Genomic DNA, 57,671 nt, shown 5'->3' with positions numbered 1-57,671 from the left:
ATCCACCGCTTCCACTGGGACGCGAAGATCTGAAACTTACCGAGGAGTTTCCGCATGTATTCGAAAACGCTGTTCGCCGGCTGGGGCGACATGGATTTCAACGCCCACATGAAGAACACCGCCTTTCTCGACCGGGCGGCCGACGTCCGCATGCTGTTCTTTGCCGAAAACGGCTTCCCGATGGCCGAATTCGCGCGGCTCAGGATCGGCCCGGTGATCATGAAGGACGAGATCGAGTACCGCCGGGAAATCGGGCTGCTGGAGGAATTCATCGTCACGCTGGCCTGCGCCGGCCAGGCGCCCGACGGCAGCCGCTTCCTGCTGCGCAACGAAATCTGCCGCCCGGACGGCACGCTGTGCGCCCGGGTCACCAGCGCCGGCGGTTGGCTCGACCTGGCGGCCCGCAAGCTGGTAACGCCGCCGCCGGCCCTGCTGGCCGCCATCGCGTCGCTGCCAAAGACCGGCGACTTCGCGGCGCTGCCTTCAAGCGTGAATAAAAACCCGTGAGGATGGCTGGCCGGTCACTCGCCGACCACGTCGACGCCGGCCGGCGGAACGAACTTGAAGGTCGTCGCCGGCAAGGCAGCGTTGCGCTCCAGCCCTGAGAAGCGGATCAGCGTGCGCTGACCGAAGCTGTCGTGCAGTTCCATGGCTTTCAGGTCGCTGCCGGTAAAGCCGAGGCGGACCTTCTCGAAGCCGCTTTCGCTGACCTTGGGCGTCGCCTCGACCCAGTCCAGGCCTTCATCCGTGCCGGCCTCGGCCAGCGTGAAATTCTTTTCGAGCTCGTTGCTGCCCGCCAGCAGCGCTGCCGGCGAGCCGCTGATCGCCTGGCCGGCCTTGCGCACCGTCACCTGCTTGAGTTCCGGGTCGTAGATCCAGATTTTTTCGCCGTCGCCGACGACCAGTTGCGGGAACGGCTTCTGGATGTCCCAGCGCAGCTTGCCGGGCCGTAAAATGGCGACGGTACCGGACGACTGCTGCGGCTTGCGTCCGCCCTTGCCGATCACCACCTGCGAAAAATCCGCCTTCAGCGTCCTGGTGTTGGTGAGGAACTGATGCAGCTGGTCCACCGCCCCCGCCGTCGCCCATTGCGGGAAAAAGGCGACTGCTGCGGTCGACAGCATTTTCAGGGCAAATTTCATTCGGCTTCCCGGCGCGCCAGCACTTCGCGGCCGCCGCGCCCGTCCATCGCCGACACCAGCCCGGCCTTTTCCATGGCCTCGATCAGCCGCGCCGAGCGGTTGTAGCCGATGCGCAGGTGGCGCTGGACCAGCGAGATCGAGGCCCGCTTGTTCTTCAGCACGATGTCGACCGCCTGGTCGTAGAGCGGATCGCTCTCGGCGTCGCCACCGTCGCTGCCGCCCTCGCCGCCTTCCTCGTCGTCGCCGCCGGCGCCGTTGAGGATATCCTCGATGTATTCCGGCGCGCCGGTCGTCTTCAGGTGCTCGACGACACGGTGTACTTCGTCATCGGAAACGAAGGCGCCATGGACACGGGTCGGGTAGCCGGTACCGGGTGCCAGGTAGAGCATGTCGCCCTGGCCGAGCAGCGCTTCGGCGCCCATCTGGTCGAGGATGGTGCGCGAATCGATCTTGCTGGAAACCTGGAACGACAGGCGCGTCGGGATGTTGGCCTTGATCAGGCCGGTAATTACGTCGACGCTCGGCCGCTGCGTCGCCAGCACCAGGTGGATGCCGGAAGCGCGCGCCTTCTGGGCGAGGCGGGCGATCTGTTCCTCGACCTTCTTGCCGACGACCATCATCAGGTCGGCCAGTTCGTCGATGATGACGACGATGAACGGCATCGCCTTGAGCGGCTCCGGTGTTTCCGGCGTCAGGGTCAGCGGATTCGGGATGTGTTCGCCGCGCTTTTCGGCGTCGCGGATCTTGGTGTTGAGGCCGGCGATATTGCGCACACCCATCGCCGACATCAGCTTGTAGCGCTTCTCCATCTCGGTCACGCACCAGTGCAGCGCGTTGGCCGCCTGCTTCATGTCGGTGACGACCGGCGCCAGCAGGTGCGGGATGCCTTCGTAGATGGAAAGCTCCAACATCTTCGGGTCGACCATGATCAGCCGCACATGATCCGGTTCCGATTTGTAGAGCATCGACAGGATCATCGCATTGACGCCGACCGACTTGCCGGAACCGGTCGTCCCGGCCACCAGCAGGTGCGGCGTCTTGGCCAGGTCGGCAACCACCGGCTGGCCGCCGATGTCCTTGCCAAGGCAGACGGTCAGCGGGCTGGTCATGTCGTTGTACGGCTTGCTGGAGATGATCTCGGACAGCTTGACGGTCTGCCGCTTGGGATTGGGCAGTTCGAGCGCCATGCACGACTTCCCGGGCACCGTCTCGACGACGCGGATCGACACCATGGCCAGCGCCCGCGCCAGGTCGCGGGCCAGGTTAACGATCTGGGCGCCCTTGACGCCAACCGCCGGCTCGATTTCGTAACGCGTGATGACCGGGCCGGGCATGGCGGCCAGCACCTTGACCTGGACGCCGAAGTCGGCCAGCTTGCGCTCGATCAGGCGCGAGGTGTATTCCAGCGTTTCGGCGCTCACCGTTTCGGTCACCGGCGGTGCCGGGTCGAGCAGGTGCAGCGGCGGCAATTGCCCACCGATGATGGCTTCCGGGAAGAGCGCCACTTGCTTCTCGCGCTCGATGCGCTTCTCGGCCTTCTTCGACACCGGCACCTCGGGCGGCGGCGTCTCGATGATGATCGGCTCGTGCAGTTCGACGCGGCGCTTTTCGACCTCGACCTCTTCCTCGCGCTGCTGCGCGACTTCGCGCCCGATGCGCCGGTCGCGCCAGGTATCGACCAGACCGTAGAAGAAGCCGCCAATGGTTTCGAGCAAGCTACCCAGCCGCTCGAATGCCCAGAGCCAGGACATCCCGGAAAAAATGCTCCATCCTGCCGCCATCGTCGCCAGCAACACCAGGGTCGCTCCGGTGTAACCCAGCAGGTGTTCCAGCAGGCGGCCGGCTTCGATGCCGAGCAAACCGCCCGGCGCGAGCGGCAATTCGACCTTGAGCGAGTAGAAGCGCAGCGCTTCCAGCGCCGAACTGGCGACCAGCAGCACGGCAAAGCCGGACAGCGCGATATACAGCGGGCGGCGGTCGGTATGGCCGAGCGGCGAATTGAGGCGGCGGAACCCCCACCACATGAACATGCCCAGCAGGACTATCCACCACCAGGCGGAAAGCCCGAAAAGATAAAGCATCAGATCGGCGATCCAGGCGCCGGCATGGCCGGTCGGGTTGTGCAGCTGCCCGGTAGATACCGCGTGCGACCAGCCCGGATCATCCTTGCTGAAGCCCCAGAAGGCCATCGCCAGGAACAGGGCCACCGCCCCTAGCGCCAACCAGCGCGACTCCTGCAGCAGATTGCCGATCTTCTCCGGCAACTGGCTGGCAGTTGCGCGGTCAGCCGTTCGAACCCCCATCCTCAGGCCCCGGTGATCGTGATGTGATCGCCTTCGCTGATGATGTAGCCACCAACCTCAAGGTCACGCATCACCTTGCTGACCATTTCGCGCGACGCGCCGATCATGCGCGCCATGTCCTGTTTGGAGATCTTCTGCTTGACCATGCGCTTGCCCCCCTGTTCCTCGGAGAGATCGAGCAGCAAGCGGGCGACACGGCCATAGACGTCGAGCAGCGCCAGGCTTTCGATATTGCGGTCGGCCTCGCGCAGGCGGCGCACCAGAATCTGCATCAGCTTGAGCGCCACCTGGAAATTGTCCTGCATGCAACGCTGGAACTCAGTCTTGCCGATGGTCAGCAGTTCGCAGTTCTCGACCGCCACGACGCTGGCCGAACGCGGGCTACCATCGATCAGGCCCATTTCACCGAAGAATTCACCCGGCCCGAGCCAGGCGAGAATGATCTCGCGCCCTTCCTCGTCAAAGTTGGTCACCTTGGCGCGGCCGGTCAGCAGGACGAGCAGCGCGTCGGCGCTTTCGCCGGCACGCACGACCTGTTCGCCCCGCCCGGCACGCCGGCGCCCGGCCACGCGCGACAAGCGATCGAGCTCGGTTTCGTCCAGGCCCGAAAACAGCGGTACATTGCGCAGGACAACCAGACTCAGGCCGACATTTGAGGAGGACATAAAGCATTTCCCTTCATGGAGTTGCGCGCCGATTATAAACTCAATTCGCAAATTTCAAGGACAAGGGCAAAAAAACGGGCGGTGGTTGAAGGCTATAATTTTACGGTCAACCATCATCGAGGATCACCATGTCCCAAGCTGTCCGCCACAGTCGCCTGATCATTCTCGGCTCCGGCCCTGCCGGTTATACCGCCGCCGTCTATGCCGCCCGCGCCAATCTGAAACCGCTGCTGATCACCGGTCTCGCCCAGGGCGGCCAGCTGATGACGACGACCGACGTCGACAACTGGCCGGCCGACGCCGACGGCGTCCAGGGTCCGGAACTGATGGCTCGCTTCGAAGCCCATGCCCGCCGTTTCGACACCGAGATCATCTTCGATCACATCCATACAACGCAACTGACGCAGAAGCCGTTTACGCTGACCGGCGATGCCGGCACCTATACCTGCGACGCGCTGATCATCGCCACCGGCGCTTCGGCCCAGTACCTCGGCCTGCCTTCCGAAGAGAAATTCTCCGGCAAGGGAGTTTCCGCCTGCGCCACCTGCGACGGTTTCTTCTACCGCAACAAGGCGGTCGCCGTCATCGGCGGCGGCAACACCGCAGTCGAGGAAGCGCTCTACCTGGCCAATATCGCCAGCCATGTCACCCTGGTCCACCGCCGCGACAGCTTCAAGGCCGAAAAGATATTGCAGGACAAGCTGTTCGAGAGGGAAAAGGCCGGCAAGGTCACGATCCTGCGGAATTACACGCTGGACGAAGTGCTCGGCGACGATTCCGGCGTGACCGGCATGCGCATCAGGAGCAAGCAGGACGGCACGACGCGCGACGTCGACGTGTTTGGCGTCTTCATCGCCATCGGCCACAAGCCCAACACCGACATCTTCGCCGGCCAGCTGGAAATGGACGGCGGCTACATCGTGACCCAGGCCGGCCGCGCCGGCAATGCGACGCAGACCAGCATCCCCGGCATCTTCGCTGCCGGCGACGTGCAGGACCACGTCTATCGCCAGGCCTGCACCTCGGCCGGGACCGGCTGCATGGCGGCGCTCGACGCCGAACGCTACCTCGACCAGCTCGCCTAGGGCGGCGTGAGCGACGCGGACGATCTTGCAGCCTTTCGGGCGGCAGTGGCGGATGCCAGGCCACTGCCGGCATCGGGGCGCGTGCATCTCGGCGGCCCGATGCCGCCGCCGCGTCCCCTGCAACATCTGGCCGACGAGCAGGCGGCGTTGCACGAAAGCCTGCACGGCCCCCTCACCTTGCAGGACCGCCTGGAAGGCGGCGATGAACCGACCTTCCTGCGTCCGGGACTGGCGCACGGCGTCCTGCGCGACCTGCGGCGCGGTCGCTGGGTCATCCAGGACGAAATCGACCTGCACGGCCTGAACCGCGAGGAGGCGCGCGCCCTGCTCGCCACCTTTCTTGCCGGGTCGCTGAAGCACGGGGTGCGCTGCGTGCGCATCGTTCACGGCAAGGGGCTGGGGTCGCCCGGAAAGCAGGCCGTGTTGCGCCGCCTGGTACGCGGCTGGCTGATGCAGCGGGATGAAATTCTGGCCTACTGCCAGGCCAAACCGCAGGACGGCGGCGAGGGCGCGGTCGTCGTGCTGTTGCGCGCCCAACGGAAATCGGGCACCGCGCGCTGAGCGACGACGCCCTGCAGTATCATTCCTGCCGATTCATGAATTCGCGCTTGAAGAGCTCGGGGTCGTCGACCCAGTCCCACGCCGTTCCCGGCGAGTTGTTCGGGGTCAACCCGAGCGCGCCATGGGTCGTGGCAAGACGGAAGATTTCCAGCGCCACATCGTGCGGAAAGCCCTTACGCCCTGGACGCTTGGTGACCATCAGATCGGCCAGGTAGGCATCCAGCCCGGCCTTCCCCCACAACCCGACGACCTGCTCGAGAATGCGCGGGAACTGCTGCTCGATCTGAACCGGATAGATGTCGGACTGCGGCCCGAGCAATTCGAGTAGCTTGGCCCTGAGGGCGGGAATATCGAAGTTTTCCTGGCCGTCGTCCATGGCGATCTCCTCCGGGTCAGATTGCCGCTTCGTCGGTTTCGCCGGTCCGGATGCGCACCACCTGCTCGACCGGCATCACGAAAATCTTGCCGTCGCCGATCTTGCCGGTGCGGGCCGCCTTGATGATGGCTTCGATGGCGGCATCGGCATGCGCGGAATTGACGACGATCTCGATCTTGATCTTGGGCAGAAAGTCGACGACGTACTCGGCGCCGCGGTAAAGCTCCGTATGCCCCTTCTGGCGCCCGAAACCCTTGACCTCGGTGACCGTCAGGCCGGTGATGCCGACTTCCGACAGCGCCTCGCGGACTTCGTCGAGTTTGAACGGCTTGATGATGGCTTCGATTTTTTTCATTTTCTCTTCCTCTTCCTTCGGTGTCTCAGAATTCGTCTTGATAACGGTTGGTAATAGGATACCGCCAATCCTTGCCGAAGCCACGCGGCGTGATGCGGATGCCGACCGGCGCCTGCCGGCGCTTGTATTCGGCGATGCGCAACAGGCGCACGACGCGGCGCACCGCCTCCTCCGGCAGGCCGGCGGCGATGATCTCGCGCGGACTGCGGTCTTCTTCCATGTAGGCACGGACGATGGCGTCGAGGATCTCGTAGGGCGGCAGCGAATCCTGGTCGGTCTGGTCGGGTTTCAGTTCGGCCGATGGCGGCCGGACGATGATGTTTTCCGGGATTACCGGCGACAGCGTGTTGCGGTAGCGCGACAGGCGATAGACCAGCGTCTTGTAGACATCCTTGATCACGGCAAAACCGCCCGCCATGTCGCCGTACAGCGTGCAGTAGCCGACGGCCATTTCCGATTTGTTGCCGGTGGTCAGCACCAGCGCGCCGGTCTTGTTGGACAGCGCCATCAGGATGTTGCCGCGGATGCGCGCCTGGATATTCTCTTCGGTGGTGTCGGCCGGCAGGCCGGCGAACAGCGGATCGAGCATGGCCGCATAGGTCTGCATCGCCGGTGCGATAGGGATTTCGTCGTAGCGAACGCCAAGCGTCGCGATCATGGCGCGCGAATCGTCCAGGCTCATCTGCGCAGTGTAGGGCGAAGGCATCATCACCGCCCGCACTTTTGCCGCCCCCAGCGCGTCGACCGCAACACACAGGGTCAGCGCCGAGTCGATGCCGCCCGAGAGGCCGATGATCGCGCCCTTGAAACCGCTCTTGCCGATATAGTCGCGGACACCGAGGACCAGCGCCTGATAGGCTTCGGATTCGAGCGAGAGCTCCTCGGCCAGGTCATCCGAGCGCAGGCGGCCGGCATCATAATCGACGATCCCCAGCGCCTCCGTAAATTGTGGCAGCCGCATGCGGCAAGTGCCCTGGGCATCGAGCGCGAAGGAAGCGCCGTCGAAAACGAGTTCGTCCTGGCCACCAACTAGGTTGGCGTAGATGGCGGGAATACCGGTCGCGGCGATCCGTTCGCCAAGCACCTGCGCACGCTGTTGATGCTTTTCGAGATGGCAGGGCGAGGCATTGAGGACGAGCAGCAGTTCCGCCCCGGCAGCCTGCGCCAGTTCGGCGGCGCCGGCTTCCCAGATGTCGGCGCAGATGTTGATGCCGCAGCGCACGCCACCGAGCGTCACGACGCAGGCGTCGCTGCCGGCGTCGAAATAGCGCTTTTCGTCGAAAACTTCGTAATTGGGCAGGCGAATCTTGCGGTAGACCGCCTTTTTCTGGCCATTTTCAATGACCGTGGCCGCGTTGTAGCGGCTTCCCTCATATTCTTCCGGATGACCGACGACGAGGGCAATGCCCGCGACCCGGCCCGCCAGATCATCGAGTGCCTGGCTGCAGGCCCGGTAGAAATCCGGGCGCAGCAACAGGTCTTCCGGCGGGTAGCCGCACAACGCCAGTTCCGGCGTCAGCAGCACCTGCGCGCCGCGCGCCTTGGCTTGCGCGGCACATTCGACGATACGTTCGACGTTGCCCGTCAGGTCACCGACGGTGGCGTTGAATTGGGCAACGGCGATCCGCAGCATGACAGATTAGTAGTTCGGCTTGTCCTTGGCGTCGTTGAAACGCTGGATGCCGGTTATGATTTCATTCCTGGCGGCGTCGATGCCTTCCCAGCCGTTGACCTTGACCCACTTGCCCGGTTCGAGATCCTTGTAGCGCTCGAAGAAGTGGGCAATCTGCTTGCGCAGCAATTCCGGCATGTCTTCGAAGGACTTGACGTCCTTGTACAGCGGGGTCAGCTTGTCGACCGGCACCGCCAGCAGCTTGGCATCGTCACCGCCTTCGTCGGTCATCGACAACTGGCCGAGCGGGCGGCAGCGGACGACGACGCCGGGCGGCAGGGAGAACGGTGCAACGACCAGCACGTCGACCGGATCGCCGTCGCCGGCGATGGTGTGCGGGATGTAGCCGTAGTTGCAGGGATAGTGCATCGAGGTGGACATGAAGCGATCGACGAAAATCGCGCCGCTTTCCTTGTCGACTTCATACTTGACCGGCTCGGAATGCGCGGAAATCTCGATGATGACGTTGAAATCGTCGGGAAGGGACTTGCCGGAAGGAACGTTGTTAAGGGCCATCGTTGTCTCTCTGCAGTATGTGGTTTGAGAACTGGTGATTATAACGCCGTGCTACCGGGAGTCAGCCCCAGGCAGCGATAAACTCTTGCCAGTGCGGCGCGCCTATCCTGGCGAGCTGCGCCTTGACGAACCCGGCTTCGGCCACCTCTTCTTCTGCCGTCAGTTCGCCGCGCAGGCGGCGGAAGCGGTTGTAAACCAGGTAGGTGTTGATGACGTCGGTTTCGCAGTAGTCGCGAATTTCGGCGCTCTGGCCGGCCTGCCAGGCTTCCCAGACCTTGCCTCCGTCCATGCCGAGCTTGCCGGGAAAGCCGAAGAGCTTGGCCAGGTCGTCGAGCGGCGCATTGGCGCGGGCATTATAGAGCGCCAGCAAGTCCATCAGGTCGAGGTGACGGGTGTGGTAACGACTGATGTAATTGTTCCACTTGAAGTCGCGGGAATCAGCGTAGTCGCCATCGCCCATATCCCAGTAGCGCGGCGCCGCGACGCCATGCAGCATGCCGCGATAGTGCAGTACCGGCAGGTCGAAACCGCTGCCGTTCCACGAGACGATCTGCGGCGTGAATTTCTCGATGCCGTCAAAAAAGCGCTGGATGATGGCACCTTCGCCAAGATCGGGCTCGGACAGTGACCAGACATTGAGGCCCTCGCTGGTGCGCAGAACGCAGGAGATGGTGACGACACGCTGCAGGTGCAACTGCAGGAAGTCGTTGCCGGTCCTGGCCCGCCGTTGCTGGAAGGCGAGTTCGGCGACTTCTCCATCGGAAAGCTCGCCCGGCAGGTCGTTCAGGCGGCGCAGGCCGGCGATATCGGGAATCGTCTCAATATCGAAGACCAGTACCGGTTTCATGCCGGGAAAACGCCCGTCGACAGATAACGGTCGCCGCGATCGCAGACGATGGTGACGATGACTGCGTTTTCCAGTTCCTGTGACAGGCGCAGGGCCACGACCAGTGCGCCTCCCGAGGAGATGCCAGCGAAGATGCCCTCTTCCATGGCCAGCCGCCGCGTCATCGCCTCGGCATCGGCCTGGCTGACGTTCTCGACGCGGTCGACCCGGCTGCGGTCGAAAATTTTCGGCAGGTAGGCTTCCGGCCACTTGCGGATGCCGGGGATCTGGCTGCCCTCTTCCGGCTGGCAGCCGACGATCTGGATCGCCGGGTTCTGTGTCTTGAGAAAGGCCGAGGTGCCCATGATGGTACCGGTCGTGCCCATACTGGAGACAAAATGGGTGATCTTGCCTTCGGTGTCGCGCCAGATTTCCGGGCCGGTGCCTTCGAGGTGGGCGAGCGGGTTGTCCGGGTTGGCGAACTGATCGAGGATGATGCCCTTGCCTTCGTCGCGCATTTTCTCGGCGACATCACGGCACAGTTCCATGCCGCCATCCTTGGGTGTCAGCACCAGTTCGGCGCCGAAGGCGCGCATCGTTTGCCGGCGTTCGATGCTCTGATTTTCCGGCATGACCAGGATCATCCGGTAGCCCTTCATGGCCGCCGCCATGGCCAGCGCGATACCGGTGTTGCCGGAGGTCGCCTCGATCAGCGTGTCGCCGGGCTTGATGTCGCCGCGCGCTTCGGCATGGACGATCATCGACAGCGCCGGGCGGTCCTTGACCGAACCGGCCGGGTTGTTGCCTTCCAGCTTGGCAAGGATGACGTTGCCGCGTTTTTCGTTTTCGGCGCCGGGGATGCGCACCAGCCGCACCAGCGGCGTGTTTCCGACAAAATCCTGCAGGGTTTTATACATTTTTATGGAGCCACTCGATGTATTGGGAGACGCCCTCCTCGACCGTCGCCATCGGCGCATCGTAGCCAGCCGCACGCAGTTTGGTCAGATCACCCTGAGTGAATGCCTGGTACTTGCCCTTCAGTGCCTCGGGGAAGGCGATATATTCGAGCAAACCCTGTGCCCGCAATTCTTCCAGCGTCAGCGGCGCTTCGTTTTTTGCCCTTCTACAGCCGTTGACCGCAGCAACCGCGACATCGTTGAAACTCTGCGCCCGGCCGGAACCGAGGTTGAAGATGCCGGATTTTTCGGGATGGTCGAGGAAGAAGAGATTGACCTTGGCAACATCGCCGACGAAAACGAAATCCCGTTGCTGGCTGCCATCCGGATAGCCGTGCGAACCCTCGAACAGCTTGACCTTGCCCTCGGCGCGGAACTGGTTGAAGTTGTGGAAGGCGACCGAGGCCATGCGCCCCTTGTGCGTTTCGCGCGGACCATAGACATTGAAGTAGCGGAAGCCGACGATCTGCGACGACGGATTCTGCGCCAGGCGCTGGCGGACGATCTGGTCGAACAGGAACTTGGAGTAGCCGTAAACATTGAGCGGCCCTTCGTACTGGCGCTCTTCCTTGAAGACGCTGCTGCCGCCGTAGGTCGCTGCCGACGAGGCGTAGAGGAACTGGACGTCCTGGTCGAGGCACCAGTCGAGCAGGATCATCGAATAGCGATAGTTGTTCTCCATCATGTAGTGGCCATCGCTCTCCATGGTGTCGGAGCAGGCACCTTCATGAAAGATGGCATCGATCTCGCCGTCGAAGTGGCCGGCCTGGATGCGCTCGATGAAATCGCGCTTGTCGAGGTAATCGACGATGTCGCAGTCGATCAGGTTGCGGAACTTGTCGGCCTTGGTCAGGTTGTCGACGGCGATGATGTTCCTCACCCCGCGCTCGTTCAGGGCCTTGACGATGTTGGAACCGATAAATCCGGCGGCGCCGGTGACGACGATGTACATGGCTATTCCTTACAGGGCAGCGGCGAGTTCTTCGCGGGTAACGACGGCGGTACCCAATTTGCCGACGACGATGCCGGCGGCGACGTTGGCGACGCGGATGGCTTCGGCCCAGTCGGCACCGGCGGCGAGCATGACGGCGAGCGTGGCGATCACTGTATCGCCGGCACCGGAGACATCGAAGACTTCGCGGGCCTGCGCCGGCTGGTGATGAATACCGTCGTCGGCAAAAAGGGTCATGCCTTCCTCGCTGCGTGTCACGAGCAGGGCTTCGAGTCCGAGTTCGCTGCGCAATTTCTGCGCCTTGGCGAGCAGTTCGTCCTCCGATGACCAGCGGCCGACCACTTCGCGTAGCTCGGAGCGGTTCGGCGTGATCACCGTCGCCCCGGCATACTTGCCCCATTCATCGCCCTTAGGGTCGACCAGAACCAGTTTGTCTTGGGCGCGGGCGATGCGGATCATTTCAGAAATATGCGTCAAGCCGCCCTTGCCATAGTCGGAAAGGATGACGACATCGGCCTGGGCGACGCGACTCTCGAAATCGGCGAGCTTGGCCTGCAGGATTTCGTGCGATGGCGGCGTCTCGAAATCGATGCGCAACAGCTGTTGCTGGCGGCCGATCACGCGCAGCTTGACGATGGTATCGATGTCGCGGTCGACATGCAGGCTGGCATCGATTTGCCCGTCTTCGAGCAAGCGGCCGAGCATCCGCCCCGCCTCGTCGTCGCCGACGACCGAGAGCAAGGCCGACACGGCGCCCAGCGAAGCGGCATTGCGCGCCACGTTGGCGGCACCACCCAGGCGCTCTTCCTGGCGCTCGACCTTGACCACCGGCACTGGCGCCTCCGGCGAAATCCGGCTTACCTCGCCAAACCAGTAGCGATCGAGCATGACGTCGCCGACCACCAGCAGGCGCACGTTCCTGACCTTGTCCAGCATGCGCTCAGCGCCCGATGGCGAAGTATTCGATACCGAGGCTACGCACGAACTTCGGATCGTAGAGGTTGCGGCCGTCGAAGATCACCGGGTTCTTCAAGGTCTGCTTGATCGCTTCGAAATCCGGGCTGCGGAACTCTTTCCACTCAGTGGCAATCACCAGGGCATCGGCATTGTCGAGCGCCCCCATCGGGTTCTCGGCATACTTCAGGCGCGGCTCGTCGCGGAAGATGCGCTGCGTCTCGTGCATGGCGACCGGGTCGTAGGCAGTGACAGTAGCACCGGCGGCGAAGAGGTCGGCGATCAGTTCCCGGCTCGGGGCATCGCGCATATCATCGGTATTGGGCTTGAAGGCCAGACCCCAGAGGGCGAAGTGCTTGCCCTTGAGGTCGCCGAAGCGGGCCTTGAGCTTCCCGGTCAGGATGTGCTTCTGGGCATCATTCGCTTCCTCGACGGCGGTCAGCACCTTGAGGGTGATACCGGCGTCGTCGGCGGCGGTCTTGATCAGCGCCTTGACGTCCTTCGGGAAGCAGGAACCACCGTAGCCGCAGCCCGGGTAGAGGAAGTGGTAGCCGATGCGCGGATCGGAGCCGATACCCTGGCGAACCATTTCGATGTCGGCGCCGAGCACTTCGGCCAGGTTGGCGAGTTCGTTCATGAAGCTGATACGGGTGGCCAGCATGGCGTTGGCGGCGTACTTGGTCAGTTCGGCGCTCTTGACGTCGGTGATGATCAGGCGTTCGTGATTGCGCTGGAACGGGGCGTAGAGCGCGCGCATCAGGTGGATGGCCTGCTCGTCCTCGGCACCGACGACGATGCGGTCGGGACGCATGAAGTCCTCGACGGCGGCGCCTTCCTTGAGGAACTCGGGGTTGGAAACGACGCTGTAGGGTGTGTCGATGCCACGCTTCGCAAGTTCTTCGGCGACGGCGGCCTTGACCTTGGCGGCTGTTCCGACCGGGACGGTGCTCTTGTCGACGATGACCTTGTAGTCGGTCATCAGGCGGCCGATGTTGCGGGCGGCGGCGAGGACGTATTGCAGGTCGGCCGAACCATCTTCGTCAGGCGGGGTGCCGACGGCGATGAACTGGATGGTGCCGTGCTGGACGGCTCTTTCGATGTCGGTCGTGAAATGCAGCCGGCCGGCGGCGACGTTGCGCCGGACCATTTCCTGCAGGCCCGGTTCGTAGATGGGAATGCCGCCTTCTTCAAGAATGCGGATCTTCTCGGGATCGACGTCCAGACAGAGGACATCGTTGCCCACTTCCGCCAGACAGGTGCCACTGACCAGACCGACGTAGCCGGTACCGACAACGGTAATTTTCATGAGTATTTCCTACAAGGTTTGATCGAATTCTTCGCTGCGGCGCGGCGGATAGGTTTCCCAGCCGCCGCAGGCCGGGCAGCGCCAATAGAACTGGCGCGCCTTGAAACCGCAATTATCGCACCGATAGCGCGACAGGCGCTTGGTGTAGCCTTGGATAATGGTTTTCGCCAGTTCCACATCCGGCCTGATTTCCGGTGCGGCGAGCGGCAGACGGGCGCTCATCAGTTTTTCCAGCCCGAGCAGCGTCGGGTTGCGCTGCAGTTCATCGCGGACCAGGCGATAGGCCGCCTCGTTGCCCTCGCCTTCGAGGATCAGCTGATAGACGACATCGAGAAGATCAAGCGAGGGATAACGTTCGAGATAGCCGCGCAGCAGGGCAATGCCTTCGTCGCGCTGCGCCAGCTTGCGGTAGGTTTCCAGCAGGCGCTGGGCAACCAGCGCCAGGTAGGCCGGGTCCTGCTGTTCGATACGCTGCCATGCCTCGATGGCACCCGGCAGATTGCCTTCCTGCAGCAACAGATCGCCCTGCAACAAGCTGGCCCGCACGCACTTGCGGTTTTGCTGCATGGCCGCTTCAAGATGAACGCGTGCGCTGTCCGGGCGCGAGCGCATGATCTCGCCGGCGGCCAGTTCGCAGTAAAACTCGGCGACCTCCTGCTGCGAAGCGACATCCGGCAGTTCGCGGGCCAGTTCGATCGCCTTCTGCCATTCCTTTTCGACCTGGTAAATCTCCAGCAGATTGCGCTTGGCTTCGTCTTCGAGAGCAGTGCCGACCAGCTTGTTGAAAATTTCCTCGGCGCGGTCGAGCAGGCCGGATTTCAGGAAATCCTGCCCCAGTTCGGAGAGGGCGTGCAGGCGAACGCCGTCGTCCAGATCGGGGCGGTCGATGAGATTCTGGTGCATGCGGATGGCGCGGTCGGTCTCGCCACGCCGGCGAAACAGGTTGCCGAGCGCGAAGTGCAGCTCGACCGTCTGCGAATCGACCTTCGCCACTTCGAGAAAGGAGTCGATGGCCTTGTCCGGCTGCTCGTTGAGCAAGAAGTTGAGCCCCTGAAAATAGGAGCGCGGCAAGGCGCGCGATTCATGGACCACCTGCCGCATGTCGACACGCGCGGCAGCCCAGCCGAGCCCGAAGAACAACGGGATCAGCAACAGTTGCCAGTATTCGAAAAGTTCGTTCATGCCAGCGGTGGCGGCTCGGCGGGTGTCGGAGGCAAAGCGGGCTTCGCCGCCTGGCGCTTGAGGCGCGCGATTTCACGCCTCTGGCGGTAGATGACACCGACCAGCGACAACGCGCCGAGAATGGCACCGCCGCAGAAAAATGCCAGAAGAATGATCACCAGCGGCGCTTCCCAAGCGTAATCCAGTATGAAGCGCAACATCGCCGGCTGCGTGTTGCGCAAGGCAAACAGCAGCAGAAACGAAAAGATGATGAGCCTGACGGCCCAGGTCAATGCGGTCATGACATCCAAGAAAAAGGGGCAGTGAAATTCACTGCCCCGAATCTACCACAATGCGCCTGAACCGGCGTCAGATCGACTGATCGACCCGTTCGCGCAGTTCTTTCCCGGCCTTGAAGTGGGGAACCCACTTGGACGGCACACTGACCTTTTCCCCCGACTTGGGGTTGCGGCCGGTGCGCGGCGGCCGGTAGTTGAGCGCAAAGCTGCCGAATCCGCGAATCTCGATGCGATCCCCGCGCACCAGCGCTTCGGACATCGCATCGAGGATCATCTTGACCGCGAAATCAGCATCCTTCGCCACCAGCTGGGGAAAACGCTCCGCCAGCCGGGCGATGAGCTCGGACTTGGTCATGCTTTGCCTTATCAGCCTTGCTGGTTGAGCTTGGCCTTGAGCAGGGCACCCAGGTTGGTCGTACCGGAAGCAGCAGCGGAAGACTCGGCAGACAACTTCTGCATCGCTTCGTGCTGTTCGGCACTGTCCTTGGCCTTGATCGACAGGTTGATGCCGCGGGTCTTGCGATCCACGTTGATGATCATGGCTTCGACTTCGTCACCCACCTTAAGGTGTTGCGACAGGTCGTCGATACGATCACGCGAGAACTCGGAAGCACGCAGGTAGCCTTCATTTTCGCCGTCCAAGGTCAGGACCGCGCCGCGTGCATCAACCGACTTGACGGTAGCGCGCACGATGCTGTTCTTCTCGTGGGTGGCGATGAAGTTGGTGTAGGGGTCGCCTTCCATCTGCTTGATGCCGAGGGAGATGCGTTCCTTCTCGACGTCGATGCCAAGCACCAGGGCTTCGACTTCGTCGCCCTTCTTGAAGTTGCGGATAGCTTCTTCGCCGGTCGCCGACCAGGACAGATCGGACAGGTGAACCAGACCATCGATGCCGCCAGGCAGGCCGATGAAGATACCGAAGTCGGTGATCGACTTGATGGCGCCACGAACCTTGTCACCCTTCTTGTGGTTCATCGCGAAGTCGTCCCACGGATTTGGCTTGCACTGCTTCATGCCGAGGGAGATGCGGCGACGCTCTTCGTCGATCTCGAGGATCATGACTTCGACTTCGTCGCCCAGCGAGACGACCTTGGACGGATGGACGTTCTTGTTGGTCCAGTCCATTTCGGAAACGTGCACCAGACCTTCGATGCCTTGCTCGATTTCAACGAATGAACCGTAATCGGTCAGGTTGGTGACCTTGCCGAACAGGCGGGTGCCGGCCGGGTAGCGGCGGGCGATACCGACCCACGGATCGTCGCCCAGCTGCTTCATGCCCAGGGAGACGCGGTTCTTCTCGGCGTCGAACTTGAGGATCTTGGCGGTGACTTCGTCGCCAACGTTGAGCACTTCGCTCGGGTGACGGACACGGCGCCAAGCCAGGTCGGTGATGTGCAGCAGGCCATCGATGCCGCCCAGGTCGACAAATGCGCCGTAGTCGGTGATGTTCTTGACGATACCCTTGACGACGGTGCCTTCCTTGAGGTTCTCGAGCAGCTTTTCGCGATCCTTGTCGGCGGTGGCTTCGAGCACGGCACGACGGGACATCACGACGTTGTTGCGCTTGCGATCGAGCTTGATGACCTTGAATTCGAGGGTCTTGCCTTCGTACGGGGTGGTGTCCTTGACCGGACGCATGTCGACCAGCGAGCCCGGCAGGAAGGCGCGGACGCCGTTCGACATGACGGTGAGGCCGCCCTTGACCTTGCCGGTGATGGTGCCGGTGACCAGGGAGTTGTTGTTCAGGGCTTCTTCCAGGAAGTTCCAGGCGGCGATGCGCTTGGCGCGATCGCGGGACAGGCGCGTGGCGCCGTAGCCGTCTTCCAGCATTTCGATGGCAACCTGGACGAAATCGCCCACCTTGACTTCGATTTCGCCCTGATCATTCAGGAATTCTTCGAGCGGAACATAGGATTCCGATTTCAGGCCGGCATTGACCACGACGAAATTGTGATCGATGAGCACCACTTCTGCAGTGATGACTTCGCCTTGACGCATTTCCTGGCGAGCCAGGGATTCTTCAAACAGTTGAGCAAAAGATTCCATTACGGAGAGAACTTTCATGCCACGGATCGCGAAATCCACAGCGGGTTAGAGTTGAAAATACATCACCGATCCGTCGACCGACAACGCCTTACTGCAATGCTTCCCTGCTCCACGCCAGCACCTGATTCACCGCCTGTTCGATGGTGAGCGCTGTCGTATCAAGCAACTTGGCATCTGCCTCCTGCCTGAGCGGTGCCACGCTGCGCTGGGAATCCCGCGCATCACGTTGCTGAAGGTCAAGCAGAAGGTCGGGGAGATTAGCAGAGAATCCTTTTTCGATCAACTGCTTATAGCGCCGTTCCGCCCTGGCCTCCGCACTCGCCGTCAGAAACACCTTGAGCGTAGCCTGCGGGAAGATGACCGACCCCATGTCGCGGCCATCGCCAACCAGCCCCGGCCCGGTGTTGAACGCCCGCTGGCGGAACAGCAGTGCCTCGCGCACCGCCGGCAATGCCGCTACTTGCGAGGCGCCGGATGAGATTTCCTCGCTGCGAATGGCCTCACCGACTGGTTGCCCGTCGAGGCGAATGTCGTTCTCGGAAAACTCGACATCCAGCGCCGCCGCAATTGCTGCGACACCGGCTTCATCGGCCCAATCGACACCCGCCCGCCTGGCGGCCAGCGCGGTCAACCGGTACAAGGCCCCGGAATCCAGATAGGCAAAACCGAGCGCCGCCGCCACGCGCGCCGCCACCGTACCCTTGCCGGAAGCGGACGGACCGTCGATGGCGATCACCGGCGCCGCTCTGGTGACCTGGGCGAAACGCTCGAAATAATCGGGAAACGTCTTGGCCACGCACTTCGGGTCATTGATGCGCAGAGGCGTCCCGAATGCAGCCAGCGAGAAGCACATCGCCATGCGATGGTCATCGTAGGTATCGATGGCCGCGGGCTTCAATTCGGCCGGCGTGACCCTGATGAAATCCTCGCCTTCTTCCACCAGCGCCCCAAGCTTGCGCAGCTCGGTCGCCATCGCGGCAATGCGGTCGGTCTCCTTGACGCGCCAGGAAGCGATGTTGCGCAGGGTGGTCGTCCCCTGGGCGAACAGGGCCGCCGTCGCCAGCGTCATCGCCGCGTCGGGAATATGGTTGCAATCGAGGTCGACCGCAACCAGACCACCTTCCGGCGCCCGCGATTCCATCCAGTTCGGCCCCATCTCGATGCGCGCGCCCATCTGCGCCAGGGCTTCGGCAAATTTCACATCCCCCTGGATCGAATCGCGTCCGACCCCCGCGACGCGCACTGGCCCGCCACCAATGGCGCCGAGCGCAAGAAAATACGAAGCGGACGACGCATCGCCCTCGACATAGATCGTTCCCGGCGACACATAGCGGCTACCGGCTTTGACCGTGAAGCGCTGCCAGCCTTCGCGCTCGACCGTGACGCCAAAGCGCGCCATGGTCGCCAGCGTGATCTCGATGTAAGGCTTGGAAATCAGCTCTCCAACGACGTCGACCGCAACCGTCTCGCCAGTCAGCGGCAAGGCCATCAGCAGGCCGGTCAGGAACTGGCTCGACACGTCGCCGCGTACCTTGACGCTCCCGCCGGGAGCAATCGTCGCCGGCTTGAGGTGCAGGGGCGGATAACCCTCGTTCCCGAGATAAGCCACGTCGGCGCCAAGCTGGCGCAGCCCGTCAACGAGATCGCCGATCGGCCGCTCATGCATGCGGGCGACGCCCTTCAGCACATAGTCACCGCCGGACAGCGCCAGCGCCGCGGTCAGCGGACGAAAAGCTGTGCCGGCATTGCCGAGGAAAAGCTCTGCTTGGCGCACCGGAAAGCACCCTCCGTACCCCGTGATTCTCCAGCTCTCGCCGCCTAGGTGCGTGACGCCGACACGCAGCGTCTTCAGCGCATCGAGCATGCGCTCGGTATCGTCCGAAGCCAGCAGGTCGCACACCTCCGTTTCCCCGGTGGCCAGCGCCGCCAGCAGCAGAATGCGGTTGGAAATGCTTTTCGACCCAGGCAGGCGAACTGTACCGGCGGCGGAGATGAGTTGGGGGAGATCGAGGAATTCCATACGATGACACGCTCCCGGACGATCAGGACCGGGCCAGGTTGATTTTAAAATTAGGGGCTACCGGTCAGGCCACCGCTCGTCCAGCGCGCTCGCTTTTCGCCCGCCGCCAGGCATCGACGAAGAACACCGCAACCACACCGATCAACACACCACCAATCAGGCCGAGGGCGAGGAACAGGGTTTTCTTGGGGGATACCGGCTTGTCCGTAACGAAAACCGCTTCAATTGCGTTGGTCGGTTGGGTAGCAGGTGCACTCAATGCAGTTTCAAGCGCCACGATAGCCTGACGCTGCGCAAATAATTCAGACTCCTTCTGAACTCGCAGACCAGTCATCAACGAAAGTTGGGGGAAACGATCATCCTTGACCCCGGCGTTCGCTACCGGCTTGTTAATACCCTCAAGTTCCTTCTCGGCACTGATCAGCTTTTCCTTGGCCAACTTAAGATCCGAGTAGATTTTTTTTTCGAGAATCGGTTTTGCGAGTTCCGAATGGCGTTTTTCCAACTCTTTAACGGATGCGTCTGCAATATTCTTCGCATCCTCAGGATTCGAAGCATTCGCCTTTAACTCAATCAAGGACGATGCGCCTTGTACTGAAGTGGCCTTGATAAGCTGACGCGAAATATATTTCACCGTAACATTTGCCGAATACTGCAGGTCATCAATCCACGCCGTATTCCCCAACGTCTGAGCGACCGCCGTCTGAAAAGCAGGCGTCTTCATCCGCTCGACCACTTGCGTCGCTGGCTCCACATTAAGGCTGGAAATTTGCATCACTTGCCCAAGCTGCGCATAAGCAATCTGCACAACCGCCACCGCCTCGTACTTCGGTGGCGTGGTCACAACCAAGAACCCCGCTCTGGCCAATCCGATCACGCCCCCCCACCACGTAGTGCCAACCTTCCCGTAATTTTTCCCACAGATCGAACAGGCTGATCTCGTCGTCCTGCGCCATTTCGTTTTCGTTCATTTGTCCAGCTTTCCAAAAATCTCAATGCAGCAGAACATCGCCCTTTGCCAACGTGTCCATGGTGCGCCACAGCAGCTCGCCATCGCCATGCCGGGCCGGGGCGTATTCCTGCACCAGCACGCCGAGCAAGGCCAGCACTCCTTTGAAATCGAAAGCCTGGCAGGCCTCGTCAAGGCTCGCCAGCCGCTCGGTCAGCACCTCCCACGGCACTTCATGCTCGTAGGCACGCATGATCAACGGATGTGACGTACCCTCCACGTTCTCGCCGATCAGCAATTCCTCATAGAGCTTTTCACCCGGCCGCAGGCCCACCACTTCAATCGCGATATCGCCGTCCGGATGTTCTTCGTCGCGCAACTCCAGGCCACTCAGATGCACCATGCGCCGCGCGAGGTCGATGATTTTAACCGGCTTGCCCATGTCCAGCACATAAACCTCGCCGCCCTGCCCCATCGAGCCGGCCTGAATGACCAGTTGCGCCGCCTCGGGAATGGTCATGAAGTAGCGCGTGATGTCGGCATGAGTCAACGTGATCGGCCCGCCCGCTGCGATCTGTCTGCGGAACAGCGGCACCACCGAACCCGAGGATCCAAGCACATTGCCAAAGCGCACCATGCAGAAACGCGTCACTCCACCCTTTCTTGCCAGCGCCTGAAGGATCAGCTCGGACAGCCGTTTGCTGGCCCCCATCACATTGGTCGGGCGCACCGCCTTGTCGGTAGAAATCAGCACGAAGGTTTCCACCCCCGCCGACAGCGCCGCCTCCGCCATGCGCCGCGTTCCCACCGCGTTGTTGCGAATGCCCTCAATCGGATTATGCTCGACCAGCGGCACATGCTTGTACGCCGCGGCGTGGTAGACCGTCTGCACCCCGAAACTCTTCATCACCATTTCATTGCGGTGCTGGTGAATCACTGAACCCAGCACCGGCACCAGTTCGACCCCCGGATTTCCGTGCGCACACAGGCCGGCCAGTTCTTGCTCAATCGAATACAAGGCAAACTCGGAAAGCTCCATCAGCACCAACCGCGACGGCCTCAGGCGGATGATCTGGCGGCAAAGTTCGGAACCGATCGAACCGCCCGCCCCGGAGACCAGCACCACCTTCCCGGTGATGCAGCGCGCCAGCAAGGCGCCATCCGGCGCCACCGGTTCACGCCCCAGCAGATCCTCGATTTCGACTTCTCTAATGGCGTCGACCGTAACATTCCCGCTCACCACATCCGCCATACCCGGCACCAGCTTCACCTTGCAATGCAGCCCCTCAAGGCGATCGATGATCTCCGCCCGCCGCGCCCGATTGGCAGAAGGAATCGCCAGCAACAACTCGTCGATCTCCTTGGCCGCAAGCACCGACGCCAGTTGATCAGGCGAATACACCCGCAGACCGGCCAACTCGCTCTTCTGCAGCGCCGGGTTGTCGTCGAAAAAGGCCACCGGCAGATATTCCCGCCCGGCGCGCAAGGCATAGGCCAGCTGCGTTCCCGCCCGGCCAGCACCGTAGATGGCAATCCGTATACGCGAATCCTGGCTGCGCTCAGTCCGCAGAAAATAGCTGCGCGCCAAAAAGCGCGTAGCGCCAACATAGAGGATGGCCAGCAACCAATAGATCGCCAGCAAGCCACGCGAGACGTTCGGGGCATGGGTCAATGCCAGGCCAGCGGCCAGCAGCACCACCGACAGCGTCACCCCGCCCGCCACCACGAACACCACACGATCTTCCATGAAACGGATCACCGCGCGGTAAAGGCCGAGGCGGATGAAGATCGGGATCGCCAACAGGGGAGCAGCGATCATCTGCGAGGCATAGGGCGCGACCTCTGGCGCGAGGGTTTCAAAACGCAGTGCCAAGGCAGACCAAAAGGCCAAGGTCAGCAAGACCAGGTCGATCGCAACCGAGATGAATTGTTTCATCCGCCGTGGCAATGCAAGAAAGCCCCTGATCATGACCTCACAGCCTCCCCAGGCTCCAGAACAAACCCTGCTTCGATTTCGACACCATACCCCAACGCCGATCCGGCTTGCATCCAAGCCGCAGTTCCAAGTACCGACCCTCCTGCCATCGCCGAATTGACCCCGAGGTGCCCGAAATCGCCCACACGGCAATGATGATCGACCACCGCGGCGCAATTCACGATCACGCCCTCGCCCAAGCGCACCTCGGTTCCGACAATCGCGCCCGCCATGATCGCCGAGCCCTCTCCAATCACTGCGGTCGGGGAAACGATGGCACGTGGATGAAGCACCGTTACCAGCAAAAATCCTGCTGCCCGCAATCTGGCTGACACTCGCTGACGAAACGCATTGTTGCCAATGGCAACAAAAGCACAATCCGCCACACCGTGCCATTGAGCCAGATCAGCCACTTTGCCCAGAACTGGAACATCCCAGACCCGCTCCAAGTCCGGAAATGCGTCATCGAGGAACCCGGCCACAACAAATTCACCGCTGGCCAGAACCGCCTCAGCCACCGAGCGCCCATGTCCGCCAGCACCAATGATCAAGAGCCGTTTCATCAATGCGACACCCCATCACGCCGCAACACTTTGACGAAGGTCAACCAAAGTATCCAGATATCAAACCAAAGCGACTGCCGCTGAAGATATTCCACATCGAGCTTCACTTTCTCGGGAATCGGCAACCCGTCCCGCCCATTGATCTGCGCCCAGCCGGTCAGTCCTGGCACCAATTCATGCACACCGAACTGCGTACGCAAGGCAATCAAATCATCCTGATTGAACAGAGCGGGACGCGGCCCGACAAAGCTCATGTCACCGACCAGAATGCTCCACAACTGCGGCAACTCATCCAAACTGGACTTGCGCAGGAAGGACCCAATTGGCGTCAGATACACCTTGGGATCCTGGAGCAGATGCGTCGCAACAGTTGGGGTACCAACGCGCATGCTGCGAAATTTCGGCATCCTGAAAACGGCATTGCTTTTGCCGACGCGATCCGACCAATACAGGGCAGGCCCGTTCGACGTCAGGCGAACCAGGACAGCAACGACCACAATGGGCAACGCCAGAACCGCTGCAGCACACAAACCAAGAATAAGATCAAACAGGCGCTTCATCAGGAACAATCAGGAAAAATGCATATTTTAACCGCGCGACGCTTTCTCCGACAGAATCCAGTGCGCCGCAGTCCGCCGCAAGCCTTCGTCGACACTGATCGGTGGCATCCAGCCAAGCAATTCCCGTGTCTTGCCTATATCGACCTCTAGCGAACCGCACAATCGCTGTGCAATGCCTGTCTTACCTAGCATCGTTGCCCCCAACTTCAGCAAAGAAACCGGCACCGGAATCAGCCGCGCCGGCCGCCCGAGTGCCTCCCCCATCCGCTTCAATAATGCTGCGGTCGACAGGCTCTCGCCATCAGAAACCAGAAACGTCTGGTTGGCAGCGGCAGGATGATCAACGCAAGTCGCGATAAAATCGACAATGTTGTCCAGCGAAACCAGACTACGCTTGTTGCTCGTGACCGCCCCCAGCGGCAAAGGAATACCGCGCCACACCCAGCGAATCATAGTTTGAAAATTGGCCTTAACACCCGGACCATAAACCAGCGGTGGGCGAATAATGACCACCTCCATGCCAGACTCCAGCGCCAACCGCCGTAGTTCCATCTCAGCCTCGTATTTCGAAATGCCATACGGGTCAACCGGCAACGGTGCATCGTCAGGATGAAATGGGTTACTCCTTAATGTCGACTCTCCATTCACCTTGATCGAGCTAACAAATATAAACCGCCGTACGCCTGTCGATATGGCTTGGCGAGCCAAATTGACTGTACCCTCTACATTGACTCTCCTAAATTCACTAAGAGAATCTATGGCCGTCTCACGCATTACGTGCACTCTGGCTGCGAGATGTATCACCGTTTGTATCCCATCAAGCGCGGGTTTCCAATCAGTATCTGGTTTAAGGTCACCAACCACAACTGGAATATCAAATCTGTCCTGCCCTGTTGCGACTGCATCTCGCAGCGCGGTCCGCACAGAGAAAACTCCATCGTTCCTTAAGCGATCAACAAGTGCCGATCCAACAAAGCCCGTCGCACCAGTAACAAGTATTTTCACGACGCTCACTCCGCCTCCAAAAAGGAGAGCACATCATCAACCATTAACCTCATGATTGCTTTGCGTTGAAACTTCTCCACGAACTTGTCTCTTGGAGCGTCACGAACATCCAATTGTTCAAACGCCCTGATCGCCTGAAGCGCATCGCACGGAGGAAATACCGCAACATTACTTACCTCGGAAGACAAAAACTCTGCCGCATACCCAGCCACTCCGGCCCAAATAGGTTTACCTAGTGCCGCGTACTCGAAAATTTTTGACGGCAATACCTTCTTGAATGCGTCGTAATCGTTCAAGTGCAGGAACAACACATCCGCCGCAAGATACTCCTTGATCAATTGATCCCTAGAAATCGGCGGAAATAGTTCAACATTGGTTATACCCTGTTCCGTTAGCGCTCGTTCAAGTTGCCCCTTCCGCCCTCCATCTCCAAACACTTTAAAAATTACTCGTTCTCCAAAATTTCGCGCCAACTGCGGAATGATCGAGTGTAACCCCTGGCCCTCACCGATATTTCCCGCGTAAAGTACCTTAATCGGCCCGCCACGCTGTCTGCCCTCATGCTGAATAGAACTCTTATCCAACAAGAAACTATCATCAATACCATTACTAAAATAAGACAAAGATAGATTTGGATACCGCTCTTTGAAATAAGGCTCAAATCCAAGAGAGACCAGATTCACGTGTGCGGCACTTTTGAATGTGAAATATTCAATTATCGAAAAAAATGGCCTCAGAAAAAATGCAGTGTTTTTTGACAAAACATCTTTGATCGTATCAACAAATATATCTCTAATATCCAAATACAATGGCACGCGCGCCCGTTTTGCAACCCAAGCCCCCAAAGCAGCCGTCATGAGCCGAGATGATGTTGCGAACACAAGATCATAGTGGGAACCCTTTGCAATTCTCAATGCATTATTTGCAAAAAATACGAAAGCTTTTGCTTGATCCAGCATCCCGCTCCTGTGCGTAGGCAGTTTTATCCTATAAACGGTTACCGCCCCCTTGGTCTCATGCTCTTGAGCATCAAGATTAAAGCTGCTATATCTGTTCGGGAGCGTAGTTATAACATCAATTTTTGTGGACGGCAGATTCCGCGCCAAAAACTCGTCGACCAAAGCTGTTGTCCGAAAAGAACCCGCAGACAAATCCGGCTTGAAATAGAAACTAAGCAAAAGAATACGCTTTTCTTTCATTATTGACTCATATTAATTCAGATTACCCATAAAACCGTTAATCCGTATTTTATTGATATAAAATCGAGAATTATTTTTTTGTATCTTACCAACGAAAAATTGTTGTAACAACTCCAGGACAATTGATCTCCACCTCTAATACTTGCAGTTGGGTTTTCCGCCAATAACCGCGTGACTCAAATCCATTGATTATCTCAAATCGCTTGATTGTCACACTTGAGCACACCTCAAGTCGAAATCGACCGTTTGCAACTACGTTATCCAAAACCTTCCAATCACCAGGAACAAGGCGCCAGCGTAACACTGCTTTGTTTGAAAATCCACCCACGCTATCGCAAACAGTAAGCTTCTCTGGCATCAGATTAATCTTACGTTCATGAACGGAATTTTTATCATCCGAGTATTTTGCAGAAAAGGCTACTTCGCCGTCCAGGGGTTGAATATTTGAACGCTCTGTCAGCTCCAGCCAATTCCCCAAAAGGAAGGTGCTAAAACGAGGCATTTGATCTCTATCGTCAAATTGGAATGTATTATGCGATTCAGTGCCAACAAGATAATCCAAAGCACCCAATTTGGAGTCGTAAGTATATGACCCACCATCCCTCAATATATTGACTCCGTCAATCCAAAGATCGAGATGCAATGCATCGGCGTGGCTCGGGCGGAAGCGGAATCTTGGATAACGAACAAATGCTTGATAGTCTCCGTTTCCAGACTCCCCACGGAGAACTGCAAACCCACAGTCATCAAATAGTCGCGATTTATCGCTTGGCAAGGTTTCTTTCGGAATTGGCACTCCAAGCCAATGTAGCGGCAAATTCCATGGACCGTCTTGATCGTAAGCTCCACGTCCAGCGAACAAAACACAAGCCATTTGAACGGAGGGACGAAACTCGCGATATTCAGTATCCGTCAGTGGTAGTAATCTAGTGCCATCATTTGCCCCGATGTTCGGCGCATCGCCCGTTACCAGATGTGTAAATGCTTTCAACCATAACGCTGCTTCTTTGGCACGCTCCCGGAACAGCGGCGAAAATGAAGCCAGTTCAAACCGACTCCGCCAAAATTCACAAATCGTCAGCGCATCTAAAAACTCTCGGTGATATGCAACGGAGTACATACTGAAGCCCCCATCAGGAGAGATCAGCCTTCTCGCTCTTTCCTCAAGCCATTTTCTACCCAGATCCGCCCACTTTCTGGCATGAGCATCACCACACACGGCGTAGAGCCACTCACCTCCGACAAACAATCCAGAGGCTTCCAAGACACCATGATTGTTGTCTTGGGAAAGTGCATAGCTCAGGGTAGGTGCAATCCGTGCCAGATGCGCCCTGATGAAGCTTAAGACAGGAGGTGAAGGTAACTTGTCTTGCTCAAGGATTACAGCAGCAATGGCAAGGTGCATCACCCTGATAGAAGCCTCTTGCCCGCACCCCCAATTCGGCCCCATGTACGGTGGGTTTTTTTCTGACCAATCACGAAGCCATTCGTTAAGGCGATGAATTTCCGCATTGTCACCGTTGGCAACTCGTTGAGCCATTGCCAAAACCCAGTTGAACCTGGAGAGATCCCATACTTCCTTTATGTCACCCGTGTTCTTGATTGAAGTATCCTGTTTCCACCAAGGACCATCCGAGGGCCAATCAGCCCCACCGCTAAACGGCTTGTAGAACCAATTCGGCGTGCCCCCCACCGGAACAGGAACCTCGAACCAATCGAAATACTTTAGTGTTCCCTGCCAAGCCTGTGATGCCAACAGATTGTGACTGCTAACGACCTCCTGAAAAAACGGACCCGCAACAATCTCGGCTTTCAGCCGACAAACCGGATGTATCCGCAGTTTCAACAAAACCCGATGCCTGGCTACCCGGAATATATTTGTCAAGCCAAGCCGCGGTAGCAATTTCGCGATACCCAGCAATCTCGAAAATCCGCGCATGTGAATCAATCAATAAATTCAGAAAATTCCTGGAACCATATCTCCAATGCAAGCGGCGCGAAAACCTCTCGGTACCAAATGCCAGATTCCTTTGCACAGAAACGCTCAAATTTCGCATGCAGACCATTGTGATCAAGTATGCCCCGCTTGAATACTTCAGCGTTTTGGTGAAGCACACTGAGCCATTCACTCTTTAGTTCGCCCCTTAACCACTCTTCCTGAGGCATCGAAAAACCCTGTTTATCCTTTCGCCACGCAATTTCAGGGGGCAGCAGTTCCGAAAAGGCTTTCCGCAATGAATACTTTGTCCAACCTTCATTAAGTTTGGATTGAATCGGCGCATTCAGCATCAACTCAACCACCCGGTAATCCAGGAACGGAAGACGCACCTCTCGCGAGAAAGCCATCGAAGCCCGATCCTCGTAATGGGTTAGGTAGGGCACCGAGAAATTACGGTAGTCCAGCCATTGTCTATGAGCAATTCCCTCACCCGTCACCCCAAGCCTCAAGGGTGCAAAAGCACTTTTCAGGGCAGTCCCCAAGGTTTCAGTTTCAACCCTGCGGCTAAGGTAGCGACGTGCCTCAGTCAAGTTGAACTGGCTAAGGCCGACACCATTTTTCCAGAAATCAAATCCAGTTTTGAGTAACCCGACAAAATCCTTGCGCCTGGCGAGTTGTTGCAAATAAAACGCCAAGTACTTTCGATAGCCGCAGAACAATTCGTCTGCCCCCTGTCCGCTAAGGACCACTTTGATTCCCGCTTCGTGGGCACGTTGCATCAGCAAATAGAATGCAACATTGGAGAACGACCCCAAGGGAGTGTCATTTGCCCATGTCACCTTGCGCAACAGGGCCATTGACTCGTTTGCACCCCAAGCCGTATTGACCTTGATCGGATTCAGATTCAGATGGGCCGCCACCCGATCAATAAAATGAGATTCATCACCGGGCATTCCAGGGCTTACCGCCGAAAGAACGGTTACGTTATCGCTCTCACTACCAACGACCTGTTTCACGCACGCAGCAATAATCGATGAATCCACCCCCCCGGATAGCAATACGCCAACCGGAACATCAGCCCTCAAACGCAGCTTCACTGCATCCGTAACGATTTCACGAACGTTGCCAATAACATCCTTTGGATCGACAGGATTGTTATTCGCCGCGAACGGATTCCAGTATTCGACAGGTTTTACTTCCAGGCGGGGCTCGCTCAACGGAACACGTGCGTAACTGCCCGGCTTTATGGCAAATATATCAGCAAAAAATGTGGCATCTGAAGCATCCTGCAACGACTGAAGCAGGTATTCCCCAACGACCTGAAGATTTATTTTCTGACGACGGCCAGCCAGAACCAACAGTGTCTTGATTTCTGAAGCAAAGAACAGTTGGTCATCGCGGAGCGTGTAGTAAAGCGGCTTTACGCCTGCTCGATCCCTGGTGAGATAGAGCACGTCGTCCTCCTTGGACATCCACGCGATACCCCACATGCCATTGAATTTTGGCAGGGACGCCTCAACACCATAGCGCCTGAAATACTCAAGAACGACTTCAGTATCGCTACCCCCGATCGATTCGAAACCGATCGCTTCAGCCAATTCACGGTAGTTATAAACCTCGCCGTTATAGGCAATCCAACTGCACTGCGCCCTGTCTTGCATCGGCTGACGGCCAGCATCGCTAAGATCAAGAATGGAAAGACGCTGATGAGCCAGATAGACGACGCGCCCACCTCGCGTATCCAGCAAGACCTCGCCCCGCATATCCGGCCCGCGATGACTCTGTATCTTGTGAGCCCGCTCAATCCTTGGGCCAATCGCCTCGAAATCTTCTTTGCGACAAACCACTCCGAATAAACCACACATGAAATATTCCTACAGGCAACCCGATTGGAAAATAAAAAATTTAAAAATTACATTACACTAACAGCACTCAGTTATATTACCGTTAACCCACAAATATGAATGATGTCAAAATAGTCAATTATACTATAGAAACCCAAGGGGCAGATATTCTTTAATATTGAGATACGTTAAAACCTTAGAACCCTTATTGACTCATTAACGTGAGTACGATTCGGCGATCGCTCTTTGGCCCAATTTGGGTCAATTTTCTGAGCTGAGATATTATCATCTTTGACTACAGCAACTGCGGTATTTGATATTGCAATGTCAAAATCACCAAAAGATGACGCATTTCCGATAAAATAATTTGATGCCAAGGTGACGCCTGAAACGTCTGAATCAATTCCCACTCCAAACCCTGCGTTCGCAGTGAAATGATTTTCTTTAATCAGCAAGCCGTGGCTTTTGAATTTTTTATTATTCGACACATTAAGCCCATTTGTAACACCAGATGAAATTCGGTTGCGCGAAACCAATATGTTTCTAAATCGTGAATTATAAAACCATATCCCATAGCAACTTCCGCCGGTTATATTGTTTTCAAGTATTCTTGATTCGCTCAATGGATTAAATATTGTTATCCCGTCGCCAATGTACCCATTTCCTGGAAAGACTATCTCATTTTTGCTAATCAATACATCTGTTCCAGAGATTGAAATATTTGTCCCAGGGTTTCTTTTAAACACATTATTAGACACATTAAAATTTTTGGCGCCATATAATTTTATAGGGCTCCAAGTATTCTCAAAGCGAGTATTGACAATCCACCCTGAGACACCCTTTGCATTTTTAGTTGATGGCTTAATGAAAATGCCTCCAGTTGAATACGCGTGCTTGGAGATTACGAAACTGTCAGATATTTCAAGTCTAACCCCCAAGTCTCTTGCAGTCTCCCCAGCAATAACATTTTCACTTCCTTCTATATTCAAGGCCCCAGTATTTTTGTCTACAGCTTCCTTAGTTGCCGTCTCGAGATTGGATATTATTTTAACTCGCGTTAACCGAAGAGCACTTCCCGGATCTAGTTTAATAAAGGCTGCACCTGTTTTATTACTAGCATTATGCAACAAAGTCACTGTGGTATTTTTGAGTATTAATTTTCCTCCCGCACGGACGCGAAATCCTCCGTACCCCTCAATGCAGATTGAGGCTGGATTGCCATTAAATACAGTTTCAGAATTAACCATTATCAGCTTTGATACCACAAATGCATTCACGTCACACCCAGTAGTTGTTTTCTCAGCGCTGAATGCGTTTTTTGCCCAAACTGATATTATTAATAATATGCCATATAAGCTTATGAGTTTAGTTTTTTCATTGACCATATAGGTTACCTGTTCAAGTCGATCGATTAGGCGCAGCATCATCCACCCCACTGGATGGGGACCTACAATCACGAACGTCCTAAGATGGCGCTCGGTGCCATAACCCCAAAAAATAGAATTTAGTATTTTTAACCAACTTTACTTTTGACCGCCGCGAAAAATGTTGGTTGGATTACCAAGATACTCAAGAATAAATCAGTAGTGCTTCCCCAAAAACTGTCCAAGCACATTGACTATCTGGCCCTGCTGCTCAGCTGCGATACCAACCCACAACGGCAACCTGATCAAACGCTCAGCTTGGCCATTAGTCATCTCCAGCGAACCATGTACCCGCCCATATCGCTGCCCGGCAGGCGAAGAGTGCAGAGGCACGTAGTGAAACACCGAGTAAATCTCGTTGCGTTTCAATTCGTTCAATACCAGTTGCCGGTCAATTTCGGGTGCCAGCAGCACGTAATACATGTGCGCGTTATGCTGGCACCCTTCCGGAATAACCGGTCGACGAAGGATGCCCTTCGCTTCCAGTGGCGCCAGTAGTTCGTGATAACGCCCCCAACTCGCCAGGCGGTCATTGGTAATCCACTCCGCCTCTTCCAGTTGCGCCCAGAGGAATGCTGCAATAAGTTCCCCGGGAAGGAAGGATGAGCCCACTTCCTGCCAGGTGTACTTATCCACTTCACCCCGGAAGAAACGGCTGCGATCCGTGCCCTTTTCTCGAATGATCTCTGCACGCAATGCCAGTTCTGGATCGTTGACCAATAGCGCCCCACCTTCTCCGGAAATCACATTCTTCGTCTCGTGAAAACTGTATGCACCAAGGTCACCGATACTCCCTAGCGCGTTCCCCTTGTAGCTGGATATGACGCCTTGCGCGGCATCCTCTACCACCTTCAACCCATACCGGCGAGCGATCGCCATGATGGTATCCATCTTGCACGCGACACCCGCGTAGTGCACTGGCACAATCGCTTTGGTGCGCGGTGTAATGGCCGCTTCGATCAAACGCTCATCAAGATTCAGTGTGTCTTCACGGATATCCACAAACACCGGCACCCCGCCGCGCAAGACAAAAGCATTGGCAGTGGACACAAATGTGAACGACGGCATGATGACTTCGTCGCCAGGCTGGATATCCAGCAACAGAGCTGCCATCTCCAGCGCCGCGGTACAAGAATGGGTCAATAACGCCTTGTTACACCCGGTCTTCTGCTCAAGCCAGCGATGGCAACGTTTTGTAAAAGGTCCATCACCGGCTAGCATGTTGCCGAACTTGGCTTCGGCAATGTAATAGAGTTCCTTGCCGGTCATGTAAGGCTTGTTGAACGGTATCTTCTCGTTAGCCACTTACGATCCCCCTGGCAGCCAGTTCTAGTACTCGTGAGCCAACAATCATTTCGATACCCAATCTCTTCGCTTGGCAACAACCAGTCGTGAACCACCAATGGGCAGATTAATCCCGCTTCTTATCACCCCAAATTCAGCCTGCATCACTTTGTAGAGAAGAGCATTCAAGCCCGTTGAAAGCTTCAATTCATCGGCCGGATCAATGTTTGACTGCGTGTACCTTTGTTTGACTCGCGACAGCAATAACGCCGGCAGCAATACGGATACAAATGAAGTGCTGCGCACGATTTCGAAGCCGACCGATTCAAGCTTTGAGTGCAATTCGGAAGCCGAGTACCTTCTCACGTGGCATGCATACTCATCCACTGGGCTCCATAACCATGCATGTTGAGGAACGGTAATGAACAAGAAACCTTTCTCCTTCAGTGCCGCGCGCACTTCACGAAGAACCGTGACGTCATCGTCAATGTGTTCCAGAACATCGAAAGCCCCAATGACATCGAACTCGTCACGATACGGAATGTTCCTGGCATCCATCTGAATGAATTTGACTGACGGCAACCTTGCCGCAGCATAGCCAAGGCCGGCTGTAAAAATCTCGCTACCAAGCAATGTAGCGGCAGGAAATGCCTGCGACACACCGGACAAGACGAAACCCGTGCCACACCCGACTTCGAGAAACGACTGAAAATCCTTGCAATACTTGTTTAGAGCCCAAACGATCAATTGGTTTCTGCATCGAAACCAGAAATTCTGCGCTTCCAATCGTGCCAGTTCTGAGAAATAACTAGCCTTGAACCCTCCCCCGCTCTCGGCAAAGTCAGGCGCATACAACTGGAAGCCATCTTTGAGCACTGGCGAAAACCCGCAAGCCGGGCAATCAGTCGCGAAGGAGGAGAATATGTGTTGGCAAGAGAGGCAGCGCTTCATCGTGCGACCTCACGACTATCGGGAAACACGAAAACCTTGAATGCTAGAAACAGGAACGCTGCCACTACGAAAATTGCAACACCCTGAACCCACTGATGGGGGTGACCCAATTTATCGACAAACACAATAAGGATGCCGAGGTTAAGCAAGTAGCCAATACAGTGCGCAATGACATACCGAACCCCAGCCCCCATGATGCTTCCTTGGTGTTCAAAAGTGAGACTTCTGTTTCCGAAAAAGCCAACCGCCGCACCAACGCCATATAGCAAGGTCATGGTGACTTTCGGAGTCCCACCAACGTAAGTAAACGCCAAATAGACCAGATAGCCTGCAACATTGCTCAGCAGTCCTACGAGAGCATAGCGAAACAGTTGCGTAACCGACTCCCTGGTCTTGATATTGAAAACCTCACCAGCCATCGGTCAGCACTGCCAAACCAAATCCTGTCTTTCCAAACCCGTTACCGTTGTAGAGCATGTACCACTGGCCATTGTGGTCCAGTACGAATGGATATTCGATCATCTCCGAATCCCACCCATCGGCTGAGACATCAATGCCTGCGTCCTCAAGCGAAAGACCCCAATTGCGACCATCACTGCTAACTGCATGGCCGATTCGGTATTTTTCCCCGCTACCGCTTCGATAAGAAAACCACATCTCATAGGCCCCTTGTTCATCACGTCGAACTGTGGGCCTTGAAAAGGCCTGCGCTCTGCCGAACTCGAACGGAACCGCCAATCCCTCTCGCTGCCAAGAATGTCCATCGTGAGACGTTGCATAATTGATCACATGCAACATTTCTCCGTTGCCTGCATCCCATGTCGCGGTAGAGCCGTACCACATGCGATAACCACCCTCTGGATTTTCCAGTACCCACGGATACGAGAGGCTGACCGGATCAACAATATCGGAGCCCATGAAAGGGACATCAACATCCAATTCCAGAGTGAGGTTCGGCTGTACAATTAGTCTGCCGATGTCCCCCCGCCAATGACCAGCTTCGGGATTCTGCCAACCCATGAAAAGCATGTAATGCACACCGTCGACCGCATAACAGTTGCCAATGCTGACACCATCCGCGTAGAAACTGCCTTTGGGCCCATGTTGAAAGAAAGGCTGTTGGTGTTCGTAGACGACTTCGCGTCTGACAATGTCAATATCAACAGCACCAACAGAGGATCGGTTATTTGCATCCCTGCCGCTAAAGAAAACCCGATAGACATCTCCCTCAAGCCGAATTGGCAACGGGTTGGCTGCGTGTGAAAGAAGTGTTGGATGGCGGTCACAGTCCGATGGACAATACAGTAGCCCGAGCTTTCTCCATTGACGCCTCATATCCTTTTCAGCCTTGTACTTGGAACCTTTGATCGTTCAGTCGTAGCACCTACATAGAGACCTTCAGGTTCGGCATCGCCGAGAATGAGTGCGCCAGCACCGATTAGGCACCGCTCTCCAATCTTGATGTGGTCACGTATCGTGGCGTTGACGCCGATGAAACAAGCTTGACCAACCTCAACCCCACCCGAAACAACGACATGGGAAGTGACAAAACAATGGTCGCCGATCTTAGAGTGATGTCCAATGTGATTTCCGCTCCAGAGCGTCACGTTATTTCCGATAGTTACGAAGGGCTGAATAGTGTTATCTTCCAGAATGAAACAGTTTTCACCAATCAGGCCATCATTCAAGATCGTCGCGCGAGGGCTGATGTAGCTAGCCAAGTTATAGCCCAAGGCTTTGACGGAATGATATTTTTCTTTACGTAATTCGTTGAGTTTTGAATACCCGAGTGCAACGAAAAACGCGTATTTGTTCGGCGGATAAGTCGCTACAACTTCTTCGAAAGCAACGACCGGCAAGCCGCAAAACTCATTTTTGTCGAGGAATGCCTTGTCTACCGCAAAAGCCACCACTTCGTAACAGGAGTCTTTCGAGAAGAAAAAATGAGCCAACTGGGCTTGCTCCGCTGCTCCGAATATTATTAATGGTGTCTTCATGGAATCCGATTTTTTCACTGATTCGAATATTGAGCACTGACACGCCCGTACACATGCCGCACAATTGTATAGGGGCGTTGCTTTGTTTCCGAGAATATCTTGGAAAGATAGATTCCCAATATCCCAACAAACGAGATAACCAAACCACCCAAAAGCCATATTGAAGCCATAACCGATGTCCAACCGCTCAACGGTTTCTCGAAAAAATACCAACTCCCTACAAGGTAGGATGTGTAAATCGTGGCCAAGATGAAGATCGCCACACCAGTATAAAAAATGGCGATTAGCGGCCGATTACTAAAGGAGGTAACCGAATTCACAAGAATCGACATCTTGTGGCGGAAAGTGTAGGTCGTTTCACTACTGCTATGCTTCTTAACTGTTTGTGGTTCTTGCACAAATCCGGTAATTAGCCAAATGCCTGCGATCATTAGCTCTCTCTCCTGATGGCGAAGCAAAGCCTCAACATAGCGGCGAGTCATCAATCGGGCTGTAACGAGGTTCTCCGGGAGTTCGAGACCAGTGAAGCATTTGAAAAGCACGTAGAACCAGAGACCGGTCCAGCGCTCGATGAGCCCCCCTTTACGCTGCTCTTGAACCCCGTAAACAACATCGCATTTTTGGCTCTCCAAACTCTCAGAAAAGCGCATCAGCCACTCCGGCTCCTCCTCTAGATCGCTATCAATCAGGAAGACCCGTTCGCCATTGGCATGGGCCAGCCCTGTCATCATCGCCTTGTGGTGTCCGAAGTTGCGGGACAAGTCGACGACGACAACGTGAGCATCCTCTTCAGTCAGCTTGATCGCCAGATCGAGACTGTTGTCTGGTGAGCCGTCGTTTACAAGGACAATTTCGAAGTCGTCACCGACGAGTTGCCTGGCCGCAGCACCGGCCCGTAGATGGAACTCGGCAATGTAGGGCGCAGACTGGTAGAGGGTTGCAACGATGGATAACTTCACGAGCGCACATACCTCATGTAGCGGTGTGCATCCTTACCGCAGTTGAAGAGCAAGTCCAGTATCGTAACCCCATGGGTGAATTCGCTCCAGAGCTGCGGATACTCTGGGTATCCAGCGTAGTCAAACCAGGTCAGCTTGATGCCACGCTCTTCGAAGACAGCCTCTTCGATGTAATCCTTGGCAGCCGGGCCAGAGGTGTATTCTCGTCCACCTGCTGAAACGCACAGATCAGCCAGCCGCTCGGACTTGCCTTCGGACAAAGGATAATCCCATGAATTGCTGATGATCGTCTTGATGCCCAAGTAAGAGCAAATCACTTCAATGAGGCGACGATTCAATTGTGAAAGATGCGTTGGCGTCTCGCCCAGATAGAGCGGCTCGAGCCAAGCCGCAATCTCCCTAAAGCATGGAGCGCGACGGTAATTCTGCGAAAGAGCCTTCCAGTGGTCCATCGCCCATTGGGTACCCTCGATCTCGGTCTCGCGAATGGTCTGGTGATACTTGCCCTTGACCTTTACCGGAACCGTCAGCCACTGCACCCCCTGCGGCGTCTTGATCTGGTTTCGATTCCGCCAGTCGCGCCGAGTGTATTGCATGTCGTCGTAGAGGATGAATTCATCCACCGCGGCGATCATGTCAAAATAGCCCTTCCAGGGAATGTAGTTGGACTGAATGATAGCAACCTTTTTCATTTTGACTGGAACAAGGTAAATTCCTTTTTGTGATTGAAATTTGCGTGACAATAGTCCTGCTCTGAATATGGCATGGCACCGGCCTCCCGCCTTCCTCGTTCGATATTAGAGGCGGTTTTCATAAGTTCTTTTAATTGCTCTGGCTGATCTTGGAGTACGCCCTTCGCATAAGCCACTGCGTTGTCGAGAAGCAATTCATACTCGGAACATTGCCTAGCGATGAAGCCAAAGTAATAAAGATAAGAAAATGGTGGTGCCAGTAGCTTTGGAGTGGAATAGGCCATCATCGAAGAAACGTCGAGCGATGGAATGATGCTGTGAAGCGGATCTTTGCGGACTTCTTTCAGAATCGGCGCGATTCTAGCACTCATTGATACCGCGTATTTTGCGTAGCGATGCTGGCTTTGAAAAGCTGCATAGCCTACTAATAGCAAGGCAAACAGCACTACCCAGTAGCGCACCTTTTCATTGAGCAACATCTCAATCATCAATACCAATCCCAAACCAAACAGCACACTCAAGCCGTAGTCATAGTAGTTCTTTTGGGAAAGCATGAACCCTGCAACGACGTGAACGTTGACCGACATCAACGCTGCCATAGCAAGCCAGCCAAGCGCAGCACCTTGGAATTTGGAAGGATGTGCCCATTTGAAAAAAATGATCAATGCACCCAAGAGTCCGAGAAGCATCAGTATCAATGGGATTTGAGGCCGTCTAGTCTCAATAAACAGATGACTCGACTGTCGGATAACGTTGTCCGGCCGGTAAAGGCCACCCAAATAAAAGAGCAGCGTCAATCCTAACGAAAAAGCGAGAAATATTGTGAGAAACACAAGAACAGTTCTACCGGGACTGCCAGTAGATCTAAACTTGGTTACGACAATCCAATGCGCTGCAACCAGCCCCAACAAAAAAACATACGGGACCGCCACATGAAAATACAATAACGGCAGTGGCAGAAGGAGAATCCACGCGCGACGCAGTCGCAAAAAGCCATACACCGCAAGTGCAAGCAAGAAGTACGAGACCTGCGGATTGGGCGTACGTAATATGGTCGGGTAATATTCGTGACCTGCCATAAAGATGGCATTGCCGTTATAAGGCCCCAGAAGGTATGAAACAAGAGGATTGGCGTAATTAAAAAGAACAGAAGAAAGGCAGATAAGCACAGCGTACGCCAACGCGCTATCTGCCCCAAAGTTAATGCGCTTTAGCGACAAGAAAACCAGATAAATGGTAAGCGGGAAAAATATCGTATCTGAAATCAGGTTCTGGACTGCACCAGAAAATCCGATCTGATGCAGAGCCCAATAGAGATACAGAGAGTAATAGCCAGGACCATCCTTCGCTCCGAGCACTCCTTGCCACGAAAGATAGGTCTCTTCATCCCAGCCGTTGACAAAAACAAAGGCCTCGCTCTTGAAAAATGCCCACCACTCAGGTGCAAGAACAGCAATCAATATCACCCAGGAAAGTATATTGAGAGTCCGGCCTCTCCAGTCAACTTGGATCATTGAGCGCCTTCAGTTTCCTTTGGTACCCTTCGTGAATAAATATATCCCCAAGCTGCAGCAAGTATGAGATTAAAGGTCACAAGGCGAAATACAGCAAAAAACAAACCGTAGACAGCCATAGTCAGGAGGACCATGCGCACGATTGTCCGCGCATCGGATTCCGTCTTCAAATACGAAAGACCTGATAACACAGGTCCGAGGAGTGTGGCAATGTAAGCAAACAACCCCGTCGCACCGCCGACCATCAGAATATAGAGTGGCCAATTATGGACATAGCCCACCGACTGGTAGAGAGATTTCCCCTCAGAAGTTTCCCAGCGCATTTCATGCTTGACACCCAACCCATTGCCCAGCAAAGGGTGATCCAGAAACATTTGCCACGCGATTCGGTATTCTTCGATTCGCGTGCTGACATTCCCGTCCACTTTATCCGGAGCCACGCCGGACAACTCCGGGGCCACGCCGGACAACTCCGGGGCCACGCCGGACAACTCAATTTTGAAAAGTGTATTGATGGATTCAATCAACCAACCCATGCGCCCAATCCATACCCTGTCCATTCCAGTTCCAAAAACGAATGCAAGGCCTGCTACTGCCAAGCAGCACATTAGCCAAACCATTTTCAGAAGCCTGTCCCTGCGGTAAACGAGAACAAATAGTGCAAAAATGCCAAGCACCAAGACAGCACTCGAAAGCATGCTCCGCGTGAATGTTGTCAAAATTGCAGCCAAACTGACAAGGGAGAGGCACATTCCCAGTAGGGTACCCAGCTTACCTCTAGCGAACACGGCAACCACGAATCCTGCCACCATACCGATGGGCAAGATGGCATCTGTTGAACGCTGGACCAGCATCGTAATTCGGTCCAGCAACGGTCCATAGGCTGAATCCGGGTAATCCATGGCAATCTGTTCCGAAACCCGCAGCACTTCGCCATCAACCGTCAGTTTCCAGTATGGCTGCCACAATGAGTTTGCAAAGTAGAACGCCACGACATAGCCGACCATCAAGGCAATCAAAGCAGCAACCGAGCAACCGAACCAGAATTGCCTCTCCCGGTTGTGGCCCAACAAAATCGCTACCGGCACAAATGCAAGAACGAACAGGAAAGGGACCACGCCACGGAGCCAATCCGCGAGGGAGACCTGGTTTAATTGGGCAACGACCAGATTGATCGCCAGCAATCCGCACATCGAGAGAACGAACCAGCCGAAGGTCCGAAAAAATGAACTGATGCCGTAATTTTTCAACTGCCTGAGAACTGCGCTGACAAAAATGACTGCAAGCAATACCGCAAATAAGCCCTCTTGCAGTCCGATCGATGGTGGCGTCGGTCGGATCGCAAACGCCATCGGAAATAGCGCCAGTAATCCGAACCAGGACGAAATCAAAGCCAATAGGACAATAAGCACCGCAGCCACAATGCCGGCAAAGAAAACACCGCCCGCTTCCTGCATAAGAAAGCTTGCTGCTACCGAGGCGCTCGCAATAACTACCCAGGGAGGCGCGTTGTCAACACGCCGACTCAACTGATTGAACAGGCCGGATGTCATGATCGAATCGCCAGAAAACTTAATTCGGTCTGTCCAACGACGCGTGCCGGTACACCAACCACGACTGAATGATCAGGTATGTTTTTGAGAACTATTGCTCCAGCGCCTATCTGGCAACTGTCACCAATTTTTATATCTCCGAGTATCTTTGCCCCCGCACCGATATAGCAGTTGTCGCCAATTGTCGGGCACATGTTCGTCTCCGGCGAAACGAAACCTTCGGAAGCGCCGATGGTGACGCCTTGACCAATCACGCAACCTCTACCAATGATCGCATTGGCATGCACCACAACGCCAATCGCGCCGTAGGCAAAAATTGAATTGTCTCCTATCGAGGCTGAACAAGGAATATAGGAGTTGTACAACAAAAAAATTAGGTTGCGGATCAGTGTTGGAAAAAGCGGAATATGCTTACTGTGACACCAATTCCCAAGGCGATAGAGTTGGACAGCGTTCATTTTCAGAATCTCAAATTACGCAAATCGGCCGGACGGAACCGAAGGACAACGGTCGCCAGAATAATCAACGAAACCATGTAAAGGATGGGAATAAAGATACTCATTTCCTTTAGCCATACAACGCAAGGCGAGAGGATAACGACCCAATACATAGCGCCCGAATGGACACGTGGCTGACAGCAGGCATGCAATACCAAGGCATACGCCGAAAATCCCAGCGCATAGAAGATCACCGCTTGCTTCAGATCCTCGACAAAAAAGACCGTAACTACAGCCAGTAATCCGACCGTCAAATTGGCAATCATGACCTGTCGACGCGCACCGCTGGCGAGGAGGTAACGCTCTGAGACAACTGCCCAGTAAAGCACCGGAAGACCGGCGACCAGCACAAGGTACGGACTGAGTTTCGGCACCATCCACGCGAGCAGGTACCCGAATACGCCAAGAATCGAGAAGTAAAGGAGCGAGGCTGACATGATGGTATTGAACAACGCTTCCCGTCGCTCGCCTCCGACAAAGGCGACGAATATCGCTTTGGTGTTCAGGGGGAACAGACTTGTCGCCGATTGAATAACGGACGTTACGACCCGGAACAAGCCAAGGTCTCTAATCGGAAGGGTCTTGGAGAGTATGTACGGCAATATGTTTGTAAGCAGATTGAAAACGAGCGTGACCGAGATCATGCGAGGCAACATGACAAACGTATTACCCACGGTGGATAACAATTGCTTTCCAGGGGGCAACCGGGAACCCGAGGAGACAAGCCCAAGCGCTGCAAGAAGCCCGGGAACGAGATTTGTCCATACGAGTACATCGACAATGCTTAACTGCCAATCAGCCAGCATCTTGAGCGCCAGCATAAAACCGAAGACCCCGAGAAAAACAACTAGATAAACAAGAAGCCTGAGTTGCTGACGAAGCGCATACATCGAAAGTAAACAGCAGGAACTAACCAGCATCACGCCGAGCAAGAGCGGGTTGCCAATTGGATCAATGCTGTTGGTGATGAGAAACAGGAGCATTACCACGCCCCCCATCAGCAAGGACGTTGCAAATACATAGCGCCCCTCAACATGGCTTATCAATGGTTCGTTGGCAATGTCAGTGAGTTTCTGAAAAACGAAAACAAGAATGTTCGCCTGAATGAAAGTTCCATAAGACTCCAGTCCATAGAGTGCTGGCACGACAAAATTCACCAGCATTCCACTTAGAAGCGTCAATACCTGTATAGCGACGTTAATCACTCCGCATAGCTTTCAGCCAAGGGGGCAGCACTTACTAAATTCAATTTGTATAGAAAACACCTGGACACCAGACATTTCAGCCGACGAATCATGCGGCCGAAGATTTTCTGGACAGCACACCCTTGGTGTCTACGATGACGCTTCGGTCAATACCTGACCAATCCACCTGCAAGAACTGGCGGTGATCTACGAGAATGACGATGATGTCGGCCAGCACGCAAGCCTCTTCTAGATCCATCAACTCGACCTGACTGGATAACGCAGCAGGCAAGGTATCAATGTTGGGTTCTACTGCGATGATGCGGCCAAGCCCCTTTTCAGCGAGAACCTTGGTGATTTCCAGCGCTGGACTTTCCCGCAAATCATCAATATCCGGCTTGAAGGCTAGACCAAGACAGGCAATTACCGGATTACTCAAGTTACGAGCGGCATCAAGCACTTTGCCAATAACAAATTCCGGTTTGCTGTCATTTACAAGGCGTGCAGTACGAATAATTCGAGCCGAGTCCGGTGCAGAGTCCACTATGAACCATGGATCCACCGCAATGCAGTGCCCGCCTACACCAGGCCCGGGCTGCAGAATGTTCACTCGTGGATGACGGTTCGCCAACCTGACCAGATCCCACACATTAATATTCAACTCATCGCAAATAAGCGACAGCTCGTTGGCAAAGGCAATATTCACGTCACGGAATGAATTCTCGGTCAGCTTGCACATTTCTGCAGTGCGCGCATTCGTGATCAAGCATTCCCCCCGTACAAAGATCCTATAAAGTGATTGAGCTCGTTTAGCGCACGTTTCGGTCATCCCGCCAATTACCCGGTCATTTTCTACGAGTTCCTGAATGACTTTTCCGGGAAGCACTCGCTCCGGGCAATAAGCAACATTGATATCTGCACTTCCTCCTGCTTGCTGAGGGAATGACAAGTCAGGCCGTTCTTCGGCCATCCAGGCAGCAAGTTGCTCGGTTGTTCCTACTGGCGAGGTCGACTCAAGGATAACCAGGTCACCTTTCTTGAGGACCTTCGCAACTGAACGCGCAGCTGCCTCGACATAGTCGAGATCAGGTTTGTGGCCATCCTTGAATGGCGTGGGCACAGCGATCAAATAGGCATCCGCCCGTTCAGCCTGAGTTGTCGCTCGTAGCTTACCTTGTCGAACAACCTCATGAACCAGTGCATCAAGGTCAGGCTCAACTATATGAATACGGCCACTATTGATTGTCTCAACTGCATGAACGTTGACATCAACGCCAATCACCTCAACCCCGCGGCTAGCAATAACTGCTGCAGTAGGGAGACCGATATAGCCAAGTCCAATCATTGAAACCGATTTAAATTCGCTTTTCATTGCTTTCCGATTCTTTCGATAAGTATCTTTGAAATTCTTTGAGCCGATTTACCGTCTCCGTAAGGATTGTGTGCAAAGCTCATACGCTCGTAGGCTTTTTTATCTGACAACAACTCACTCAATGCTTCATATATCTTTTCACTATCTGTCCCGACCAGCCTCACAGTGCCAGCCTCCACCGCCTCTGGACGCTCCGTGGTATCTCGCATCACCAATACCGGCTTTCCGAGCGAGGGCGCCTCTTCCTGAATCCCACCGGAATCCGTAAGAATTATGTGCGCCTGATTCATCAAGTAAACGAAAGGAAGGTAGTCTAGCGGTTCAATAAGATGAACATTTAAGATGTCAGATAGTAGCCGCCTGACCGGTTCTCTGACATTCGGATTTAAATGTACTGGGTATACAATTTCGACATCAGGAAACTCTCTAGCTAACTCAACCAAGGCCTTACAGATACGCTCGAACCCACCACCAAAACTTTCTCTTCGATGGCCGGTTACGAGAACAAGCTTGCGATCCGGATTAAGAAATTTAAACTCATTTTCGAATCTCTTTCGAAGCATCGGTTCACTTTCCAGTTTCGCGACAATGGTAAGCAATGCGTCAATCACGGTGTTGCCTGTGACAAATATGTCTATATCATCACAACCCTCGCGTAGAAGGTTCTCGCGCGAAACATTAGTGGGCGCGAAATGCAATTGTGCAAGAACTCCAGTCAGTTTTCGGTTACCCTCTTCGGGCCAAGGCGAATAGATATTCCCTGTGCGCAACCCAGCCTCGACATGCGCGACCGGAATCTTGTGGTAGTAGGCAGCCAGCGTCGCTGCGAACGTAGTCGCCGTGTCTCCGTGAACTAGGACAACATCAGGTGGCTCGTTCTGGAAAAGATCATTCAGCCCACCAAGAATTGCAGCTGTCACACCTGCCAAGTCTTGGCCGGGCTTCATGATCGCAAGGTCAAAGTCCGGTTTGATCTCGAAAAGGTCCAGCACTTGATCCAACATTTGGCGGTGCTGACCGGTCACGCACACTTTAGTATTGAAATTTGTAGGCATTGACATTAACTGCTTCACAACCGGGGCCATTTTTATAGCCTCCGGTCGCGTTCCAAATACGCACATCACGCGAATTGACACACAACCTCCCATCCGTAGATGCCGACGCAACAAACTAACTCATGGCTCTTGGTCAAAAAAATCATGGATCGCACCACAGTCAGATTTCTTAACATAGAGTTCACCGACAGGTCCGAATGAATGACATCACTTGCTTTTTACTCATTCAACCGTCACCGATTTCGCCAGATTTCGCGGCTTGTCCACATCCGTTCCCTTGACCAGCGCCGCATGGTAGGACAGCAGCTGCAGTGGAATCACGTGCAGGATCGGTGACAGTTCCCCGTAGTGCTCGGGCAGGCGCAGGATATGGACGCCTTCCGATTCGGGAATTTCCGAATCCTTGTCGGCGAAGACGTAGAGTTCGCCGCCGCGCGCCTGGACCTCCCTGAGGTTGGACTTCAGCTTGTCGAGCAACTGGTCGTTGGGGGCGACGGAAATGACCGGCATTTCCGCGTCGACCAGCGCCAGTGGGCCGTGCTTGAGTTCGCCCGCCGGGTAGGCTTCGGCGTGGATATAGGAGATTTCCTTGAGCTTGAGCGCGCCTTCGAGGGCGATCGGGTAATGGCGGCCACGCCCGAGGAAAAGCGCATGGTGCTTGTCGGCGAAGCGCTTGGCCCAGGTTTCGATCTCGGATTCGAGGCCGAGCACCTTGTTGACCGCAACCGGCAGGTGGCGCAGCTGATCGATATAGGCGCTTTCGTCCTGCGCGCTCAGGCGTTGCCTGACCTTGGCCATGACCAGCGTCAGCAGGAACAGCGCGGCGAGCTGGGTGGTGAAGGCCTTGGTCGAGGCGACGCCGATTTCCGGGCCGGCACGGGTGATGAAGCGCAACGCGCATTCGCGGACAATGGCCGATTCCGGAACGTTGCAGATGGCCAGCGTCTTGGTCTGGCCAAGACTCTTGGCGTGGCGCAGCGCCGCCAGCGTGTCGGCGGTCTCGCCGGATTGCGAGATGGCGACGATCAGCTGCTTCGGGTTGGGCACCGAAGTGCGGTAGCGGTACTCGCTGGCGATCTCGACATTGCAGGGAACGCCGGCGATGGCTTCGAGCCAGTAGCGGGCGGTGTAGCCGGAGTGGCTGCTGGTGCCGCAGGCGAGAATCAGGATCGAGTCGACATCGGCCAACAACTGGCCGGCTTCTGCGCCGAAGATGCCGGGCTGGATGCTCTTGCTGCCGCCGACAATTTCCAGCGTGTTGGCCAGCGCTTCCGGCTGCTCGAAGATTTCCTTCTGCATGTAGTGCCGGTAGTTGCCGAGTTCGACGGCGGCGGCGGAAAGCTGCGAGACATGGATCGGGCGTTCGACCGGGGTGCCGTCGAGACGGGTGATCCTGACGCTGGTTGCGGTCAACTCGGCAATATCACCATTTTCCAGATAGACCATGTTGCGGGTGACCTGGAGCAGCGCCGAGGCATCGGAGGCGGCGTAGTTGCCGTTGTCGGAGACGCCGAGCAGCAGCGGCGAGCCTTCGCGGGCGACGACGACCTTGCCCGGCTGCCGGTGGTCAATGACGGCGATGGCATAGGCGCCGACCAGCCGGCGGCAGGCGGTTCGCACGGCGGCGAAGAGGTCGGGTTCGCCCTTGAGCGTGGCTTCGATCAGGTGGGCGATGCTTTCGGTGTCGGTGTCGGAGGTGAAGACGTAGCCCTGGGCGGTCAGTTCGTTGCGCAGGATTTCGTAGTTCTCGATGATGCCGTTATGGACGACGGCGATCGAGCCGGAGACGTGCGGATGGGCGTTGCGTTCGGAAGGCACGCCGTGGGTGGCCCAGCGCGTGTGGGCAATGCCGGTGACGGCGGTGGTCGCGGCCGAGGCGGCTTCAAGCTCGGCAACGCGGCCAACCGAGCGGACGCGCTCGATGCTGCCACCGCTGATGACGGCCAGGCCGGCCGAGTCATAGCCGCGGTATTCGAGTTTCTTCAGACCCTCGACGAGAACGGGAACGATGTTGTTGCCGGCTGCTGCCGCGACGATGCCGCACATGACTTGGAAAGCTTCCGTTTGAAAAGCTGCCAGCACCAAAATTTCCGGTCACAGGCAAATCGTTAATTTTACCTCAAACACCCCATATCGAGACTATCAACTTGACAATAGATGATAGTTTGAACAATCCCAATAACATTTTTATAGACTTACTCGCAGAGAGATCAACGCCAACAGTCTACGCCGGCCCCTTTCCTGCCTTGTCCTTTTTTGACAAAAGCGGGGCTACGGTCAACGGCCATTTGATGCCGATTTTCGGATCGTCCCAGGCAATGCAACGCTCATGTTCCGGGGCATAGTAATCGGTCGTTTTGTAAAGAAACTCGGCAGTTTCACTCAAGGTCAGAAAGCCGTGGGCGAAGCCAGGAGGTATCCAGAGTTGTTTCTTGTTTTCAGCCGAGAGAATTTGTCCGACCCATTGGCCATAGGTTTTTGAGTCTTTCCGGATGTCGACCGCGACATCGAAGACTTCGCCCTGCACGACCCTCAGCAGCTTTCCTTGCGGCCGCTTTATCTGATAGTGCAGACCGCGCAGGACGTTTCTGGAAGATTTTGAGTGGTTATCCTGGACGAAGGTGGCCTGTAGACCAGTGGCCTCTTCAAAGACCTTCTGATTAAAACTTTCGAAGAAAAATCCGCGGTCATCGCCGAAGACCTTGGGCTCGATGAGGAGAACATCAGGAATCGCTGTAGGCGTTACCTTCATCAAAATACCTTCTCACGCAGGAGACCAAGCAGATATTGTCCGTAGCCCGTCTTGGCATACGACTGGGCGATTTGTTCCAAGCTTTCGTCGCTAACCCAGCCTTGCCGCCAGCCGATCTCTTCTGGGCATGCAACCTTGAGGCCTTGGCGCTTTTCGATGGTGGCGATGAATTGCCCGGCTTCCAGCAAAGAGTCATGGGTGCCGGTATCGAGCCAGGCGTAGCCGCGGCCCATGATTTCAACCTTGAGTTTGTTGCGCTCCAAGTAATTGCGGTTGACGTCGGTGATCTCGAGTTCGCCACGGGCGCTGGGCTTGATACTTCTGGCGATATCGACAACGTCGGCGTCGTAGAAGTAGAGGCCTGTGACTGCGTAACGGGATTTCGGCTGGCGGGGCTTTTCTTCGATGGATATGGCGCGCTTGGTGCTGTCGAATTCAACGACACCATAGCGTTCCGGGTCGGTCACGGCGTAAGCGAAGACGGTAGCACCGTCATGGGTGGCGTTGGCGCCTTGCAGAAGCTCGCTGAATTCGTGGCCGTGAAAGATGTTGTCACCAAGAATGAGGGCCGATGGGTTGTTGCCGACAAACGCCGCCGCAAGAATGAATGCCTGCGCCAAGCCGTCCGGGCTTGGTTGCACCGTGTATTGAAGGTTGAGACCCCACTGGCTGCCGTCTCCGAGAAGTTGCTCGAAGCGCGGAGTATCCTGCGGTGTGGAGATGATCAGGATATCGCGAATGCCCGCCAGCATGAGGGTGGTGAGCGGATAGTAAATCATCGGCTTGTCAAAGATCGGCAGCAACTGCTTCGACACGGATAAGGTGGCCGGGTACAAACGGGTACCGGAGCCGCCGGCGAGAATGATTCCTTTGCGGGTGGTCATGCACGCGCCTCGTAATTTTTATCAAGCCATTGCCGATAGGTGCCGCTCGTCACATTGGAAACCCACGCCTGATTGTCGAGATACCAGCGCACTGTCTTGCGGATGCCGGTATCGAACGTTTCCGCAGGTCTCCAGCCAAGCTCACGTTCGATCTTGCTGGCGTCTATGGCGTAGCGGCGGTCGTGGCCCGGGCGATCCTTGACGTAGGTAATTTGTTCCTCATAAGGCTTGCCGTCGACTCTTGGGCTGAGTTCGTCAAGAATGGTGCAAAGGGTATGGACGACTTCGAGATTGGGTTTTTCGTTCCAGCCGCCAATGTTGTAGGTTTCCCCTACCCTGCCCGCTTCGAGTACGCGGCGGATGGCGCTGCAGTGGTCCTTGACGTAGAGCCAGTCGCGGATCTGCTGACCGTCGCCGTAGATGGGCAGCGGCTTGCCGGCAAGCGCGTTGTGAATGACCAGCGGGATCAGTTTTTCCGGGAAGTGGTAGGGGCCGTAGTTGTTGGAGCAATTGGTGGTCAGAACCGGCAGGCCGTAGGTATGGTGGTAGGCACGCACCAAATGGTCGCTGGCCGCCTTGCTGGCTGAGTAAGGGCTATTGGGCTCGTAGCGGTTGGTTTCCCGGAAGGCGGGATCGTCTTTTCCCAGCGAGCCATAGACTTCGTCAGTCGAGACATGGAGGAAACGAAAACTGCCTTTTGACTCCCCCTCCAGGTTGCTCCAGTAAGCACGCACAGCTTCGAGCAAACGGAAGGTACCAACGATATTGGTCTGGATGAAATCTTCTGGCCCATGAATACTGCGGTCAACATGGGATTCGGCAGCAAAATTGATGACAGCATGAGGCTTATGGTCGGCGAGAAGCTTGGCAACCAGATCGAAGTTGCCAATATCACCATGGACGAACAAATGACGCGGGTCGCCTGACAAGTCGGTCAAGTTCTCCAGATTGCCAGCATAAGTCAGTACATCGAGGTTGATAACAGGCTCATCGGATTGAGTCAGCCAGTCGAGGACAAAGTTGCTGCCGATAAAACCAGCACCGCCGGTAACGAGGATCATCGATTACTACCCAATAAATGAAGATTCAATATTTTAGTCCGGTCGCTCAAGGTTCCTGGCGAACCCACAGGAAGCTGGCAAAGCGCGGCAAGCCCGAGTTGGTCAGATCACGGTAGCGATAGGTCACCGTAGTGCCTGGTGCAGGCGGGTTCCGACGCTGAGCATCGGTGAAACCGGTACCGACCGCGAATTCCCGCCCATCCGCAGTACGTAAGCGTAAGGCCCCTGTCACTCCCTCATACTTGCCCTTGCCGGGTAGATGGCCGATGACTACCGCCTCGGCATCCTCCCAAGGTTTCATTTTCAACAATGTATCGCTGCGGCCGGTTTCGTAGAGGGCATCGGCGCGATGAAGCATCAGGCCTTCGCCGCCGGCCTTGACTACCTCTTTAAGCCGCTTCTGCAGGCTGTTGCGGTCGACCACTGGAAACTGCTCGATTTCACGCAGCCAGGGAACTTTGGCCAGGCGGACGATCTGGCGCATTGCCTCGGCACGTTCGCTGAAAGTGCCGGCAGCTCCCGGCAACTCAAAAATCATGTAGCGCACCTGGCGCCATTCGCCGTCGTCCGGCACTTCACGGCGAACGACGCCGGAGAGGCGCTCGAAACTGCCGCGCCCCATCCATAGCTCACCGTCCAGGGCCTGCCTGGGCAGACCTTCGATGAACCAGCGTGGCGCGTTGATTTCCTTGCCACTGCGGAAGCGCAAGGTATTACCGTCCCAGATGGCGCGCACGCCGTCGAGCTTTTCGCTGACGAGGTATTTGGCGACATCGACCTGATTGCGATAGACCTCGGCGAGCAAGATGGCCGGTGGCTCTGCTGCGACCGCGATGACCGGGAGTACAAGCGCCAGGGCGATCAACCAGGCTCCCAGTAGGCGCAACATCAGTCGCCGGCCCAGCTACGACGCGCCTGACGGGCGATCCCGAAAATCTCTTCCAGGCGCTCGCCGTCACTATGGGCAAGCGCCGTGCGCAGTTCGTCAAGCTGCGCGCGATAGCTGTCCAATTCGCCAAGCAGCGCATCGCGATTGGCAAGGCAGATATCGCGCCACATTTCGGAGTGGCTGGCGGCGATGCGTGTGAAATCACGAAACCCGGACGCGGCGAAGGTGAAGAAAAGGTCGGCATCCTCGCGCACCGCCAGGTCATGAACCAGCGCGAAGGACAACAGATGCGGCAGATGGCTGACGGCGGCGAACACACGGTCGTGCGCCTCCGGCGTCAGTTCGTAGATGTCGGCGCCGCAGAGCGCCCAGGCACGCTTGATGTGGTCGAGCGCATCGTCCGAATTCTCCGGCAGCGGCGTGACGACGACCTTTTTGCCCAGATAGAGATCCCCGCGCGCCGCGGCCGGGCCGCTGTTTTCGGCGCCGGCGATCGGATGGGCGGGAACGAACTGGCTGATACGCTCGCCAAGCGCCGCACGGGCAGCGGCAACGACGTCGCCCTTGGTCGAGCCGCCATCGGTAACGATGGTATGGGGTCCGAGGTAGGGAGCAATGCGCTCGAAGATTTCCGGCATCTGCGCCACCGGGGTCGCCACCAGGACGATATCGGCATCCTCGATTTCGTGGGTCGGATTGATGCCGGCGCGGTCGATGACGCCGAGTTCCTGGGCGACACGCAAGGTCGACGGCGTGCGGCCGAAGCCGACCACCTCCTCGACCGCTTCGGCTTCCTTGAGCGCCAACGCGAAGGAACCGCCGATGAGACCGGTGCCGAAGACGACGACCTTGCCGAACTCGGGCATTTACAGCGCCTTTTCCAGCGCCTCGAGGAAACGGGCGTTTTCCGTCTCGGTGCCGATGGTCACGCGCAGCCATTCAGGCAGCCCGTAGCCGCCAATCGGGCGGACGATGACACCCTGCTTCAGCAGTTTCTGGTTGACCGCCGCGCCGTCACCCGCCTTGAAGGTGACGAAATTGCCGTGCGCCGGGATATGTTCCAGGCCCAGGCGCTTGAGGCCGGCGATGATCTGTTCCATGCCGCGACGATTGAGCTGGTAGCTCTCGGCCACGAACAGGTGGTCGTCGAGCGCGGCGATGGCGGCAGCGATGGCCAGATTGTTGACGTTGAACGGCTGACGCACGCGGTTCATCAGATCGGCGATGTCGGCGGACGCCAGCGCATAGCCGACACGCAGGCCGGCCAGGCCGAAGATCTTGGAGAAGGTGCGGGTAACGACCAGGTTCGGAAAATCCTTGATCCAGGCAGCGGTATCGACCCGCTCGGCCGGTGGCAGGTATTCGTTGTAGGCCTCGTCGAGGACGACGATCACATCCTGCGGCACAGTTTCGAGGAAGGCACGCACTTCCGGATAGGGCAGGAAGTTGCCGGTCGGGTTGTTCGGGTTGGCGATCCAGACGATGCGCGTGTCGGGCCGGACGGCGGAACGCATGGCAGCCAGATCATGGCCGTAGTGCTTCGCCGGCGTCGCAATCAACTCTGCCCCGGTCGACAGCGTGGCGAGAGGGTAAACGGCGAAGGCATGCTGGGCAAAGACGGCCGAGCGACCCGGCGCCAGGAAAACGCGGGCGATCAGGTCGAGTACGTCGTTCGAGCCGTTGCCGAGTACGACCTGATTCTGCGCTACGCCGCAACGTTCGGCCACCTTGGCGATGAGGTCGAACTGGTCCGGGTAGCGCTCGATGCCGGCGACCGCCTTCTCGACGGCCTGGCGGGCCAGCGGACTCATGCCCAGTGGATTTTCGTTGGAAGCCAGCTTGACGATCTTGTCGACCGGAATGCCCATCTCGCGGGCCAGTTCAGTGATCGGCTTGCCCGGCTGGTAGGGGGAAATGGCACGAACGTAGGACAGCGCTTGTTCGACGAGGCTCATGGCGTTCCTCAATAAACGGCAACCGGGTAGGACCCGAGAATTTTCAGATAGGCGGCGTGGCCGGCCAGCTTTTCGAGTGCCGCCTTGACCGCCGGATCGTCGCGATGGCCTTCGATATCGACGTAAAAGACGTATTCCCAGAGGACATTGCGGGCGGGACGCGACTCCAGGCGGCACATCGAAACACCCGCCGTGGATAGCGGCAGCAGCAGTTCGTGCAGCGCACCGGTGCGGTTCGGTGCGGACATGATCAACGAGGTCTTGTCGCGGCCCGAGACGCCGGCATCGTGCTTGCCGAGCACGAGAAAGCGCGTCGTGTTGTTCGGCTCATCCTCGATGTTCTCGACCAGTTTCGGCAGGTTGTAGCGCGCCGCCGCCGCTTCGCCGGCAATCGCCGCCGTGCCCGCTTCGGCCGCGGCATTCTGCGCCGCCTGCGCATTGCTGCCGACCGAAATCCGCTGCGCCCTGGGCAGCATGCGGTTCAGCCACTCATGGCACTGCGCCAGCGACTGGGCATGCGAATAGACCTTGCCGATCCGGTTCAGGTCGCTCTCGTTGGAGAGCAGGTTCTGGTGGATGCGCAGCACGACCTCGCCACAAATCCGCAGCGGCGTACCGAGCAGCAGATCCATGGTGCGGCCGACCGCGCCTTCGGTCGAGTTTTCCACCGGCACGACCGCGTAATGGGCATGGCCGGATTCGACCTCGCGGAAGACATCGTCGATCGACGACTGCGGCAGCAGGCGGGCGGCATGGCCGAAATGCTTGGTCGCCGCCGACTCGGAAAAGGTACCGAGCGGGCCGAGAAAGGCAATGCCCAGCGGTTCTTCCAGCGACAGGCAGGCCGACATCACCTCGCGGAAGAAGAAGGTGATGTTCTCGCCAGGCAGCGGTCCGGGGTTGCTTTCCTGCAGGCGGCGCAACACCTGCGCCTCGCGCTCGGGACGGTAGATGTGTCCGGCTTCGCCATGCTCGGCCTTGATCTCGCCTACCTTCTGCGCGCAGCGGGCACGCTGGTTGAGCAAGCGCAGCAGCTCGGCATCGATGCCGTCGATTTCGGCACGGACGCCGGCCAATGCCTTTTGCAGATCGTCGCTCATCTTGGTTTAACCGTTGCGTCGGGCGAAATCGTTCATGAAATCCACCAGCACCTGCACGCCTTCCAGCGAGACAGCGTTGTAGATGGAAGCGCGCATGCCGCCGACCGACTTGTGGCCTTTCAGCGAGACGAGACCAGCCGCCTTCGATTCGGCCAGGAAGGCGGCGTCGAGTCCGGGATTGACCAAGGAGAACGGCACGTTCATCCGCGAGCGGCATTCGGGATCGACCGGGTTGGCGTAGAAGCCCGCCGAATTGTCGATGCACTCGTACAAAATGCGTGCTTTTTCGGCGTTGACCGCAGCAATGCCTTCCAGCCCGCCCTGGCGCTTCAGCCACTGGAAAACCAGGCCGGCTACGTAAATGCCGTAAGTGGGCGGCGTGTTGAGCATCGAGCCGTTCTCGGCCATCACCGCATAATCCATGACCGTCGGGATGTTCAGCGGCGCCATGCCGAGCAGGTCGCGGTGGATGATGACCAGCGTCAGGCCCGAGGGGCCGATATTTTTCTGCGCGCCGGCATAGATCAGGCCGAATTTCTCGACCGGCACCGGGCGCGACAGGATGTGCGACGACATGTCGGCAACCAGCGGCACGCCGGCATCGGCAATGCGCTCGGCCGGAATCTCGACGCCATGAATGGTCTCGTTGGTGCAGACGTGCAGGTAGGCGGCGAAAGGGTCGAGCCTGATTTCGTCGGCCGACGGCAGGCCGGTGAAGCTGGAGCCTTCCGTGGTCGCCGCGCAACGCACGTTGCCGATGCGCTGCGCTTCCTTGAACGCCTTCTTGGACCACGAGCCGGTCACGATGTAGTCGGCCGAGCGCCCGGCCAGCAGGTTCATCGGGATCTGAGCGAACTGCTGCGTCGCCCCGCCCTGCAGGAAAAGCACCTTGTATTGTTCGGGGATGCCCATCAACTCGCGCAGGTCGGCCTCGGCCTGCGCCAGGATGGACATGAATTCCTTGCCGCGATGGCTCATTTCCATGACGCTGCAACCGGCACCGTGCCAGTCGAGCAACTCTTCCTGCGCCTGGCGCAGCACCTCTTCCGGCAGCGCGGCGGGGCCGGCGCTGAAATTCCAGACCCGGCTCATCATTCCTCCCCGGCGGCCTCGCCTGCCACTTCACCATTGCCTTCGCCGTTACCCTCGGCTTCGATTTCGCCGACCGACTCGACGATTTTTTCCAACCCGGCCAGCTTCTCGCCGTCGTCCAGCGAAATCAGCGTGACGCCCTGCGTCGCCCGGCCCATGCCGCGAATCTCGGCGACCCGGGTGCGGATCAGTACACCGCCGGTGGTGATCAGCATGATTTCATCTTCATCGTTGACCAGCTTGGCGCCGACCACGGTGCCATTGCGCTCGCTGTCGGCGATGGCGCGAACGCCCTGGGTGCCGCGGCCGGAATGGCGGAAATCGGCCAGCACGGTGCGTTTACCGTAACCGTTCTCGGTCGCCACCAGCACCGTCTGCTGGTCGCTCTCGGCCACCAGCAGGGAAATGACCGACTGGCCTTCCTGCAACTTCATGCCACGCACGCCGCGGGCACCGCGGCCCATCGGCCGGACATCCTCTTCGTCGAACCAGACCGCCTTGCCGGCATTCGAGACCAACACGATGTCGCTCTGGCCGTTGGTCAGCTCGACGCCGATCAGGTAATCCCCCTCGTCCAGCGCGACAGCGATGATGCCGGCCTTGCGCGGGTTCGAGTAGTCGGACAGCGGCGTCTTCTTGACCGTGCCCATGACGGTCGCCATGAAGACATACTGGTCGTCGGAGAATTCCTTGACCGGCAGCACGGCGTTGATCCGTTCGCCCTCTTCCAGCGGGAAGAGATTGACGATCGGCTTGCCGCGGCTGGCCCGGCTGCCCTGCGGCGCCTCGTAAACCTTGAGCCAGTAGCAACGGCCGCGGTTCGAGAAGCACAGGATGTAGTCGTGGGTATTGGCGACGAACAGGTGATCGACGAAATCCTCGTCCTTGATCGCCGCCGCCTGCTTGCCGCGGCCGCCGCGCCGCTGGGCGCGGTAATCGGCGAGTGGCTGGGCCTTGATGTAACCGCCGTGCGACAGGGTAACGACCATGTCCATCGGCGTGATGAAGTCCTCGATGCCGAGTTCCTGCGTGTGCAGGACGATTTCCGAGCGGCGCTCGTCGCCGAACTGGTCACGGATGGCGGTGAGTTCGCCGACGATGATTTCGGTGATGCGTTCCGGCTTGGCCAAGATGTCCAGCAAATCGAGGATCTTCGCCATCACGTCCTTGTATTCGCCGACGATCTTGTCCTGCTCCAGACCGGTCAGGCGCTGCAGGCGCAGTTCGAGGATGGCCTGCGCCTGGGCGTCGGAGAGACGGTAGCCCTGTCCGGAAAGGCCGAATTCGGGCGCCAGGCCGTCCGGGCGCGAGGCGTCGGAAGCGGCGCGCTGCAGCATCTCCTCGACCACCGGGCTGCGCCAGGTGCGTTCCATCAGGCCGCGCTTGGCGTCGGGCGGCGTCGGCGCCGCCTTGATCAGGGCGATGATTTCATCGACGTTGGACAGCGCGACGGCCAGGCCTTCCAGGATGTGGCCACGCTCGCGCGCCTTGCGCAGTTCGAACACGGTGCGCCGCGTCACCACTTCCCGGCGATGCGACAGGAAGCATTCGAGCATCTGCTTCAGGTTCAGCAGGCGCGGCTGGCCGTCGACCAGGGCCACCATGTTCATGCCGAAGCTGTCCTGCAGCTGGGTCTGCTTGTACAGGTTGTTGAGGATGACCTCGCCGACCTCACCGCGCTTCAGTTCGATGACGATGCGCATGCCCGACTTGTCGGACTCGTCGCGGATATCGGAAATGCCCTCGATCTTTTTCTCGTTGACCAGTTCGGCGATCTTCTCGATCAGGCTCTTCTTGTTAACCTGATACGGGATTTCATCGACGATCAGCGCCTGGCGGTCGCCCTTGCCGATATCCTCGAAATGGGTGCGGGCGCGCATGACGACGCGGCCGCGGCCGGTCTTGTAGCCTTCGCGGACGCCCATCACGCCGTAGATCAGGCCGGCGGTCGGGAAATCCGGCGCGGGAATGTGCTGGATCAGTTCGTCGATGCTGACCGCCGGGTTTTCCAGGACCGCCAGGCAACCGGCAATCACCTCGTTAAGGTTGTGCGGCGGGATGTTGGTCGCCATGCCGACCGCGATGCCGGACGAACCGTTGATCAGCAGGTTCGGAATGCGCGCCGGCATGACCAGCGGCTCGTTTTCGGAGCCGTCGTAGTTCGGCCCGAAATCGACCGTTTCCTTGTCGATGTCTTCCAGCAACTGGTGGCCGATCCTGGCCATCCGCACTTCGGTGTAACGCATCGCCGCCGCGTTGTCACCGTCGACCGAACCGAAGTTGCCCTGGCCGTCGACCAGCATGTAGCGCAGCGAAAAATCCTGCGCCATGCGCACGATGGTGTCATAGACCGCGGTATCGCCGTGCGGGTGGTACTTACCGATCACGTCGCCGACGATACGCGCCGATTTCTTGTACGCCTTGTTCCAGTCGTTGGACAGCTCGTGCATCGCGAACAGCACCCGGCGATGCACCGGCTTCAGGCCGTCGCGCGCATCGGGCAGGGCCCGGCCGACGATCACGCTCATTGCATAATCGAGATAGGAACGCCGCATCTCGTCTTCGAGGCTGATCGGCAGTGTTTCTTTGGCGAATTGGTCCATGTCTCACATTCGCGCGGCGGGCGCTGCGCTTTATTGGTTGAATCAGGCGTAATTTGATATTTTAACATGCCAGCCAGCCCGAGACAGACGCCGTTTTCCATGAAAGACACTCCCGAAACCATCGACCTGCTGATCGAGCCAAGCTGGGTCGCTGCGGTCGACCCCGACGTGGTGCTCGAAAACCACGCGGTGGCCGTTCATGCCGGACGGATCGTCGCCCTTCTCCCCGACGGCGAGGCGCGCAAGCGCTTCAACCCGGAAAAACGCGTCGTCCTCGAAGAGCACATCCTGATTCCCGGCCTGGTCAATCTGCACACCCATGCCGCAATGTCGCTGATGCGCGGTCTGGCCGACGACCTGCCGCTGATGGAGTGGCTGCAGAAACACATCTGGCCGGCGGAAGCGGCGCACGTATCGCCGCAATATGTATACGATGGAACACGTCTAGCCTGCGCCGAGATGCTGCTGGGCGGCACCACCTGCTTCAACGACATGTATTTCTTTCCCGACGCCGCCGCCACGGCCGCCGCCGAACTCGGCATGCGCGCCAGGCTCGGCATCACGATGCTGGAGTTCCCGACCCCCTACGCCAGCGACGCCGACGATTACATCAAGAAGGGGCTCGCGGCCCACGAACAATGGCGGACCCACCCGCTGATCGGCTTCTGCCTCGCCCCGCACGCGCCCTATACGGTTTCCGACGCGACCTTCGGACGCATCGTCACGCTGGCGGAACAACTCAACATGCCGATTCACTGCCACATTCACGAGACCCGGCATGAAATCGAGGAAAGCCACCGCCTGCACGGCGTCTCCTCGCTCGCCCGCCTGAAGCGTCTTGGCCTGCTCGGCCCGGGTTTCATCGGCGTCCACGCCGTCCATCTGGCAGAAGATGACATTCAACTGATGGCCGCCGCTGGCGCCAGCGTCGCTCACTGCCCGACGTCGAACCTCAAGCTGGCAAGCGGCATCGCCCCTGTGGCGCGGATGCGACAACTGGGGATCAACGTCGGCCTGGGGACCGATGGCGCCGCCAGCAACAACCGTCTCGACATGTTCGGCGAAATGCGGCTGGCCGCCCTGCTGGCCAAGGGCAGCACCGGTGACGCCAGCGTCCTGCCGGCCCGCGAGGCGTTGCGCATGGCGACACTGAACGGGGCGCAGGCCCTCGGGCTCGGTGACGAAATCGGCTCGATCACCCCCGGCAAGGCCGCCGATCTCGTCGCAGTCAGCCTCAAGGGCCTGAATACAAAGCCTTGTTACGACCCGTTGTCGCACCTCGTCCATGCCGCCGGCCGCGAATGCGTGACCCACGTCTGGATCACCGGAAAGTGTTGCGTAGACCACAAAAGCATCGTCGGAAACGGCCAAAATGACTTGGAATCGTCGTTGGCCCTATGGCAGAATAGGCTCGAGGTCCGTAGGGAATCCTGAATTACAGGTCGCTACTGGGGTAAAAGGTTTGCTAATTTTCTTCAACGAGGGAAAACAATGATCAACAACATTGCCAAGAAGTCGCTTGTTCTGGCTCTGCTGGCCGGTATCGGCTTCGGTGCCACCGTCGCTCAGGCTCAGGAGCGCGTTTATGTCATCGACCAGCGTGACGTCGTCGCCAAGAGCGGTT

General features: G+C 57.2%; 54 protein-coding genes (1 of these 54 running past the window's edge). 5 read left to right on the top strand and 49 right to left on the bottom strand.

All coding sequences use genetic code 11. The features are described 5' to 3' along the window. Both GH660_RS15475 and GH660_RS15470 read left to right on the top strand, forming a co-directional pair. Positions 1-33, top strand: partial view of a hypothetical protein gene (locus GH660_RS15475; protein WP_153147594.1) — the final stretch only. The gene continues 312 nt to the left of window position 1, outside the view; the window shows 33 of its 345 coding nt (coding positions 313-345); the start codon falls outside the window, past its left edge; its stop codon occupies positions 31-33. A 21-nt stretch (positions 34-54) separates the two neighbouring features. Further along, entirely contained in the window at positions 55-507 is a 453-nt protein-coding gene (locus tag GH660_RS15470) for a thioesterase family protein (protein WP_153147593.1), read from the top strand. 14 nt (positions 508-521) lie between these two features. Here the strand turns inward: GH660_RS15470 and lolA are convergent, their stop codons facing one another. From lolA to GH660_RS15455, 3 genes are read right to left on the bottom strand one after another with little or no spacing between them, the layout of a single operon-like run. Further along, complete coding sequence (lolA, locus tag GH660_RS15465) at positions 522-1,142, bottom strand: outer membrane lipoprotein chaperone LolA (RefSeq protein ID WP_153147592.1); 621 nt, start codon at positions 1,140-1,142, stop codon at positions 522-524. Next, on the bottom strand, positions 1,139-3,445 hold the full coding sequence (locus GH660_RS15460) for a DNA translocase FtsK (protein WP_153147591.1): 2,307 nt from the start codon (positions 3,443-3,445) through the stop codon (positions 1,139-1,141). The genes lolA and GH660_RS15460 overlap by 4 nt, the downstream gene beginning before the upstream one ends. Before the next feature lie 2 nt (positions 3,446-3,447). Beyond that, on the bottom strand, positions 3,448-4,110 hold the full coding sequence (locus GH660_RS15455; RefSeq protein ID WP_153147590.1) for a Crp/Fnr family transcriptional regulator: 663 nt from the start codon (positions 4,108-4,110) through the stop codon (positions 3,448-3,450). A 128-nt stretch (positions 4,111-4,238) separates the two neighbouring features. Here GH660_RS15455 and trxB point away from each other — a divergent pair, with 128 nt between their 5' ends. Beyond that, complete coding sequence (trxB, locus tag GH660_RS15450; protein ID WP_153147589.1) at positions 4,239-5,195, top strand: thioredoxin-disulfide reductase; 957 nt, start codon at positions 4,239-4,241, stop codon at positions 5,193-5,195. Positions 5,196-5,201: 6 nt separating this feature from the next. Then, the gene (locus GH660_RS15445) at positions 5,202-5,756 is read left to right on the top strand and encodes a Smr/MutS family protein (RefSeq protein ID WP_228276523.1); all 555 of its coding nucleotides are present in this window, start codon (positions 5,202-5,204) and stop codon (positions 5,754-5,756) included. Between the two features lie 19 nt (positions 5,757-5,775). Here the strand turns inward: GH660_RS15445 and GH660_RS15440 are convergent, their stop codons facing one another. The 46 genes from GH660_RS15440 to gyrA all read right to left on the bottom strand — a co-directional run bounded on the left by GH660_RS15440 (position 5,776) and on the right by gyrA (position 56,047). Then, positions 5,776-6,132 (bottom strand): hypothetical protein, encoded by a 357-nt coding sequence (locus tag GH660_RS15440; protein ID WP_153147588.1) that lies wholly within the window; start codon positions 6,130-6,132, stop codon positions 5,776-5,778. Positions 6,133-6,148: 16 nt separating this feature from the next. Next, complete coding sequence (locus GH660_RS15435; RefSeq protein ID WP_153147587.1) at positions 6,149-6,487, bottom strand: P-II family nitrogen regulator; 339 nt, start codon at positions 6,485-6,487, stop codon at positions 6,149-6,151. 25 nt (positions 6,488-6,512) lie between these two features. After that, a complete protein-coding gene (locus GH660_RS15430) occupies positions 6,513-8,120 on the bottom strand; it encodes an NAD+ synthase (protein WP_153147586.1) in 1,608 nt (535 codons plus the stop codon). A gap of 6 nt (positions 8,121-8,126) precedes the next feature. Further along, complete coding sequence (gene ppa, locus GH660_RS15425; protein ID WP_153147585.1) at positions 8,127-8,675, bottom strand: inorganic diphosphatase; 549 nt, start codon at positions 8,673-8,675, stop codon at positions 8,127-8,129. Between the two features lie 61 nt (positions 8,676-8,736). Beyond that, positions 8,737-9,522 (bottom strand): 3'-5' exonuclease, encoded by a 786-nt coding sequence (locus GH660_RS15420; RefSeq protein WP_153147584.1) that lies wholly within the window; start codon positions 9,520-9,522, stop codon positions 8,737-8,739. Then, a complete protein-coding gene (cysM, locus tag GH660_RS15415; RefSeq protein ID WP_153147583.1) occupies positions 9,519-10,418 on the bottom strand; it encodes a cysteine synthase CysM in 900 nt (299 codons plus the stop codon). The genes GH660_RS15420 and cysM overlap by 4 nt, the downstream gene beginning before the upstream one ends. Continuing rightward, positions 10,411-11,409, bottom strand: a complete 999-nt coding sequence (gene rfaD, locus GH660_RS15410) for an ADP-glyceromanno-heptose 6-epimerase (RefSeq protein WP_153147582.1) — start codon at positions 11,407-11,409, stop codon at positions 10,411-10,413. Before rfaD ends, cysM begins: the two co-directional genes overlap by 8 nt. Before the next feature lie 9 nt (positions 11,410-11,418). Further along, positions 11,419-12,345, bottom strand: a complete 927-nt coding sequence (gene rfaE1, locus GH660_RS15405) for a D-glycero-beta-D-manno-heptose-7-phosphate kinase (protein WP_153147581.1) — start codon at positions 12,343-12,345, stop codon at positions 11,419-11,421. A gap of 4 nt (positions 12,346-12,349) precedes the next feature. Continuing rightward, entirely contained in the window at positions 12,350-13,669 is a 1,320-nt protein-coding gene (locus GH660_RS15400) for a UDP-glucose/GDP-mannose dehydrogenase family protein (RefSeq protein WP_153147580.1), read from the bottom strand. Between the two features lie 9 nt (positions 13,670-13,678). Next, positions 13,679-14,851: a lipopolysaccharide assembly protein LapB gene (gene lapB, locus GH660_RS15395; protein WP_153147579.1), complete on the bottom strand. Its 1,173-nt coding sequence runs from the start codon at positions 14,849-14,851 to the stop codon at positions 13,679-13,681. Continuing rightward, on the bottom strand, positions 14,848-15,132 hold the full coding sequence (locus GH660_RS15390; RefSeq protein WP_228276522.1) for a lipopolysaccharide assembly LapA domain-containing protein: 285 nt from the start codon (positions 15,130-15,132) through the stop codon (positions 14,848-14,850). Before GH660_RS15390 ends, lapB begins: the two co-directional genes overlap by 4 nt. Positions 15,133-15,199: 67 nt before the next feature. Next, entirely contained in the window at positions 15,200-15,484 is a 285-nt protein-coding gene (locus GH660_RS15385; protein WP_153147577.1) for an integration host factor subunit beta, read from the bottom strand. 11 nt (positions 15,485-15,495) lie between these two features. After that, complete coding sequence (gene rpsA, locus GH660_RS15380; protein ID WP_368666121.1) at positions 15,496-17,193, bottom strand: 30S ribosomal protein S1; 1,698 nt, start codon at positions 17,191-17,193, stop codon at positions 15,496-15,498. Positions 17,194-17,263: 70 nt separating this feature from the next. Continuing rightward, positions 17,264-19,195, bottom strand: a complete 1,932-nt coding sequence (locus tag GH660_RS15375; RefSeq protein WP_153147575.1) for a bifunctional 3-phosphoshikimate 1-carboxyvinyltransferase/cytidylate kinase — start codon at positions 19,193-19,195, stop codon at positions 17,264-17,266. Between the two features lie 64 nt (positions 19,196-19,259). Continuing rightward, complete coding sequence (locus GH660_RS15370) at positions 19,260-20,072, bottom strand: hypothetical protein (protein WP_153147574.1); 813 nt, start codon at positions 20,070-20,072, stop codon at positions 19,260-19,262. A gap of 115 nt (positions 20,073-20,187) precedes the next feature. Next, positions 20,188-22,080 (bottom strand): nucleoside-diphosphate sugar epimerase/dehydratase, encoded by a 1,893-nt coding sequence (locus tag GH660_RS15365; protein ID WP_228276521.1) that lies wholly within the window; start codon positions 22,078-22,080, stop codon positions 20,188-20,190. A 29-nt stretch (positions 22,081-22,109) separates the two neighbouring features. Next, positions 22,110-22,682, bottom strand: a complete 573-nt coding sequence (locus GH660_RS15360; protein ID WP_153147572.1) for a NeuD/PglB/VioB family sugar acetyltransferase — start codon at positions 22,680-22,682, stop codon at positions 22,110-22,112. After that, complete coding sequence (locus tag GH660_RS15355; RefSeq protein ID WP_153147571.1) at positions 22,682-23,242, bottom strand: sugar transferase; 561 nt, start codon at positions 23,240-23,242, stop codon at positions 22,682-22,684. The genes GH660_RS15360 and GH660_RS15355 overlap by 1 nt, the downstream gene beginning before the upstream one ends. Positions 23,243-23,269: 27 nt before the next feature. After that, positions 23,270-24,247, bottom strand: a complete 978-nt coding sequence (locus tag GH660_RS15350; protein WP_153147570.1) for an SDR family oxidoreductase — start codon at positions 24,245-24,247, stop codon at positions 23,270-23,272. Between the two features lie 5 nt (positions 24,248-24,252). After that, positions 24,253-25,446, bottom strand: a complete 1,194-nt coding sequence (locus tag GH660_RS15345) for a glycosyltransferase family 4 protein (protein WP_153147569.1) — start codon at positions 25,444-25,446, stop codon at positions 24,253-24,255. Positions 25,447-25,531: 85 nt separating this feature from the next. Further along, on the bottom strand, positions 25,532-27,292 hold the full coding sequence (locus tag GH660_RS15340; protein ID WP_228276520.1) for a heparinase II/III-family protein: 1,761 nt from the start codon (positions 27,290-27,292) through the stop codon (positions 25,532-25,534). Positions 27,293-27,390: 98 nt separating this feature from the next. Continuing rightward, positions 27,391-29,250, bottom strand: a complete 1,860-nt coding sequence (gene asnB / locus GH660_RS15335) for an asparagine synthase (glutamine-hydrolyzing) (protein WP_153147567.1) — start codon at positions 29,248-29,250, stop codon at positions 27,391-27,393. 167 nt (positions 29,251-29,417) lie between these two features. After that, positions 29,418-30,614: a right-handed parallel beta-helix repeat-containing protein gene (locus GH660_RS15330; protein ID WP_194266332.1), complete on the bottom strand. Its 1,197-nt coding sequence runs from the start codon at positions 30,612-30,614 to the stop codon at positions 29,418-29,420. Between the two features lie 195 nt (positions 30,615-30,809). Next, the gene (gene rffA / locus GH660_RS15325; protein ID WP_153147565.1) at positions 30,810-31,958 is read right to left on the bottom strand and encodes a dTDP-4-amino-4,6-dideoxygalactose transaminase; all 1,149 of its coding nucleotides are present in this window, start codon (positions 31,956-31,958) and stop codon (positions 30,810-30,812) included. A gap of 45 nt (positions 31,959-32,003) precedes the next feature. Then, positions 32,004-32,888 carry a class I SAM-dependent methyltransferase gene (locus GH660_RS15320; protein WP_153147564.1) on the bottom strand — a complete coding sequence of 295 codons (885 nt, stop codon included), beginning with the start codon at positions 32,886-32,888 and terminating at the stop codon, positions 32,004-32,006. Continuing rightward, positions 32,885-33,307: a GtrA family protein gene (locus GH660_RS15315; RefSeq protein ID WP_153147563.1), complete on the bottom strand. Its 423-nt coding sequence runs from the start codon at positions 33,305-33,307 to the stop codon at positions 32,885-32,887. The genes GH660_RS15320 and GH660_RS15315 overlap by 4 nt, the downstream gene beginning before the upstream one ends. Next, positions 33,297-34,223, bottom strand: a complete 927-nt coding sequence (locus GH660_RS15310; RefSeq protein ID WP_153147562.1) for a hypothetical protein — start codon at positions 34,221-34,223, stop codon at positions 33,297-33,299. Before GH660_RS15310 ends, GH660_RS15315 begins: the two co-directional genes overlap by 11 nt. After that, complete coding sequence (locus tag GH660_RS15305; RefSeq protein WP_153147561.1) at positions 34,220-34,885, bottom strand: acetyltransferase; 666 nt, start codon at positions 34,883-34,885, stop codon at positions 34,220-34,222. Before GH660_RS15305 ends, GH660_RS15310 begins: the two co-directional genes overlap by 4 nt. 14 nt (positions 34,886-34,899) lie before the next feature. Beyond that, positions 34,900-35,844, bottom strand: coding sequence for a glycosyltransferase family 2 protein (locus GH660_RS15300; protein WP_153147560.1), 945 nt, complete (start codon positions 35,842-35,844; stop codon positions 34,900-34,902). After that, on the bottom strand, positions 35,841-36,536 hold the full coding sequence (locus GH660_RS15295) for a WbqC family protein (RefSeq protein ID WP_153147559.1): 696 nt from the start codon (positions 36,534-36,536) through the stop codon (positions 35,841-35,843). Before GH660_RS15295 ends, GH660_RS15300 begins: the two co-directional genes overlap by 4 nt. Next, complete coding sequence (locus GH660_RS15290; protein ID WP_153147558.1) at positions 36,533-38,050, bottom strand: hypothetical protein; 1,518 nt, start codon at positions 38,048-38,050, stop codon at positions 36,533-36,535. The genes GH660_RS15295 and GH660_RS15290 overlap by 4 nt, the downstream gene beginning before the upstream one ends. Further along, positions 38,047-39,603 (bottom strand): O-antigen ligase, encoded by a 1,557-nt coding sequence (locus GH660_RS15285; RefSeq protein ID WP_153147557.1) that lies wholly within the window; start codon positions 39,601-39,603, stop codon positions 38,047-38,049. The genes GH660_RS15290 and GH660_RS15285 overlap by 4 nt, the downstream gene beginning before the upstream one ends. Next, complete coding sequence (locus GH660_RS15280) at positions 39,600-40,061, bottom strand: serine O-acetyltransferase (RefSeq protein WP_153147556.1); 462 nt, start codon at positions 40,059-40,061, stop codon at positions 39,600-39,602. Before GH660_RS15280 ends, GH660_RS15285 begins: the two co-directional genes overlap by 4 nt. Positions 40,062-40,063: 2 nt before the next feature. Continuing rightward, a complete protein-coding gene (locus tag GH660_RS15275) occupies positions 40,064-41,257 on the bottom strand; it encodes a hypothetical protein (RefSeq protein ID WP_228276519.1) in 1,194 nt (397 codons plus the stop codon). A gap of 136 nt (positions 41,258-41,393) precedes the next feature. Then, on the bottom strand, positions 41,394-42,656 hold the full coding sequence (gene wecC, locus GH660_RS15270; RefSeq protein WP_153147554.1) for a UDP-N-acetyl-D-mannosamine dehydrogenase: 1,263 nt from the start codon (positions 42,654-42,656) through the stop codon (positions 41,394-41,396). Further along, positions 42,653-43,777, bottom strand: a complete 1,125-nt coding sequence (gene wecB / locus GH660_RS15265) for a non-hydrolyzing UDP-N-acetylglucosamine 2-epimerase (RefSeq protein ID WP_368666123.1) — start codon at positions 43,775-43,777, stop codon at positions 42,653-42,655. The genes wecC and wecB overlap by 4 nt, the downstream gene beginning before the upstream one ends. Positions 43,778-43,933: 156 nt before the next feature. Next, positions 43,934-45,757 (bottom strand): glutamine--fructose-6-phosphate transaminase (isomerizing), encoded by a 1,824-nt coding sequence (glmS, locus tag GH660_RS15260; protein ID WP_153147552.1) that lies wholly within the window; start codon positions 45,755-45,757, stop codon positions 43,934-43,936. A gap of 178 nt (positions 45,758-45,935) precedes the next feature. After that, the gene (gene rfbC, locus GH660_RS15255; protein WP_153147551.1) at positions 45,936-46,463 is read right to left on the bottom strand and encodes a dTDP-4-dehydrorhamnose 3,5-epimerase; all 528 of its coding nucleotides are present in this window, start codon (positions 46,461-46,463) and stop codon (positions 45,936-45,938) included. Further along, positions 46,463-47,347, bottom strand: coding sequence for a glucose-1-phosphate thymidylyltransferase RfbA (gene rfbA / locus GH660_RS15250; RefSeq protein ID WP_153147550.1), 885 nt, complete (start codon positions 47,345-47,347; stop codon positions 46,463-46,465). Before rfbA ends, rfbC begins: the two co-directional genes overlap by 1 nt. Further along, positions 47,344-48,408, bottom strand: a complete 1,065-nt coding sequence (gene rfbB / locus GH660_RS15245; protein ID WP_153147549.1) for a dTDP-glucose 4,6-dehydratase — start codon at positions 48,406-48,408, stop codon at positions 47,344-47,346. Before rfbB ends, rfbA begins: the two co-directional genes overlap by 4 nt. Positions 48,409-48,454: 46 nt before the next feature. After that, positions 48,455-49,297, bottom strand: coding sequence for a DNA ligase (locus GH660_RS15240; RefSeq protein WP_153147548.1), 843 nt, complete (start codon positions 49,295-49,297; stop codon positions 48,455-48,457). Then, positions 49,297-50,163 carry a prephenate dehydrogenase/arogenate dehydrogenase family protein gene (locus GH660_RS15235; protein ID WP_153147547.1) on the bottom strand — a complete coding sequence of 289 codons (867 nt, stop codon included), beginning with the start codon at positions 50,161-50,163 and terminating at the stop codon, positions 49,297-49,299. The genes GH660_RS15240 and GH660_RS15235 overlap by 1 nt, the downstream gene beginning before the upstream one ends. Continuing rightward, on the bottom strand, positions 50,164-51,252 hold the full coding sequence (gene hisC, locus GH660_RS15230; protein WP_153147546.1) for a histidinol-phosphate transaminase: 1,089 nt from the start codon (positions 51,250-51,252) through the stop codon (positions 50,164-50,166). It abuts the gene before it with no gap. An 8-nt stretch (positions 51,253-51,260) separates the two neighbouring features. Then, the gene (gene pheA, locus GH660_RS15225; RefSeq protein ID WP_153147545.1) at positions 51,261-52,352 is read right to left on the bottom strand and encodes a prephenate dehydratase; all 1,092 of its coding nucleotides are present in this window, start codon (positions 52,350-52,352) and stop codon (positions 51,261-51,263) included. Positions 52,353-52,358: 6 nt separating this feature from the next. Next, the gene (gene serC / locus GH660_RS15220) at positions 52,359-53,444 is read right to left on the bottom strand and encodes a 3-phosphoserine/phosphohydroxythreonine transaminase (protein WP_153147719.1); all 1,086 of its coding nucleotides are present in this window, start codon (positions 53,442-53,444) and stop codon (positions 52,359-52,361) included. After that, the gene (gene gyrA / locus GH660_RS15215) at positions 53,444-56,047 is read right to left on the bottom strand and encodes a DNA gyrase subunit A (protein WP_153147544.1); all 2,604 of its coding nucleotides are present in this window, start codon (positions 56,045-56,047) and stop codon (positions 53,444-53,446) included. Before gyrA ends, serC begins: the two co-directional genes overlap by 1 nt. Before the next feature lie 99 nt (positions 56,048-56,146). On the opposite strand from gyrA, the gene GH660_RS15210 reads away from it, so the two are divergent. Then, entirely contained in the window at positions 56,147-57,481 is a 1,335-nt protein-coding gene (locus GH660_RS15210) for a TRZ/ATZ family hydrolase (RefSeq protein ID WP_153147543.1), read from the top strand. The last annotated feature ends 190 nt before the right edge of the window (positions 57,482-57,671 follow it).

The organism is Dechloromonas sp. H13, assembly GCF_009469615.1.
GTDB lineage: Bacteria > Pseudomonadota > Gammaproteobacteria > Burkholderiales > Rhodocyclaceae > Azonexus.
This window is presented reverse-complemented; position numbering and strand designations above follow the sequence as displayed.

Excerpts from the sequence above, each read along its gene's own strand:
- GH660_RS15470 (WP_153147593.1), top strand. The coding sequence starts at position 55 with ATGTATTCGAAAACGCTGTTCGCCGGCTGGGGCGACATGGATTTCAAC.
- lolA (WP_153147592.1), bottom strand. The coding sequence starts at position 1,142 with ATGAAATTTGCCCTGAAAATGCTGTCGACCGCAGCAGTCGCCTTTTTC.
- GH660_RS15460 (WP_153147591.1), bottom strand. The coding sequence starts at position 3,445 with ATGGGGGTTCGAACGGCTGACCGCGCAACTGCCAGCCAGTTGCCGGAG.
- GH660_RS15455 (WP_153147590.1), bottom strand. The coding sequence starts at position 4,110 with ATGTCCTCCTCAAATGTCGGCCTGAGTCTGGTTGTCCTGCGCAATGTA.
- trxB (WP_153147589.1), top strand. The coding sequence starts at position 4,239 with ATGTCCCAAGCTGTCCGCCACAGTCGCCTGATCATTCTCGGCTCCGGC.
- GH660_RS15440 (WP_153147588.1), bottom strand. The coding sequence starts at position 6,132 with ATGGACGACGGCCAGGAAAACTTCGATATTCCCGCCCTCAGGGCCAAG.
- GH660_RS15435 (WP_153147587.1), bottom strand. The coding sequence starts at position 6,487 with ATGAAAAAAATCGAAGCCATCATCAAGCCGTTCAAACTCGACGAAGTC.
- GH660_RS15430 (WP_153147586.1), bottom strand. The coding sequence starts at position 8,120 with ATGCTGCGGATCGCCGTTGCCCAATTCAACGCCACCGTCGGTGACCTG.
- ppa (WP_153147585.1), bottom strand. The coding sequence starts at position 8,675 with ATGGCCCTTAACAACGTTCCTTCCGGCAAGTCCCTTCCCGACGATTTC.
- GH660_RS15420 (WP_153147584.1), bottom strand. The coding sequence starts at position 9,522 with ATGAAACCGGTACTGGTCTTCGATATTGAGACGATTCCCGATATCGCC.
- cysM (WP_153147583.1), bottom strand. The coding sequence starts at position 10,418 with ATGTATAAAACCCTGCAGGATTTTGTCGGAAACACGCCGCTGGTGCGG.
- rfaD (WP_153147582.1), bottom strand. The coding sequence starts at position 11,409 with ATGTACATCGTCGTCACCGGCGCCGCCGGATTTATCGGTTCCAACATC.
- rfaE1 (WP_153147581.1), bottom strand. The coding sequence starts at position 12,345 with ATGCTGGACAAGGTCAGGAACGTGCGCCTGCTGGTGGTCGGCGACGTC.
- GH660_RS15400 (WP_153147580.1), bottom strand. The coding sequence starts at position 13,669 with ATGAAAATTACCGTTGTCGGTACCGGCTACGTCGGTCTGGTCAGTGGC.
- lapB (WP_153147579.1), bottom strand. The coding sequence starts at position 14,851 with ATGAACGAACTTTTCGAATACTGGCAACTGTTGCTGATCCCGTTGTTC.
- GH660_RS15390 (WP_228276522.1), bottom strand. The coding sequence starts at position 15,132 with ATGACCGCATTGACCTGGGCCGTCAGGCTCATCATCTTTTCGTTTCTG.
- GH660_RS15385 (WP_153147577.1), bottom strand. The coding sequence starts at position 15,484 with ATGACCAAGTCCGAGCTCATCGCCCGGCTGGCGGAGCGTTTTCCCCAG.
- rpsA (WP_368666121.1), bottom strand. The coding sequence starts at position 17,193 with ATGAAAGTTCTCTCCGTAATGGAATCTTTTGCTCAACTGTTTGAAGAA.
- GH660_RS15375 (WP_153147575.1), bottom strand. The coding sequence starts at position 19,195 with ATGGAATTCCTCGATCTCCCCCAACTCATCTCCGCCGCCGGTACAGTT.
- GH660_RS15365 (WP_228276521.1), bottom strand. The coding sequence starts at position 22,080 with ATGAAACAATTCATCTCGGTTGCGATCGACCTGGTCTTGCTGACCTTG.
- GH660_RS15360 (WP_153147572.1), bottom strand. The coding sequence starts at position 22,682 with ATGAAACGGCTCTTGATCATTGGTGCTGGCGGACATGGGCGCTCGGTG.
- GH660_RS15355 (WP_153147571.1), bottom strand. The coding sequence starts at position 23,242 with ATGAAGCGCCTGTTTGATCTTATTCTTGGTTTGTGTGCTGCAGCGGTT.
- GH660_RS15345 (WP_153147569.1), bottom strand. The coding sequence starts at position 25,446 with ATGAAAGAAAAGCGTATTCTTTTGCTTAGTTTCTATTTCAAGCCGGAT.
- asnB (WP_153147567.1), bottom strand. The coding sequence starts at position 29,250 with ATGTGTGGTTTATTCGGAGTGGTTTGTCGCAAAGAAGATTTCGAGGCG.
- GH660_RS15330 (WP_194266332.1), bottom strand. The coding sequence starts at position 30,614 with ATGGTCAATGAAAAAACTAAACTCATAAGCTTATATGGCATATTATTA.
- GH660_RS15320 (WP_153147564.1), bottom strand. The coding sequence starts at position 32,888 with ATGAAGCGCTGCCTCTCTTGCCAACACATATTCTCCTCCTTCGCGACT.
- GH660_RS15315 (WP_153147563.1), bottom strand. The coding sequence starts at position 33,307 with ATGGCTGGTGAGGTTTTCAATATCAAGACCAGGGAGTCGGTTACGCAA.
- GH660_RS15310 (WP_153147562.1), bottom strand. The coding sequence starts at position 34,223 with ATGAGGCGTCAATGGAGAAAGCTCGGGCTACTGTATTGTCCATCGGAC.
- GH660_RS15305 (WP_153147561.1), bottom strand. The coding sequence starts at position 34,885 with ATGAAGACACCATTAATAATATTCGGAGCAGCGGAGCAAGCCCAGTTG.
- GH660_RS15295 (WP_153147559.1), bottom strand. The coding sequence starts at position 36,536 with ATGAAAAAGGTTGCTATCATTCAGTCCAACTACATTCCCTGGAAGGGC.
- GH660_RS15290 (WP_153147558.1), bottom strand. The coding sequence starts at position 38,050 with ATGATCCAAGTTGACTGGAGAGGCCGGACTCTCAATATACTTTCCTGG.
- GH660_RS15285 (WP_153147557.1), bottom strand. The coding sequence starts at position 39,603 with ATGACATCCGGCCTGTTCAATCAGTTGAGTCGGCGTGTTGACAACGCG.
- GH660_RS15280 (WP_153147556.1), bottom strand. The coding sequence starts at position 40,061 with ATGAACGCTGTCCAACTCTATCGCCTTGGGAATTGGTGTCACAGTAAG.
- wecC (WP_153147554.1), bottom strand. The coding sequence starts at position 42,656 with ATGAAAAGCGAATTTAAATCGGTTTCAATGATTGGACTTGGCTATATC.
- wecB (WP_368666123.1), bottom strand. The coding sequence starts at position 43,777 with ATGTGCGTATTTGGAACGCGACCGGAGGCTATAAAAATGGCCCCGGTT.
- glmS (WP_153147552.1), bottom strand. The coding sequence starts at position 45,757 with ATGTGCGGCATCGTCGCGGCAGCAGCCGGCAACAACATCGTTCCCGTT.
- rfbC (WP_153147551.1), bottom strand. The coding sequence starts at position 46,463 with ATGAAGGTAACGCCTACAGCGATTCCTGATGTTCTCCTCATCGAGCCC.
- rfbA (WP_153147550.1), bottom strand. The coding sequence starts at position 47,347 with ATGACCACCCGCAAAGGAATCATTCTCGCCGGCGGCTCCGGTACCCGT.
- rfbB (WP_153147549.1), bottom strand. The coding sequence starts at position 48,408 with ATGATCCTCGTTACCGGCGGTGCTGGTTTTATCGGCAGCAACTTTGTC.
- GH660_RS15240 (WP_153147548.1), bottom strand. The coding sequence starts at position 49,297 with ATGTTGCGCCTACTGGGAGCCTGGTTGATCGCCCTGGCGCTTGTACTC.
- GH660_RS15235 (WP_153147547.1), bottom strand. The coding sequence starts at position 50,163 with ATGCCCGAGTTCGGCAAGGTCGTCGTCTTCGGCACCGGTCTCATCGGC.
- hisC (WP_153147546.1), bottom strand. The coding sequence starts at position 51,252 with ATGAGCCTCGTCGAACAAGCGCTGTCCTACGTTCGTGCCATTTCCCCC.
- pheA (WP_153147545.1), bottom strand. The coding sequence starts at position 52,352 with ATGAGCGACGATCTGCAAAAGGCATTGGCCGGCGTCCGTGCCGAAATC.
- serC (WP_153147719.1), bottom strand. The coding sequence starts at position 53,444 with ATGAGCCGGGTCTGGAATTTCAGCGCCGGCCCCGCCGCGCTGCCGGAA.
- gyrA (WP_153147544.1), bottom strand. The coding sequence starts at position 56,047 with ATGGACCAATTCGCCAAAGAAACACTGCCGATCAGCCTCGAAGACGAG.
- GH660_RS15210 (WP_153147543.1), top strand. The coding sequence starts at position 56,147 with ATGAAAGACACTCCCGAAACCATCGACCTGCTGATCGAGCCAAGCTGG.